The organism is Lysinibacillus sp. G1-3 (assembly GCF_056322905.1).
In genome coordinates, this window is sequence record NZ_JBWHYQ010000003.1 from 115,343 (window position 1) to 173,013 (window position 57,671).

The 57,671-nt window shown below is 37.6% G+C and carries 52 protein-coding genes (2 of these 52 running past the window's edge); 17 read left to right on the forward strand and 35 right to left on the reverse strand.

The genetic code is table 11. From position 1 onward, the window contains the following. On the reverse strand, nt 1-683 hold the 5' portion of the coding sequence (locus tag ACVYAD_RS03915; protein WP_476424736.1) for a DUF1835 domain-containing protein. 118 nt of this gene lie to the left of the window's left edge; 683 of the gene's 801 nt are visible here — the first part of the coding sequence; its start codon is at nt 681-683; its stop codon lies beyond the left edge, outside the window. A gap of 14 nt (nt 684-697) precedes the next feature. Beyond that, nucleotides 698-1,321, reverse strand: coding sequence for a LysE family translocator (locus ACVYAD_RS03920; RefSeq protein ID WP_386829693.1), 624 nt, complete (start codon nt 1,319-1,321; stop codon nt 698-700). Nucleotides 1,322-1,608: 287 nt separating this feature from the next. On the opposite strand from ACVYAD_RS03920, the gene ACVYAD_RS03925 reads away from it, so the two are divergent. From ACVYAD_RS03925 to ACVYAD_RS03955, 7 genes are all read left to right on the forward strand, one after another. After that, the gene (locus ACVYAD_RS03925; RefSeq protein WP_476424739.1) at nt 1,609-1,992 is read left to right on the forward strand and encodes a sodium:proton antiporter; all 384 of its coding nucleotides are present in this window, start codon (nt 1,609-1,611) and stop codon (nt 1,990-1,992) included. 501 nt (nt 1,993-2,493) lie between these two features. After that, entirely contained in the window at nt 2,494-3,579 is a 1,086-nt protein-coding gene (proB, locus tag ACVYAD_RS03930) for a glutamate 5-kinase (RefSeq protein ID WP_349658760.1), read from the forward strand. 21 nt (nt 3,580-3,600) lie between these two features. After that, nucleotides 3,601-4,851, forward strand: coding sequence for a glutamate-5-semialdehyde dehydrogenase (locus ACVYAD_RS03935; RefSeq protein ID WP_386829697.1), 1,251 nt, complete (start codon nt 3,601-3,603; stop codon nt 4,849-4,851). 224 nt (nt 4,852-5,075) lie between these two features. After that, nucleotides 5,076-5,990, forward strand: a complete 915-nt coding sequence (locus tag ACVYAD_RS03940) for a DMT family transporter (RefSeq protein WP_386829699.1) — start codon at nt 5,076-5,078, stop codon at nt 5,988-5,990. A 242-nt stretch (nt 5,991-6,232) separates the two neighbouring features. Continuing rightward, complete coding sequence (locus ACVYAD_RS03945) at nt 6,233-7,207, forward strand: carbohydrate kinase family protein (protein ID WP_476424742.1); 975 nt, start codon at nt 6,233-6,235, stop codon at nt 7,205-7,207. Between the two features lie 21 nt (nt 7,208-7,228). Beyond that, nucleotides 7,229-7,618, forward strand: a complete 390-nt coding sequence (locus ACVYAD_RS03950) for an RDD family protein (RefSeq protein ID WP_476424744.1) — start codon at nt 7,229-7,231, stop codon at nt 7,616-7,618. A gap of 61 nt (nt 7,619-7,679) precedes the next feature. Further along, nucleotides 7,680-8,444 (forward strand): aminoglycoside 6-adenylyltransferase, encoded by a 765-nt coding sequence (locus ACVYAD_RS03955; protein ID WP_476424746.1) that lies wholly within the window; start codon nt 7,680-7,682, stop codon nt 8,442-8,444. 63 nt (nt 8,445-8,507) lie between these two features. Here ACVYAD_RS03955 and ACVYAD_RS03960 read toward each other — a convergent pair whose 3' ends face one another. Further along, nucleotides 8,508-8,942: a GNAT family N-acetyltransferase gene (locus ACVYAD_RS03960; RefSeq protein ID WP_386829708.1), complete on the reverse strand. Its 435-nt coding sequence runs from the start codon at nt 8,940-8,942 to the stop codon at nt 8,508-8,510. Between the two features lie 160 nt (nt 8,943-9,102). Between ACVYAD_RS03960 and ACVYAD_RS03965 the strand changes: the two genes are divergently transcribed. Beyond that, complete coding sequence (locus ACVYAD_RS03965; RefSeq protein WP_476424748.1) at nt 9,103-9,555, forward strand: MarR family winged helix-turn-helix transcriptional regulator; 453 nt, start codon at nt 9,103-9,105, stop codon at nt 9,553-9,555. Nucleotides 9,556-9,721: 166 nt separating this feature from the next. Then, a complete protein-coding gene (locus tag ACVYAD_RS03970; protein WP_476424750.1) occupies nt 9,722-10,147 on the forward strand; it encodes a GTP pyrophosphokinase in 426 nt (141 codons plus the stop codon). A gap of 428 nt (nt 10,148-10,575) precedes the next feature. On the opposite strand, the gene ACVYAD_RS03975 is transcribed toward ACVYAD_RS03970, so the two are convergent. From ACVYAD_RS03975 to ACVYAD_RS04020, 10 genes are read right to left on the reverse strand one after another with little or no spacing between them, the layout of a single operon-like run. After that, nucleotides 10,576-11,403 (reverse strand): ABC transporter permease, encoded by an 828-nt coding sequence (locus ACVYAD_RS03975; protein ID WP_349658769.1) that lies wholly within the window; start codon nt 11,401-11,403, stop codon nt 10,576-10,578. 14 nt (nt 11,404-11,417) lie between these two features. Beyond that, entirely contained in the window at nt 11,418-12,359 is a 942-nt protein-coding gene (locus ACVYAD_RS03980) for an ABC transporter permease (RefSeq protein ID WP_476424752.1), read from the reverse strand. Between the two features lie 17 nt (nt 12,360-12,376). After that, a complete protein-coding gene (locus ACVYAD_RS03985; RefSeq protein WP_476424754.1) occupies nt 12,377-13,924 on the reverse strand; it encodes an ABC transporter substrate-binding protein in 1,548 nt (515 codons plus the stop codon). Between the two features lie 18 nt (nt 13,925-13,942). Next, nucleotides 13,943-14,914 (reverse strand): P1 family peptidase, encoded by a 972-nt coding sequence (locus ACVYAD_RS03990; RefSeq protein WP_349658861.1) that lies wholly within the window; start codon nt 14,912-14,914, stop codon nt 13,943-13,945. Nucleotides 14,915-14,951: 37 nt separating this feature from the next. Further along, on the reverse strand, nt 14,952-15,929 hold the full coding sequence (locus tag ACVYAD_RS03995; protein WP_476424756.1) for an ABC transporter ATP-binding protein: 978 nt from the start codon (nt 15,927-15,929) through the stop codon (nt 14,952-14,954). Continuing rightward, the gene (locus ACVYAD_RS04000) at nt 15,904-16,932 is read right to left on the reverse strand and encodes an ABC transporter ATP-binding protein (RefSeq protein WP_476424758.1); all 1,029 of its coding nucleotides are present in this window, start codon (nt 16,930-16,932) and stop codon (nt 15,904-15,906) included. Before ACVYAD_RS04000 ends, ACVYAD_RS03995 begins: the two co-directional genes overlap by 26 nt. Before the next feature lie 25 nt (nt 16,933-16,957). Continuing rightward, a complete protein-coding gene (locus tag ACVYAD_RS04005) occupies nt 16,958-18,412 on the reverse strand; it encodes an aldehyde dehydrogenase family protein (protein WP_476424760.1) in 1,455 nt (484 codons plus the stop codon). Nucleotides 18,413-18,423: 11 nt separating this feature from the next. Beyond that, complete coding sequence (locus tag ACVYAD_RS04010) at nt 18,424-19,170, reverse strand: SDR family NAD(P)-dependent oxidoreductase (protein WP_476424762.1); 747 nt, start codon at nt 19,168-19,170, stop codon at nt 18,424-18,426. Between the two features lies 1 nt (nt 19,171). Then, nucleotides 19,172-20,260, reverse strand: a complete 1,089-nt coding sequence (locus tag ACVYAD_RS04015; RefSeq protein ID WP_476424764.1) for a tartrate dehydrogenase — start codon at nt 20,258-20,260, stop codon at nt 19,172-19,174. Beyond that, nucleotides 20,257-21,489: a M20 family metallopeptidase gene (locus ACVYAD_RS04020; RefSeq protein ID WP_476424766.1), complete on the reverse strand. Its 1,233-nt coding sequence runs from the start codon at nt 21,487-21,489 to the stop codon at nt 20,257-20,259. The genes ACVYAD_RS04015 and ACVYAD_RS04020 overlap by 4 nt, the downstream gene beginning before the upstream one ends. A 203-nt stretch (nt 21,490-21,692) precedes the next feature. Between ACVYAD_RS04020 and ACVYAD_RS04025 the strand changes: the two genes are divergently transcribed. Continuing rightward, the gene (locus tag ACVYAD_RS04025; RefSeq protein ID WP_476424768.1) at nt 21,693-21,842 is read left to right on the forward strand and encodes a hypothetical protein; all 150 of its coding nucleotides are present in this window, start codon (nt 21,693-21,695) and stop codon (nt 21,840-21,842) included. A 934-nt stretch (nt 21,843-22,776) separates the two neighbouring features. On the opposite strand, the gene ACVYAD_RS04030 is transcribed toward ACVYAD_RS04025, so the two are convergent. From ACVYAD_RS04030 to ACVYAD_RS04090, 13 genes are all read right to left on the reverse strand, one after another. Then, nucleotides 22,777-23,685, reverse strand: coding sequence for a hypothetical protein (locus ACVYAD_RS04030; RefSeq protein ID WP_476424770.1), 909 nt, complete (start codon nt 23,683-23,685; stop codon nt 22,777-22,779). 406 nt (nt 23,686-24,091) lie between these two features. Then, nucleotides 24,092-25,216: a conserved virulence factor C family protein gene (locus ACVYAD_RS04035; RefSeq protein ID WP_476424772.1), complete on the reverse strand. Its 1,125-nt coding sequence runs from the start codon at nt 25,214-25,216 to the stop codon at nt 24,092-24,094. A 12-nt stretch (nt 25,217-25,228) separates the two neighbouring features. Beyond that, the gene (locus tag ACVYAD_RS04040) at nt 25,229-27,115 is read right to left on the reverse strand and encodes an ABC-F family ATP-binding cassette domain-containing protein (RefSeq protein ID WP_476424774.1); all 1,887 of its coding nucleotides are present in this window, start codon (nt 27,113-27,115) and stop codon (nt 25,229-25,231) included. 239 nt (nt 27,116-27,354) lie between these two features. Further along, entirely contained in the window at nt 27,355-28,776 is a 1,422-nt protein-coding gene (locus ACVYAD_RS04045; protein WP_432760122.1) for an anion permease, read from the reverse strand. 566 nt (nt 28,777-29,342) lie between these two features. Beyond that, the gene (locus tag ACVYAD_RS04050) at nt 29,343-30,890 is read right to left on the reverse strand and encodes an esterase/lipase family protein (RefSeq protein ID WP_476424933.1); all 1,548 of its coding nucleotides are present in this window, start codon (nt 30,888-30,890) and stop codon (nt 29,343-29,345) included. 849 nt (nt 30,891-31,739) lie between these two features. Then, complete coding sequence (locus ACVYAD_RS04055) at nt 31,740-32,354, reverse strand: HD domain-containing protein (RefSeq protein ID WP_476424775.1); 615 nt, start codon at nt 32,352-32,354, stop codon at nt 31,740-31,742. A gap of 905 nt (nt 32,355-33,259) precedes the next feature. Next, nucleotides 33,260-33,628 carry an Rpn family recombination-promoting nuclease/putative transposase gene (locus ACVYAD_RS04060; RefSeq protein WP_476424776.1) on the reverse strand — a complete coding sequence of 123 codons (369 nt, stop codon included), beginning with the start codon at nt 33,626-33,628 and terminating at the stop codon, nt 33,260-33,262. Nucleotides 33,629-33,856: 228 nt separating this feature from the next. Next, complete coding sequence (locus tag ACVYAD_RS04065) at nt 33,857-34,915, reverse strand: S-methyl thiohydantoin desulfurase domain-containing protein (protein ID WP_476424777.1); 1,059 nt, start codon at nt 34,913-34,915, stop codon at nt 33,857-33,859. 16 nt (nt 34,916-34,931) lie between these two features. Next, a complete protein-coding gene (locus ACVYAD_RS04070; RefSeq protein ID WP_476424778.1) occupies nt 34,932-36,506 on the reverse strand; it encodes an OPT/YSL family transporter in 1,575 nt (524 codons plus the stop codon). Nucleotides 36,507-36,529: 23 nt separating this feature from the next. Further along, nucleotides 36,530-37,282 carry an IclR family transcriptional regulator gene (locus ACVYAD_RS04075; protein ID WP_476424779.1) on the reverse strand — a complete coding sequence of 251 codons (753 nt, stop codon included), beginning with the start codon at nt 37,280-37,282 and terminating at the stop codon, nt 36,530-36,532. 14 nt (nt 37,283-37,296) lie between these two features. Then, nucleotides 37,297-38,976, reverse strand: coding sequence for a hydantoinase B/oxoprolinase family protein (locus tag ACVYAD_RS04080; RefSeq protein WP_476424781.1), 1,680 nt, complete (start codon nt 38,974-38,976; stop codon nt 37,297-37,299). 3 nt (nt 38,977-38,979) lie between these two features. Further along, nucleotides 38,980-41,016, reverse strand: a complete 2,037-nt coding sequence (locus ACVYAD_RS04085; protein WP_476424783.1) for a hydantoinase/oxoprolinase family protein — start codon at nt 41,014-41,016, stop codon at nt 38,980-38,982. Nucleotides 41,017-41,441: 425 nt separating this feature from the next. Further along, nucleotides 41,442-43,121, reverse strand: a complete 1,680-nt coding sequence (locus tag ACVYAD_RS04090) for a formate--tetrahydrofolate ligase (RefSeq protein WP_476424785.1) — start codon at nt 43,119-43,121, stop codon at nt 41,442-41,444. Nucleotides 43,122-43,324: 203 nt separating this feature from the next. Between ACVYAD_RS04090 and ACVYAD_RS04095 the strand changes: the two genes are divergently transcribed. Further along, nucleotides 43,325-43,525, forward strand: coding sequence for a cold-shock protein (locus ACVYAD_RS04095; RefSeq protein ID WP_079560081.1), 201 nt, complete (start codon nt 43,325-43,327; stop codon nt 43,523-43,525). A 76-nt stretch (nt 43,526-43,601) separates the two neighbouring features. Here ACVYAD_RS04095 and ACVYAD_RS04100 read toward each other — a convergent pair whose 3' ends face one another. After that, nucleotides 43,602-44,387 carry a VOC family protein gene (locus ACVYAD_RS04100; RefSeq protein WP_476424787.1) on the reverse strand — a complete coding sequence of 262 codons (786 nt, stop codon included), beginning with the start codon at nt 44,385-44,387 and terminating at the stop codon, nt 43,602-43,604. A gap of 180 nt (nt 44,388-44,567) precedes the next feature. On the opposite strand from ACVYAD_RS04100, the gene ACVYAD_RS04105 reads away from it, so the two are divergent. Further along, nucleotides 44,568-45,056 carry a flavin reductase family protein gene (locus ACVYAD_RS04105; RefSeq protein ID WP_349658793.1) on the forward strand — a complete coding sequence of 163 codons (489 nt, stop codon included), beginning with the start codon at nt 44,568-44,570 and terminating at the stop codon, nt 45,054-45,056. Nucleotides 45,057-45,306: 250 nt separating this feature from the next. Here the strand turns inward: ACVYAD_RS04105 and ACVYAD_RS04110 are convergent, their stop codons facing one another. From ACVYAD_RS04110 to ACVYAD_RS04120, 3 genes are all read right to left on the reverse strand, one after another. Further along, the gene (locus ACVYAD_RS04110; protein ID WP_349658794.1) at nt 45,307-45,462 is read right to left on the reverse strand and encodes a YezD family protein; all 156 of its coding nucleotides are present in this window, start codon (nt 45,460-45,462) and stop codon (nt 45,307-45,309) included. A gap of 361 nt (nt 45,463-45,823) precedes the next feature. Then, a complete protein-coding gene (locus ACVYAD_RS04115; protein WP_476424790.1) occupies nt 45,824-46,489 on the reverse strand; it encodes a phosphopantothenoylcysteine decarboxylase domain-containing protein in 666 nt (221 codons plus the stop codon). A gap of 521 nt (nt 46,490-47,010) precedes the next feature. Continuing rightward, on the reverse strand, nt 47,011-47,886 hold the full coding sequence (locus ACVYAD_RS04120; RefSeq protein WP_349658796.1) for a LysR family transcriptional regulator: 876 nt from the start codon (nt 47,884-47,886) through the stop codon (nt 47,011-47,013). A gap of 134 nt (nt 47,887-48,020) precedes the next feature. Here ACVYAD_RS04120 and ACVYAD_RS04125 point away from each other — a divergent pair, with 134 nt between their 5' ends. Next, nucleotides 48,021-48,920 (forward strand): DMT family transporter, encoded by a 900-nt coding sequence (locus ACVYAD_RS04125; RefSeq protein WP_476424791.1) that lies wholly within the window; start codon nt 48,021-48,023, stop codon nt 48,918-48,920. A gap of 129 nt (nt 48,921-49,049) precedes the next feature. On the opposite strand, the gene ACVYAD_RS04130 is transcribed toward ACVYAD_RS04125, so the two are convergent. The 3 genes from ACVYAD_RS04130 to ACVYAD_RS04140 all read right to left on the reverse strand — a co-directional run bounded on the left by ACVYAD_RS04130 (nt 49,050) and on the right by ACVYAD_RS04140 (nt 51,288). Next, nucleotides 49,050-49,397 (reverse strand): general stress protein, encoded by a 348-nt coding sequence (locus ACVYAD_RS04130; RefSeq protein WP_349658798.1) that lies wholly within the window; start codon nt 49,395-49,397, stop codon nt 49,050-49,052. A 225-nt stretch (nt 49,398-49,622) separates the two neighbouring features. Further along, complete coding sequence (locus ACVYAD_RS04135) at nt 49,623-50,063, reverse strand: Dps family protein (protein ID WP_349658799.1); 441 nt, start codon at nt 50,061-50,063, stop codon at nt 49,623-49,625. 274 nt (nt 50,064-50,337) lie between these two features. After that, complete coding sequence (locus ACVYAD_RS04140; protein WP_476424793.1) at nt 50,338-51,288, reverse strand: RpnC/YadD family protein; 951 nt, start codon at nt 51,286-51,288, stop codon at nt 50,338-50,340. 168 nt (nt 51,289-51,456) lie between these two features. On the opposite strand from ACVYAD_RS04140, the gene pepF reads away from it, so the two are divergent. Together pepF and ACVYAD_RS04150 are read left to right on the forward strand one after the other, a co-directional pair. Next, on the forward strand, nt 51,457-53,265 hold the full coding sequence (pepF, locus tag ACVYAD_RS04145; RefSeq protein WP_476424794.1) for an oligoendopeptidase F: 1,809 nt from the start codon (nt 51,457-51,459) through the stop codon (nt 53,263-53,265). A 223-nt stretch (nt 53,266-53,488) separates the two neighbouring features. Next, entirely contained in the window at nt 53,489-54,472 is a 984-nt protein-coding gene (locus ACVYAD_RS04150; RefSeq protein WP_349658803.1) for an SEC-C domain-containing protein, read from the forward strand. 256 nt (nt 54,473-54,728) lie between these two features. Here the strand turns inward: ACVYAD_RS04150 and ACVYAD_RS04155 are convergent, their stop codons facing one another. Next, nucleotides 54,729-54,920, reverse strand: a complete 192-nt coding sequence (locus ACVYAD_RS04155) for a zinc-finger domain-containing protein (RefSeq protein ID WP_476424797.1) — start codon at nt 54,918-54,920, stop codon at nt 54,729-54,731. Between the two features lie 329 nt (nt 54,921-55,249). On the opposite strand from ACVYAD_RS04155, the gene ACVYAD_RS04160 reads away from it, so the two are divergent. Next, nucleotides 55,250-55,642, forward strand: a complete 393-nt coding sequence (locus ACVYAD_RS04160) for a ribonuclease HI family protein (protein ID WP_197144124.1) — start codon at nt 55,250-55,252, stop codon at nt 55,640-55,642. A gap of 344 nt (nt 55,643-55,986) precedes the next feature. Beyond that, complete coding sequence (locus ACVYAD_RS04165) at nt 55,987-56,625, forward strand: NlpC/P60 family protein (protein ID WP_476424798.1); 639 nt, start codon at nt 55,987-55,989, stop codon at nt 56,623-56,625. A 256-nt stretch (nt 56,626-56,881) separates the two neighbouring features. On the opposite strand, the gene ACVYAD_RS04170 is transcribed toward ACVYAD_RS04165, so the two are convergent. Beyond that, on the reverse strand, nt 56,882-57,671 hold the 3' portion of the coding sequence (locus ACVYAD_RS04170) for an MFS transporter (RefSeq protein WP_349658805.1). The gene runs 395 nt beyond the window's last position; only the last 790 of its 1,185 coding nucleotides appear in the window; its start codon lies beyond the right edge, outside the window — the gene reads right to left on this strand; its stop codon occupies nt 56,882-56,884.

A 57,671-nucleotide genomic window follows, 5' to 3' on the forward strand; every position in this document is an offset into this window, starting at 1 on the left:
AAATACTCATCAATTGAACCAATTGCTTCACCGATGATACGCATCGGTTTAAGCCATTCCTCATTTAGTTCTGCATGAGCTCTTTCGGCACATTCTATAATGATAGGATCCAATGCATCTTCCGCTACATGGACAATTCCATCTTGCCAAACTCGCAATGTACTAGGGTTTTGTTTTAGCTCTTCCCATTCATTAGCAAGTTGCTGACACTCATCAATTGAAAAACGCTTTGCCTCAGAACGTAGCTTCATAAGCAAGTCTGGCGAAAGCTCACCTGTTTGACGAATCGTCATGTTTGGTTGTACACGTTTCAAGCCATCCGTGGCATCAATCCCATATACCATACTACATTTATTGATCAACTCTCTCATGACATAACGTAACCCAATCTCTTCATGAGTGCTTTGGCTGTACCATACCCAGACATCAACATCACACGGTAAACCTGCAATTTTTTTCTTCCATTCTTTATGAAGATCATCGTTCAATTCACGTTCTTCACTGTCCCTAAAAATATTGGCTCGTAACCAGCTTTTGCGTACTTCTGAGCTACTTAGCGGACCAATCGAGAAAATCTCATTGACACTAAGCACTGACTCCTCTCGTTGTAAATGATGTTGTCGTATTGCATGTTTAATTGAACCTTGCGTAGATAAGCTAAACGTTATATGTAAAATTGCCATGAAAATCCCCCAATTTACTGTTTACTTAGCGCTATTTGTATTCCAATAAAAGTGAAAAGTACACCTTGAATCATATTTAATCGTTTAGCAATTGCAGGCTTCCCAATAATTACTTTTCTTACTTTACCGGCAAAAATACTAAATAATGAAAATAGAATAAGCGCTTGTACTAAAAATACAATACCCAAAACTAGCATCTGTAAACCTACATGGCCATTAGAAGGATTTACAAACTGTGGCAATAGCGCTAAGAAAAATAAAGAAACTTTTGGATTTAAAATATTCATTAAAATACCTTTTCGATATAACGTCACATAGGCTTGTACATTTTGCTGTTCCATTGTGAATGGATCACCTTTCGCACGAAACGACTGCCATGCTAAATACAATAAATACGCCGCTCCTGCAAATTTAACAATAGAGAAAATAACTGTGGATTGATAAATAATAGCCGAGATACCGAGAACCGCCGCACCTATATGAACGAGCAAACCTGTACATAAGCCAAGTGATGTTGCTATACCAGCCTTTTTATCCTGCGCAATACTTTGTGCAAGAACAAATAAATTATCTGGCCCTGGCATTACAGTTAAAATAATTGACGCTCCTAAAAACGCCATTAAGGTTGAAAATGCCAATACTATCCCTTCTTTCTATTACTTTTTACAAAAATATTCATCATCAGTGAGATTAATTTCTATTCCGACTAACTCTACTTTTAGTAGAACAATTACTTTTCAAAAATAATAACCATAAAATGTATTTTTTACATTATACTATATACATATATACTTTTTCTAAATTTTCACAAAAAACCTTTACCCAATTCTGCTCGTTTCAGCAATACTTTTCTACCTTAATCCATTATAATAAATATTATCATAACTTAAAAGTCGGATTATTTGGGAGAAAGAGGTGTTAGTTGATGGCAGTAAGCGATATTGTAAAGCAATATGAAGACGAGCAAGGAAATGTCTATTATAAAATGAAAACACATGACATCAGGGTACAGGCCACGCAAACTTCAGGGTTAGCGCCAGTTATTACTTATTGGATGGGTGAAAAAGAGATTACAGACGATATTCGAAGTTTACGCTTTAGCCCTCGCCCTCCCTCAAGTTATATTCAAGATTACGATGAATTTCAAACTATGCTTTATGCGAAAGAACAACGTTCCATCAACGAACTATATGAACGAATGAGTATTAAACCGAAAAATATGTCTTCAGGAAAACAAATAGTATGGAGTTCTTTCGTGATTGTTTTAGCGATGCTCCCACTATTAATCGCAATCTGGTGGTTTAAGTAAACAAGGTTATGTTGCTCCTACACGTTACTCTCGATTGTTCAGTAATACCTACTTTTTTTCAAAACTTTCTATTAACATTCCTAATCGGCTTGACAGACATGCTAAAGTAGTGCATTCTTTATAGAAATCGGACTCCAAACAAAAGAATTGATGAAGGTCCATTCAAAAAAGATATTGAATTATACAATATAAGCGAGCGAAGATTAGTACCTAGAAACTGCTTGATCAGAGAGCGATGCCCACCGGCTGTAAGGCATTGTACAAGAAAGACTAAAGAACCTACTTCGTAAATCGTCCTAGCAAACTAGGCGCAGTCTCAAGCGTTATGAGTAAAGTGGAATGTCAATGATGTTCAATCTAGGTGGTACCACGGAAAGTAAACCTTTTCGTCCTAATTTTTTAGGATGAAAAGGTTTTTTTATTTTTTAATTTAGCGAAATCTTTGTGGCTGCTAAAGTTTAAATCAAAGTACAAGTGTAATGGCGAATTGGAGGTATTGCTATGGAAAGAAAAAGAATTGTCGTCAAAATTGGGAGTAGCTCCTTAACAAATGCAAAAGGTGAAATTGATAAAATACGTTTAATGGACCATGTCCAAGCGATTGCTGAATTAAAAAAATACGGGCATGAAGTATTGCTTGTTTCATCAGGCGCAGTAGCAGCGGGCTTTAAACAGCTAGGCTACCCTTCTCGTCCCGTCACATTAAAAGGTAAACAGGCTGCAGCAGCAGTTGGGCAAAGTTTACTGATTCAAACCTACAATGCTTTATTTAGCATTTATGATATTGTGCCTGCTCAAATTTTACTTACTCGCACTGATTTTTCCAAAAAAGAGCGTTATAAAAATGCCTGTGCCACATTTGAGGAATTATTAGAACGCTCCATTTTACCTATCATTAACGAAAACGATTCGGTATCTGTCAGCGAATTAACCTTTGGAGATAACGACATGTTATCAGCACTTGTAAGTGGTCTTATACATGCCGATCAGCTCATTATCTTAACTGATATCAATGGCTTGTATAATGCCAATCCATCTAAAAATCCTGATGCACAACGTATTGATCGTTTAACAGAGGTATCTGATGAGATGCTTGGCTTTGCAGATGGTTCAGGCTCTAAGGTCGGTACAGGTGGTATGGAATCCAAATTACTGGCAGCTCGAGCAGCCTTAAATGCAGGTGTCAAGGTGTTTATTGGAACTGGTCACGGTGCTAGTAAGCTTGTCGATATAGTAGAAGGACGTGGTGATGGTACGTATGTTGAGCATGACGCACTTGCTGTTTTAACGAATAATAAACAGTGGATTGCACTAACGGAAGTATCTGGTAAAATTTTTATAGATAGCGGTGCAGAACATGCATTATTGGCAAATGGGAAAAGTTTGTTGCCTGCTGGTGTATATCGTGTCGAAGGCGACTTCGCAAATGGCGACGTTGTCGAAGTCTATAGTGACAAGGGACTGCTTGGCCGTGGTGAGGTCTTATATTCTTCCCTAGAGTTAGCACATGCGATGGGAAAACGTACAGATGAGTTAGCGAACTATCCCATTGAGGTCATTCATCGAGATAAATGGCTAAAAATTTAAACAAATTAAGGAGGAATTCACATGACGAGTGAAGTTCAACAAAAAGGAAAGCTAGCTAAGGCCGCAAGCTATATTTTAAATATTAAAACAACTTGCGAGAAAAATGAGGCTCTCACAAAAATTGCTGAGCAATTACTAATCGACCAAGATACGATCATTGCTGAAAATGCAAAGGATTTAGCAAACGGCGAGAAACAAGGAATGCCCGCTTCTACCCTCGATCGCATTATGCTAAACAAAGAACGAGTAGAGGCAATGTCAAGTGCTATTCACTTGTTAGTTGAATTAAATGATCCAGTTGGTAGTCTTTTAGAACGAATAGAAAAAGAAAATGGATTACTAATTGAAAAGCGTTTAGTACCAATTGGCGTTATCGGGATGATTTACGAGGCACGCCCTAATGTAACAGTAGATGCGGCAACATTATCATTAAAAACAGGCAATGCAGTCATTTTACGTGGTAGCTCTTCTGCTAAATTTTCGAATGTAGCGCTAGTGGCAAGTATTCATCGTGCACTTAGCAAAACGTCTATCCCTGCGGACGCTGTGCAATTAATCGAGGATACAAATCGTGAAACTGTCAAAGAATTATTCCATTTAAAAGAATACTTAGATGTTTTAATTCCTCGTGGCGGAAAGGCACTAATTGACTTAGTAGTAAACGAAGCCACTGTACCAGTACTAGAAACAGGTGCTGGCAACTGTCATATTTATGTAGACCAAACGGCCGATTACTTAAAAACAGAAAAGATTTGCATCAATGCAAAAACACAGCGCCCTTCTGTTTGTAATGCCGCAGAAAGCTTACTTATTCATCCTGAATGGTTTCATGAGCACGGCAAACAGCTACTAAGTGCTATACATCAAGCTGGTGTGACAATTATCGGCGATGATACTGTTTGTCAAGCTCTTGATTTCGCGCAACTAGCAACTGTAGAAGACTATGCAACTGAATATTTAGATTTAAAGATTAGCGTTAAAATTGTGGAAAACGTTTATGAAGCAATTGAGCACATTAATAAATATGGCACGAACCACTCTGAAGCCATCATGACAGAGAATCAGTTAGCAGCAGATACTTTCTTACATAGCGTGGATGCTGCTGCTGTTTATCACAATGCATCCACTCGCTTCACAGATGGCTTTGAATTTGGCTACGGTGCAGAAATCGGCATTAGTACGCAAAAATTACATGCTCGAGGACCAATGGGTTTACCTGCGTTAACATCTACAAAGTATTTCATTCACGGTAACGGCCAAATCCGAGAATAATTGTAGAACAATGAAAAGTCGACAGTTGACGTACGTACACTGTCGGCTTTCTTCGCTTATTTTATGAAGCTTTAGGATTGAAAGATTTATAGAGGGACATGGCGGATTCTACTCCTAACCGAGTAGTTCTAACCTCTACATGAGTGAAGAACTTTAATAATGGGGCGAAATAAACGTTAATATTTTCACAAGCGTCAAAAATTTTAATAGAAAGAAGGTTTTATATGAACATTTCAGCGATTATCAAACTAACTGTTTCAATGGCCCTTTTTGGCTCTATTGGATTTTTCACCGTTCATACGGGTGTACCTGCAATCGAGCTAGTATTTATTAGATGTATTTGCGCTACCCTCTTCCTTGGCGGAATGTGGCTTATCACTGGTGGTCATAAGACGGAAAAATGGGATAAAAAAGAAATTTTACGTACACTTCTATGCGGTGTCTTTATTGTCTTAAACTGGGTATTTTTATTTAAAGCCTTTGAAGAAATGTCGATTTCCATTGCCATTTCTATTTATAATTTAGCACCAATATTCGTATTAATTTTTGGCGCATTATTTTTAAAAGAAAAAATGACTATTCAAGCGTTACTAGCAACACTAACTTGTTTTATCGGTAGTATGTTTATTATCGGTTTAAATAATTTTATGTCCCTCTCTGAATTTATGAAATCAGGTTTTATATGGGCATTACTGTCTGCATTATTTTACGCATTTACGATGCTAACAAGTAAAACGATCACAAAGCTTAGCTCCTACGCATTAACATATATCCAAACAACGGTCGGAATTATCATACTATTGCCATTTGTTAATTTTTCGTTATTTGGAGATTTAACGACTACAAACTGGCTATATATTTTAGGAACAGGTTTTATTCATACAGGATTTGTTTACTATTTATTTTTTGATAGTATTCGTAGCCTCTCTACCATACTAGTTTCAGTATTAGTATTTGTTGACCCTGTTGTGGCAATATTGCTTGATATGCTGTTGCTTGATTTTATGCCGAGCTTTATGCAAACAGCTGGTATTGTATTAATTTTCGGCGGTATTTTCTACACTATTTACGTACCAAAGAAAAAGCGAATGCCTCGTAGCAAAAGCGAAGCGTCTGCTACGGAATCCCCCCACCTTTAAAGGTGAATACGGTTTGGCTCGGATATCTAAACAATGCTGAAATAAGGAATTCAGTCTAAGTATGTGAGGGCAAGGTGAAAGAAGTGTCTTGCTGAGCGACGGAATCAAATGAAGGCGACGGAACCGACTGGCTTAACGACGGAGTCAATGCGCATAACGGCGGATAGCCATTCCTTATGGCAATTTTTCTGCGCGACAGCACCAATTATCTAGGACGAAATTGAAATAAAGGAGGTTTTTCCATGAGTAAACTTTATGCAATTGGTGAATTATTAATTGATTTTACACCTACTGAACAAAATGCCTCCCTTGTTGCAGTTGAGCAATTTACTAAAAATGCTGGTGGGGCCCCTGCCAATGTTGCAGCTGTTTGTGCAAGGCTTGAGCAACAAGCGGCCCTCATTACACAGGTAGGTCAGGATGCTTTTGGAGATTTTCTAGTAGAAACATTAAAGAAAGCCGATGTCGATACGAACTATATTGTTCAAACTGTTGAGGGTGAAACAAGTCTAGCCTTTGTTTCATTGACTGGTGATGGAGCCCGTGATTTCTTATTTTATCGCCGCCACGCAGCTGATTTACTTTACAACAAAGAGCAACTGCCACCTAATCTTTTAAGAGATAAAGATATTCTTCATTTTTGTTCAGTTAATTTAGTGGAAAGCCCAATGAAACATGCACATGTGGCCCTGATAGAACAAGCTCAACAGGCAGGGAGTCTTGTTTCTTTTGATCCAAATGTTCGCTTGCCACTGTGGAATGATGTGAAGGCATGTCGTCAAACCATTTTAGAATTTTTACCAAAGGCCCATATCGTTAAATTGTCTGAAGAGGAGCTTTTATTTTTAACAGCGATTGATGATGAAAAATCAGCCGTCCATTCATTATTTCAAGGGAAAGTACAAGTACTTATCATTACTCGTGGAGCAGAAGGTGCAAGTCTTTATACGAAAAACCTTCACGTTAAAGTACCAGTTGACAAGGTTCAAGCGATTGATACAACCGGAGCAGGTGATGCCTTCATCGGTGCATTGTTAGCCATTTTCCTTAGCAAGCAGATTACAGCGAACAATCTAGTCGACTTTTGTCAGCAGCAAGCTACCTCCCTCCTTACATTCGCGAATAGCTATGCGGGAGCTTCGACAGAAAAACATGGGGCCATACCCTCTTACCTTACTAAGCAAGAGTTGCCATTTAAAGATAATATATTCCTTTGAAACTTATGAGGAGGTACTCCGATGAAATCTATTACTAAAAAACGAACAAAAGCATTTCTAATTGATATGGCAATTTCAACGGCTGTCACAGCTGGAGTGGAATATGTCCTACGGAAAAAAATAAAAAATGAGGCTATTCATGCCATTGTCACACCAACAGCCGTTATGTGGTCACTTGAATTTGCACAATTACGTAATAATGGACAAACCGTTGGCTATAAAAAAATGGGGATAGCACTTGAGAATAAAAGTGGGACTAAGCTCACTTCTGCTCAAATTCTGAAACGAATGGCATACCGTGACTCAATCAGCCTTTTCTACTACTTGAAAAATCCAACAGCGTTCGAACAACAAAACGGACAACTTCTACCTCACGATCACTTCTCAGACACCGTTGTAAAAGAAGTCTAACAAAATAAGGCTACTCAAAACATTATTGGGTAGCCTGTTTTAATAGAAGGAGAGGATACACTTGAATTTGGATCATGTTGTTGAGATTTTACTCGAAAGTTTAAAAGATGATCAATTTGTTGAAGCTGTATTTTTAAGAGGATCCATAGCTAGAGAGGAGCATGATGAATTTTCAGATATCGATATGTACTGCGTTGTGAAGGAAGAAAATATTGAAGCATTTTTGCCCAATCGCAAGAAGCATATTGTAACTTATAAGGATACATTATTTGTTGATGACATTTATATTATTGCCCCACAGCTACTAGTCGTATATGAAGATTTGATTCATGTCGATTTATTTACCGTAGCTCCCTCTGAAATAAGTAATAACGATGCTATTAAAATATTATTTGATCCGAATGGAATCCTTACAGCTAAACTGGAAAGTACAACTATGGCTTTAACTCCACTTGAATTTCAAGATGCTGTAGATGATACTGTCTGGTATTTGTATCAATATTATTGGAGTGCTCAACGCGGAAATGAGATTTGGTGTATTCATTTATTGCGGAATAGTTTAGAACACTTCGCTAAAGTACTCCTACATAAATATTGCCCTGAGCGAGCTTTACTTGGACTTAAAGCGATATATAATTCGCTTCCCTCTGCCCCCTTAAATGAGATAGTCGATATTATGAATTGTATGAGCCTTGTCACACACGAAATGGCCATTAAGAAATTAGTGAACGCCTTCAATAATGAATCAGATTGGATATTTGAAAATGTGCCGACTAAAGAAGAAATTATGCCATTATGGGAAAAAATAAAAGAGTTATTGCACTAAAATAAAATAGCAAACTAACATAAAACTTAGTTTGCTATTTTTAATATATTGAGTATCCTACGCCTAATTAAATTGTTTTTTCATTAAAATATGCGGGATGCCACAATCCATAAATTCTTCACCTTCACGTTTATAGCCTAATTTTTCATAAAAGCCTTCTGCATAAGATTGCGCGTTTAATTTTGATTTTGTTAAACCTTTTTCTACTGCTATTTCCTCTAAACGTTGGATAATTACTTTACCTAAACCAAATTTGCGGAATTCTATTAATATACATATACGCTCTAGTTTGCCATAGCCATCAACAACTCGCAGTCTACCAGTACCAACAGGTTGATCGTTATAATACACAAGAATATGATCACATGCTGCATCTAGCGTGTCGAATTCATCATATTCTTCTTCCTCTGGCACCTTTTGCTCCTCAATAAAAACTTTTTGACGAATGGAAAACGCTGTTTGTAAGTCTTTTTCATCTGTAATTTTTTTTGTGTTCATTTTTATATTCCTCCTCATTTTTTCTGTTTAAGGAGTGTACTCTCCTCTGCTTGGAAAAGAAAAACACCTGTAGATATGAAGTGAAATTTCCCTTCATGGATGATAATATATAGTATAGAGTATTTTTTATTGCAAATACAATATTTTTCGGAGGCAATCAATGAAGGAAATTTTACGAGATATTGGTGCGATTGCTCGGGCACTTGATTCCATTAGTAATATTGAGTTTAAAGAACTTGATTTAACAAAGGGACAGTATTTGTTTGTCACTCGCATCTGTGAAAACCCTGGTATTATTCAAGAAAAGGTTGCTGAACTATTGAAGGTAGATCGCACAACTGCCTCTCGAGCTATTCAAAAGTTGGAGACTAAAGGTTTTGTAGAAAAGCGTAGTGAAGTTGGTAACAAGAAAAACAAACAGCTTTTCCCAACAGAAAAAAGTTTAAAGATTTATCCATTTTTAAAGCGAGAAGGAGACTATTCGAATGCTAGAGCATTAGATGGTTTTTCTCCTGAAGAAATGGACAGTGTTCAAGACTTTTTAATTCGTATTCGTCAAAACATTGAAACTGATTGGGAATACGTAAAAAAAGGGCATAAACGAAATTATTAAAGGTGATTCCTCGTGCTTTTTGAGCATTTGGAACCGTCTTCCTTTGCGAAGAATACCTATTTTAATATAACGTTAACAGCCCTTGAATTACACCCTTTTGGCACTCTAAGCATTAGTTAGCGAGCGAATAGTATGATAAAATGAAAGTTATAGCGAGGTCTGCTATATGTTGCCTGATTATGTTGAGATAGCCCATGAGATAGCTAGAAAGGCTCATGCTGGACAAGTTGATAAAGCAGGCGTTGATTACATTAAACACCCTGAAACAGTCGCCAGCTTTGTGAAATCTGCGGAAGAAAAAGCTACTGCTTATTTGCATGATGTTCTTGAAGATACAAAGATAACAGCAAATGACTTTAAGAACGCTGGAATACCTGATAATGTGATTAAAGCTGTGCAAGTCTTAACCAAAGATAGAAATACACCTTATTTTGATTATCTGAGGCAAGTTAAAGCCTCCCCTATTGCTAGATTAGTAAAACTAGCGGACTTAAAACATAATTCAGACCGCTCCCGGCTTCTAAGCATAACCGATAAGGATTTAGAGCGACTTGAAAAATATAAAAAAGCTACTGAGTTTTTAGAGCAGTAACAAATTAGCAAAAGGTAGAAAGAGAATTGTTAAGTATAATTTATATTGCCGTCATAGCTATTTCAGGTGTTACCTTGATTGTTCAGCTTATCCGCCTTGCCTTTGCTACAAAAGCAAAGAAAACAGCTCACAAAGCACTTGATTAGATTGTCAAATTTGACAGTCTTTTTCTTTTGGGTACATACTTACGACTAAGCGGAGTAAGAGGGTTCGGATGATATAAGAAAAAAGCACCTTGCATAATGCAAAATGCTTTCTTACTTTCGCGGAAGATAATACGGAAAATATCAAACACTACAATTATTAATTGTCCGTCAAACACTCTATTAACGTTTGAACGACTAAAAATTATTTTATTTTTTCACAACCCCTCGACGTCAATAGCGATGAAGGCCAATGATTTATTGAAAAAAACAGCACCTGATATTTTACGCTTTTGAACGCGGATCCATAAAATCGCGTAACGCATTGCTAAGCATATACAAACCTAATACAAGTACTGTAATAGCTCCACCTGGCGCATAAGTGTACCAAGGGGCTCCCACTAAATAGGCTTGTGAATCTTTTAACATGCGGCCCCAACTAGGGTTTGGTGGCTGCACACCAAGTCCTAAATAACTAAGTGCCGCCTCCGCAAGCATTGCAGTCGCAAAGGTCACAGTGGCAGCGACGATAATTTGCGATGAAATATTAGGTAATATATGACGAAACATAATGCTATAAGGTTTTACACCGATTAACTTTGCTGCTAAAACATATTCAGTATCACGATGTTGGACGAAACCACTACGTGTAATTCTGGCAATGGCCGGTATGGCAATAATGCCTAATGCAATAGCCGTATTAACAATCCCCGGCCCAAATACAGCCACGAGCATTAAAGCTAGTATAATTCCCGGAAAGGCCATTAATGCATCCATCATGCGCATAAAAATTTCATCGATCCAGCCACCTACATACCCCGCTATACCACCAATTAAAATACCAAAAATTATTCCAATAAATACTGTCATTAGTCCGACTGCAAAGGCCGTTTGTGTTCCTTTCATAATACGGCTAAAAATATCACGACCAAATTCATCCGTTCCAAATAGATAATCACTACTTGGGCTACGTAATTTTTGAGGTATATTCATCGAATTCACATCATGAGGTGTATAAAAAAAACTGATTATCATGATGATTAGAAAACCGACAATGACTAGTAGACCAATGATTAAATTAATATTTTTCATGTATCTTTGTATATGTTTCATCGTATCCACCTCGCTCATCGTAATCGGATTCTAGGATCTAACACTGAATATAAAATATCGACCATAAAATTAATCATGACCACCGCAACAGTAATATACATAACGATTCCTTGTACTAATGGAAAATCACGATTACTAATAGCTGTGATGAGAAGTTGACCAACGCCTGGCAGTGAAAATACTTGCTCCACAATAATCGTTCCAGCAACAACTTCAGCCATAATTAATCCAAATACCGTTAATATTGGAATCATCGAATTTTTTAAGACATGCTTATACATAACATTTTGCTCAGACATCCCTTTACTACGAATCGTACGCACATAATCGAGCTGAACTTGCTCTAAAATTGACGTACGGACATAGCGAAAATTGACCGCAATTTGCGGAATCGCAATTGTTAACGCAGGGAGAATAAGTGTACTTAACGCTCCTGCTACACTTTGCGTCCACGGAATATAACCACTTATTTTAAAGAAGCTGAACTGTAGTCCAATATATAAAATGAGAATCATTCCAAGCCAGAAAGAAGGAATAGCCATTCCAACTTGTGTCACTGTTGACAACGACATATCACTGAACTTATTTTGTCTTCTCGCCGCAAACATCCCCAATGGTAATGAAACGAGTAACACAATTACGAGGGCGAGCCCAGCTAATGACATCGTTACAGGTAGTCTGTCAAACAGTAAGTCTTTTACCGGCATTGAAAAACGAATAGAATTTCCTAGTTCCCCTGTTAATAATCCCTTCATCCAATCTGTATATTGTTCATAAAGGGGGCGATTCAAGCCAAGCTCTAATTGCAAATTTTCAATTTGTGTGGGATCCGCTTCAGTACCTAACATTGTCCGAACCGGATCTCCAGGTAAAATTTGAAAAACACCGAATGTAATGATCGACACTAGAAGGATAGTTGTTATTAACAGGATGAAACGACGTATAATATACATCATCAAGCACTCATCCCTTTCTAGTTGGAAATTTTAACCTCAGACATATCATGGAACCAGAATGGATAGTTCTTTAATCCAGTAACTTGCTTCTTAGAGCCCCAAACAATTTGATAATCTGCGATATAAACCGCTGCTGCCTGCTCAGCTAAAATTTCCTGTGCACGATGATAGTAGTCAATTTGCTTCGCCTGATCTCTTTCCTTTAAAACGTCTGCCATAATTTTATCGTATTCCTCATTTTTAAATTTGAAAAAGTTTTCACTATCATTTGTTGAAATGTAATCATTAATAATTTCATAAGCAGAAGCACGACCCGTTAAATCGATTGTTGTCATTTGATAGTCCCGACCAAAGTAAACTCGGTCTAGCCAAATTCCCCATTCGACAACTTCAATTTCTACATCAATACCAATCTCCTTTAAATTATCGGCAACGATTTGCGCGATATTTGAATAAATATCATTATGTGAAGATACAGTAATTTTCGTTTTAAAGCCTTTAGGATAGCCCGCTTCTGTTAATAATGCTTTGGCTTTTTCCACATCACGCTTATACATATCTTCTAAGCCTTTCTTTTGATAGTCCCCCATTGCCGGACTCATGTTTGAACCAAGTGGTACAGCATAGCCCGCAAACACTGAGTCAATAATATCGGACTTACTAATCGCGTAGTTAATTGCTTGACGGACCTTTACATTATCAAAAGGTGCTTTCGTTTCATTAAATGTAACGATTAATGATGAATTATTATTTTGATGAGATAAGTTATAGTTATCTCCTACCTCACTTACGCGCTGCCAAGGTACACTCGTTAAATCGACTTCATTGGCCATTAAACTCATAATCGCTGCTTGATCATCCGATTGAAAGGTAAACGTCACTTTATTCAAATAAGGTAAACCTTCTTTCCAGTAGTTTTCATTTTTCTTCAGTTCTAAATTTGTGCCCGGCGAGTATTTTACATATGCAAATGGTCCAGTACCTATCGGGTTTTCATTATGCTTTCCATCATTGCTTTTTGGTAAGATAGCTGATTGTCGAGCCGTTAATGAATTTAAGAAGTTAGAGTTCGGCTCTTTTAGCTTGATCACAAATGTATTGGCATCTGGTGCTTCTGTTGACGCAACATTATCAAAGCTGTTTGACATCTTTTCGCCACCGTTTTTCCCCATTAAACGATCAAATGAATACTGAATATCCTCAACAGTTAAATCCTCTCCATTATGAAATTTCACACCCGGACGAATATTGAATGTATATGTTAAACCATCTTCAGATATTGCATAGCTTTCAGCTAACCCTTCTATTAACGTTCCATCTGTTTGCGGTGCCATTAGTCCTTCAAAAATATTAAGAATCATTTGGTAAGAAATAGACGCTGTCGCTTTATGTGGATCTAAAAAATCTGGGTCGTCATTTATACGTACTACGATTTCTTGAGGTAAATCCGCTACTGTCTTTCCACTAGTACTTGCATCCTTTTTGTCATCACTTGAACAGGCACTCATTAATAAAATGACTATCATTGTCAATAACAGCAACGACCGATTTTTCTTTAGTCTCATGTTATTTCCCCCTATTCTCTATGTGCTCATTATTTGAATGCTTTTATAGCTTTCTACTTCAGCTAATTTATCTGCAGCTTTAATGCCAGTAATGATCGCTTCTTCCATAGCTCTTGTAGCTAGATGACCCAAATAGTCCACCGGAAATCTTTTATTCCCTGTACCAAGCACGAAAATCGTATCTCCATCCAGCATTGTGTGTACTGGATAAATTGTCCGTGCAAGAGCATTTTGTGTAAGCTGGGCTATTTTTTTCGCCTCTGCTTTTGTCAGCTTTGCATTTACTGCAACGACACCGATTGTCGTATTCGTACCAGACAATGCTTCCGATTGCACATGCTCCTCTAAATACGTACAGCAATCCATCCATTCCCCTGTTTTCGGATTCCTTGCTCCTGCTAGCGTTTCTCTTGTAATAGGATCTTTCACATCTCCAACAGCATTGACAGCAACAATGGCACCCACTACAACATCCTCTTGGCCAGCTATAGAGGCGCTACCTAGTCCCCCTTTCATACAAAATTGAGGACCCGCCAATTTTCCTACAGTCGCACCATAACCAGCCCCTGTATTACCATTTGCAAATGGACCAACAACCGCACTTTTAGCGGCTTCATAGCCCATTGGAGCAGTAGGTCTTGTCTTTGGATCACCGATAAATAAATCGAACAGCACCGCACTAGGAACAATTGGAATTGTGGCAACACCTGCCTGTACGCCAACACCTCGCTCCTCTAGAAATTGCATAACTCCTGCCGCAGCATCCAATCCAAATGCGCTCCCCCCTGACAGGCAAATCCCATGCACATGCTCAATTTCGTTAATAGGATCAAGTGCATCTGTCTCTCGAGTGCCCGGCGCTGAGCCTCTTACATCGACACCGCACACCGCACCATTTTCCACTAAAATCGCTGTACAGCCTGTAATTCCTTCACTATTTTCTGCATGCCCTACTTTAACTCCAGGCACATCTGTAATGTTTCCAAGCACCATACACACCCCTCTTCACAAAGACTGATTTTTCAGTCTATTTATCATATAAAAAGCACGCAACCCGTTGATGGTTATTTTCTTCCTGAAGCTCTGGCCGTTCCTGATGACATCTTTCCATCACATAGGGACAACGTGTATGAAACACACAGCCTACAGGAGGATTCATCGGGCTCAGCAATTCACCCTGTAACGGTATTTTTTGTTTCGGCTCATCAAAGTTGATCACTGGAATGGCGGATAGCAATGCCTGCGTATATGGGTGCAGAGGATTTGCATATAATTCTTTCTTCGCACCAATTTCCACTACCCTCCCCAAATACAACACAGCTACTCGATCGCTAATATGTTTTACAACACTTAAATCATGTGAAATAAATAAATAGGTCAAATGAAATTCATCCTGTAAATCCATCATTAAATTCAATACCTGTGACTGCACCGAAACATCTAATGCAGATACAGGCTCGTCCGCAATAATGAACTCTGGATGAATAGCAAGAGCCCGCGCAATACCGATTCGTTGTCTTTGGCCCCCGGAAAATTCATGTGGGAACTTTTGCATAGCATCCTCTGGTAAACCTACCTTGTGTAAAAGCTCCTTTACACGTTCTTTGCGCTGCTCTTTCGTTAATGTTAATTGCAGCTTCATCGGCTCTTCTATGATGGCACCTATTCGCATACGAGGATTGAGTGATGCAAACGGATCCTGAAAAATCATTTGCATTTGATTGCGATAAGTTTGTAGTTTACTTCCCTTTAACTGCTGAATAGGCTGTCCTTTATATAAAATTTCTCCGTCGGTCGGTTCAACGAGTTTTAAAATAGTTCGGCCAAACGTCGATTTTCCTGAGCCGGATTCGCCTACGATCCCAAGCGTCTCACCTCGGAAAATTTCTAGAGAAATATCATCGACTGCTTTAATGACCTTTTTCTCATCCCTCATCGACTTACGTTTTACAGGAAAGTACGCTTTTAAATGTTTTATTTCAAGCAAGGCTTCTTTCTTCGTCATGATCATGTGCCCCTTTCTTTGAAAATAAATGACAGCGTACTTTATGCTCGTCTTGAATATGGATTGCCTCAGGTTGCACGTTACGGCATTGTGCCATTACAAATGGACAGCGTGATGCAAAACGGCAGCCTTCTGGTAACGCATTAGCTGGTGGAACAGTTCCTGGGATTGACGGCAATCGTTTAACATCTGACTCTAGATTAGGCATTGTTTTCAAAAGAGCCGTTGTATATGGATGCTTTGGATTCATAAAAAGCTCTCGCACTGGCGCTTCTTCTACAATTTGGCCTGCATACATAACTAGAACGCGATCTGCCGTTTCTGCTACAACGCTCATATCATGTGTAATAAATAATATAGCCGATTGATGTTCTTCCTTCATCTTCATCATAAGCTTTAAAATTTGAGCCTGTACTGTTACATCAAGTGCCGTTGTTGGCTCATCAGCAATTAGCAGTTGAGGGTTATTGGACATTGCAATCGCAATCATGACACGTTGGCGCATACCACCTGATAATTGGTGTGGATATTCAGCAATCACCTTTTCTGCATTGGCAATACCCACTTCTTTTAAGAGATGCAAAGATTTCTCCCGCGCCTCCTTTTTTGATATCCTTTGATGTCTGCGAATGCCTTCCATCATTTGATTACCGACTGTAAAGACAGGATCTAATGATGTCATCGGCTCTTGAAAAATCATACTAATTTCATTACCTCTTATATTGCTCATCTCTTTATTTTTAAAGTCTAAGAGATTTTTACCATTCAGTTTAATGGTACCAGCAGTAATTTCTCCTGGTGGAATAGGCAGTAATCGCATAATTGATAACGATGTAATACTTTTACCGCTTCCAGACTCACCTACAAGCGCAACCGTTTCTCCCTTACGAATCGTAAAGCTCACATCATCGACCACTTTTGCCTGCTTACCATTTTTTAAATGGAATTTTATTTTTAAATGTTTTACCTCTAGGAGCACCTGATTTTCTTTTGGCTGATCCATATGCATCCCTCCATCTCACATTTCATTACATTTGATTAGGTGGTGCATAGCGTATTGCGATATTTTTCATTTGCGTATAATTTCTCAACGCGACAAAACCTTTTTCTCGTCCAATGCCACTCTTTTTATAGCCGCCAAACGGCATTTGAATTCCGCCTGCTGCTCCATAGTTATTAACAAACACTTGTCCAGCTTTTACACGACTTGAAACATAATGTGCAGTATCCAAATCCTTCGACCAAACGCCTGCAACTAATCCGTAATCTGTACTATTCGCTAAGGTAATTGCTTCATCAACCGTCGTAAACGCAAATACAGTTAACACCGGTCCGAAAATTTCCTCCTGCGCGAGTGGATCGTTAGCTTTTACTCCAGCAAGTATTGTTGGCTCAACATAATAACCCTGTTCAAAGCCTTTAATCGTCAGAGTTTCACCACCAGTAACTACGTAGCCATCCTCTTTCGCCTTTTGCAGCAGTGTTGAAATCTTCGTATATTGTCGTTCATTTAGAAGCGGGCCCATATCAACGTCCGCTTCACCAGGGCCAACTTTTAATGCTTGGAATTTTTGTACTAATTTTGCCATGAATTTTTCTTTAACACGCTCTTCAATTAGGAGTCTGGCCCCAGCCGAGCATGTTTGTCCGGCATTTTGAATAATGGCGCGTACAACTCCTTCAAGCGCTTGCTCCATGTTGGCATCCGCAAAAACAATATTTGGGGATTTTCCACCAAGCTCTAATGTTACTGGTACAACATTTTCAGCGGCTGACTTCATCACCTCAATGCCCGTCGGAACAGAGCCTGTAAACGTGATATGATTGATATCAGGATGGGAAGTTAAATACGGCCCAACATCACGACCTAAACCTGTAATATGCTGAAAAATACCTTTTGGCACTTTATCCGCAAACCATTCCGTTATAGCGTGTGTAGTTAATGGCGTATCCTCCGCACTTTTAACAATTACAGCATTGCCAGTAGCAATTGCAGCTGCTACACTTCTTGCCGTAATTTGAATAGGATAATTCCAAGGCACGATATGTACGGTAATTCCTACAGGCTCTAACACTACCGCATTTAAAATGCCGTCTTCAATGGGGATCGTATCCCCCATAACTTTATCGGCAGCTCCTCCATAAAACTCAAAATAGCGGGCTGCCGCTTCAATATCCGCTCTTGCTTGAGTTAATGGCTTTCCAACATCACGACATTCTAACAAACTCCATTCCTCTGCATGCAGACGTATATAGCGTGCAAGTTCAATGAGTAGCTGCCCACGTTCATAAGCCTTTATTTGCCGCCACTCTTCACTCTCAAACGCTACTCGCGCAGCGCGTACAGCCTCGTCAACATGGATTTTATTCGCATTCGTAATTTGGGCAATGACTTCACCAGTAGAGGGGTTCATGACATCCAATAATGTTTCCATATCACCATGTATCCACTCACCATTTATCAACATCGGTATTTTCTTCACGCGTATCCCTCCTATAGTCCACGACCACCGTCTACATGCAATGTCGTTCCTGTAACCATATTCGCTGCATCAGAGAGTAAATAACTTACTGCTCCGGCAATGTCTGATGGATTCACTAATCGCCCAAGTGGGACCGATTGAACAAAGACACTCTGCTTAGTTTGCTCGACGTCCGCTCCTTGTGCCGTAAATTGAGAAAGCATCTGCGTATCGGCTGGCCCTGGGTGAATCGTATTCACACGTATTTGGAACGGAGCTAGCTCAATAGCCAAACCACGTGTAAAGCTCTCCGCCGCCCCTTTAGATGCAATATAAGACTGTAAACCTGGGCGTGGTCGTACTGCAGAAATGGAAGCGATTGTGACAATTGAGCCCTTTAGCCTCTTCTTCATATAAGGAACGACTGCCTTTGTTGTAATAAATAAGCTTTTAACATTGACATCCATTAACCGGTTCCACTCGTCTATCGTTACTTGCTCAATCGGTTTTGCTGCCTGCGCTATACCAAGCGCGTTGACAAGTCCATCAATCCGTCCATACTCATCAAAAATCCGCTTGAATACTTCGTTCACACGCTCCTCTTGCAAGACATTGACCTCAAAGCATTGCAAGGCATCGTGCGCTAAATCGTTTAAAGAAGCTACTGATAAATCAAGCCCTACAGCAATATTGCCCTTTGCAAGTTGTTCCTGAATAATGGCTTTTCCCATACCACCACCAGCACCTGTTACAATGATGACCTTTTGCTCTACTGCCATGCTATACACCCCTTGCCGCTAAATTCATTTTGATAATCTCCTGACAAATCGCATCACCCATTTGTGCGGTTGACGCCTGTCCACCAATATCTGCGGTTTTCACAGCCCCTTCTCGAAGTACCGTCTCAATCGCACTTACTATTAGCACCTCTAAATCAGGTCTTCCGATATGCCCAAGTAACAAAGCAAGTGACCAAATTTGTGCAATTGGGTTTGCTATGCCCTTTCCTGCAATATTTGGTGCTGAGCCATGTACAGGCTCAAACATAGAGGGGAATTCCTTTTCTGGATTTAAATTAGCTGACGGTGACAGCCCAAGACCACCAACGATGGCTGATCCTAAATCTGATAAAATATCTCCGAATAAATTGGAGGCAACAACAACCTGAAAATCTTGCGGTCGTTCCACGAAATAAGCTACTAAAGCGTCGATATAGATAGATTCTAACTCTAGTGCTGGTGAACTTTGTGCAACAATTCTTCTAGCATGCTCGTCCCAAAACTTCATTGAATGAATAATAGCATTCGATTTTGTCGCGCTCGTAATCTTTGTTTTGCCATTTTTATAGGCATAATCACAGGCGGCTTGGACAATTTTTTCAATACCGATACGTGTCATAATCGTATTTTGAATCGTCATTTCCTGTGGTTGACGATGATAAATTCGCCCACCACTATCGGAATATTCCCCCTCTGCATTTTCACGGAAGATCACAAAATCAATATCCCTTCCATTAGCAAGTGGCGAGGCTATGCCAGGTAGTGATTTAATCGGACGAAAATTAACATATTGCTGAAAGCTTTTTCGTATCGGCATAATTAATTCCCATACTGTCACGTCATCAGGAACACGAGCATCTCCAATAGCCCCGAATAATATCGCTTCAAATTCTTTTAATTTGTCTAATGCGTTACTTGGCATCATTCGACCGTGATTGAGATAATAATCTGAGCTCCAAGGAAAAATAGTTGTATCTATTTGTAATGTAGAATCATGTTCCTGAAGAGAATTTAGTACCTTTAATGCTTCCTCCATAACTTCCTTCCCAATACCATCTCCTGGAATAACTGCGATTTTTGTGTGAGTCATTGTGCATCACCTGCTAAAAACTTTAAGGCTGCTAAACGGTAAATGGCTGTAGTTTCTGCTAATTCTTCGATATCGACATATTCGTCAATTTGGTGGGGCATATCACGATCACCCGCTCCAACGGTAACGATCGGTACCCCATGCACATGTAGGAATGTTCCATCTGTAGCTCCTGGGACACCGTTATATTTCGGCTCTTTTTCCGTTACCTCAGCGACTGCCTCATAAATGGCTTGTACAACAGGCTCCTCCTTCGCTGTTGCTGTTGCAGGGCGATTATCAAGCACTGTTAACTCCACTTTAAAATCTGGATCATCTGCTTGCAGGCGTTTTATAATTCCCTCAATTTTACCGAGAAGCTCATCATGATCCTGTGCAGGAACTGTACGAATATCAAGTGTCGTCATACAGTGATCAGGAATGACATTAATTTGCGCATCTCCTTTTACAGGCGCGCGTAAAATCGTTGGTGTAATAGATGGCCAATTAAGCATCGGATCACGTCCTAAACGTGCCTGCTCTTCTTTTTCCAATTTTTCAAGCTCTACGATAAAACGTGCCATGCGCCAGTTCGGATTAATGCCACTCCAGGAAATCGCACCGTGCGCCATTTTACCGAAAACATCCACTTTTAAGCGTATTGCTCCACGCTGCGCGATACAAACGTTGTTTTCCTCTGGCTCACATATAATTGCTCCATCTACATTATCTGCCCAGCCATTTTTTATAAAATGTTTAATACCAAGCATTAGCCCTTCTTCATCACATGGAATACATAAAATAATCTTGCCTGTAAATTCCTCCTGATCCAGTAACAACGACTGACAAGCTGTAATCATACACGCAAGATTTCCTTTTGTATCATTTGTGCCTCGGCCATACATTCGACCATCAATAATTTCTGCACCGAACGGATCGTACGTCCACGCCTCACGATTGCCTTCAGTTACGACATCTGTGTGTCCTTCAAAAAGAAGTGTTTTTCCTGGCTTACCCGAATCAATAATACCAACGACATTCGGTCGACCTGGCACAACTTCCTCAACATGTGTTTCAATCCCTATATTACGTAAATATTGAGCGACATAGTTCGCGACTTCTTGTTCATTGCCATTTGGGTCATCTTCTCGGTAAACGCTTTCTATACGTACTAGCTTTTGTGTAAGCTCAATAACTGCTTCGCGGTCACGTATATAGGATTCAGTTGTCTTTAAACTAGTTACTGTCATTTATAAGCCTCCTACATTTTATAGAATATTCTGAATTTACTTCATTTTATCATTATCCCACTCAACAAACATTAGACAATTTGTAAATAATATATTGAATGCTTTTAACTTTATGTTTAGTAGTGAAAAGCTAGAAAACACAAAAATAATATATATTATGTTATTTTTCGATAAAAAGAGACTTAAGGGGACATTACAATAACGTGGGGTTGATTTCCGTTCCAGCGGGGGGCGTCGGGGCAACAGATGTTTTTGCGCGAAAGCGTAGTGCTAACGTAGCGGCAGCAGCAGGATTTTGTTTGTGCGAAAGCGCAGCGACAGCAACAGCAGATGTTTTTTGCGCGAAAGCGTAGTGCTAACGTAGCGGCAGCAGCAGGGTTTTGTTTGTGCGAAAGCGCAGCGACAGCAACAGCAGATGTTTTTGCGCGAAAGCGTAGTGCTAACGTAGCGGCAGCAGCAGGGTTTTGTTTGTGCGAAAGCGCAGCGACAGCAACAGCAGGATGTTGGTCACGAAGGCGTTATCACAGGAGGTGATGCTTTTAGCCTTTGTTCCTCTATTGCTGATCCCCAAGGAGTCGCTCAACCTACACTCCAATCAACTTGTTTGCATAATATAGGCTTTATCAAAATGTCATCTCATATTTCGGTGATACTGCTGAAGAATTTTTATATAGCTTCAAATTCTAAAGACATTGATAAAGTAAGCTATGTTAGAGGTTACATAACCACAGATGGATACGAGCAGACGTATGACTGGACACAGAAATGTTAGAGCTACGACATTTGAAGATTTAAGGGGAAGATTAGAGGACTTAGCGAATGGTTGTTGTCGAAAAGATTGTTGCTATACAACAAAGGTTGTAAGTTTGACTTATATCGCGTTTAAAAGAAAATGTTCAATAAGGAGGGGCATTTTGAGATGATAAATTAATAAAGGGTCACTCTGCCGGAAGTGACCCAAAGTATAACTATAAGATACTTTTTGAACTTATCTAATTTCTTAACTTTCATTGAAGCTATAGATAAAATCATTGGTGAACCCGAAAAATTTAGCTTAACGAGCCTAATTGGTTTTACATTTGCATAAGATCCGCCCAATTCACCTTGGGCAAACGAATCATTACCACAAGTATTACCAACTAAAAGATCACCTTCCATCTCCACTATTTCTTACGAATAACAGGAATATGCGAAGAATCATGCTATAACAGGATGCGCCTTATTAATGAACCTTTGTACTAAACGTTAAAGTGTCAGTGTATTTAAGTTGCTCTCATCTACTAGAGATTAGTTAGTGGATATGGCCATTAAATCATCATTTTCTAGCCAGTGTTTACCGCCGAGAAAATCAACTAAATAAAGCGGTTTGTAGTTGTTATTTATAGTAGTGTAGATTACTTCGCCCGTTATCTTTAAGGCAGCTATCATCACTTGTGATCTGATAGGGTATTTAATATCGACGCATTCCTTTAGAACAAGGATGAATTGTTCCATAGAGCAAACACCAGTCTGGAAGATACGGTGATTATCATCGGTCTCAATGTGGTATATAACTCCCCCGTCTTTTAATACATCGATTACGATTGTATGTTGGAATTGACCAACTGAACGAGTAGCAGAAAATCTACACCCGGTAACAGCTCGGTGGAATGGTTCTTCTTTATCCGGATGATATAAGCTTCTCTCTACTTGCTTCCAACCACTTTCTGTAAGTGCATTCTCAATATAACTAAAGATGGGGACGTATCGACTCGGGTTTTCTAGTATGAATTGTTTTATTTCTTCAAGTTCTTGAGCCAATGAGTTGTCGAAATTAGTCTCATCGAAATCTCCCTCGGAATACATTTTAGTCAAATCTTTCATTTGATTTCTAAACTGTTGGGGGGTGATAAGCTCTGTAATGACCCCTTCATATTTAAGTAATTCAGATGTTTGGGTATTGCCTGATGGATCGAACAAATATGGTTTGCCTAAATAAGATGTTTCTAAATATACCTTTAATAGTTTCATTTGCAAAGCTCGGTTGTGTTGTATTATTGGGCACCAAATTGCAATAATGTCATATCCAAAGACTTCATTCATTGCTAAGGCAAATATATGGCTGCGGTTAAGATAATAATCGAATAGTGTTCTTCCTGTAGCGCCTACTCTAATTTCATTTAAAGGCAAGTCTACGAAATCGTATTTCAACTGCACTTATCTTCCCTCCTTTAAAACTATAATCTTTTTTTATTTGTCATTTGTTATTATTTATTATGCACTGTGCTCTTATAGCTTAAACTTCAAGGGTACCGATATAGAATATGCCCCTGCTCTCCTATGTTCCTGTTCTCCTGTTCCACTAAAAAATAACTTGTGAGATTTCAATGTATGAAACTTATGAAAAAAACATGACTGAAAGAAAATCAAAACGAAAATCCTTAATCTTAGGAAGTAATTGTTTTCAATAAGGCTAGTTAATCTGCTTTTCCTAATTCTTCGACTGCTTCATACATTCTAGGAAGCAACAAGCTAAAAAAACAACCTAGCGAAAAAATGGAATTGAAATATAAAAAAACCAGCGTCTATTTGAATTGCTCAAATAGATGCTGGTTTTTTCGTTTTATTGCTGGCGAGACTCTGTCATTTGCTTCCAAACAGAACCTTTTGCTTCCTCACCTTGTTCGATGCGGGCAATCGCCATTTTTACTTGTAGCTTCACTTCAAACTCTTTATCCTCTTCAGCAGTTTTTAATGCTGTTAATGATTTCTCCGTACCAACTTCATATAAGTACATAGCTGCACGCCAACGAACTAGTTTATTTTTATCTTGCAATGCTTGCTGCATCGCGTCTTCAAATTCCACTAAGCCGAGGTCACTCATACAATCTCCTGCTGTTCGACGTACCGCTGCACTTTTATCCTGTAATGCCTTTTCCAAAAAAGGTACAACCGCTACATCTTCAATCATCCCTAAATAAACGGTTGCAAGTCGACGGATAGACATTTGCTCATCTTGTAACGCTAAATCTAAAAGTGGTAAATCATCTAGCTCTGGATCTGCCATTTGGTCAAGCAATTGGAAACGTTTTTCCCATTCTGGTTGTTTAAACTGTTCAACAGAAATTTTCAGCTTAGCTTGCTTCTCAATAGTTTTCTCAGAATCATTAATCGTTGCAATAATCTCCGCTAAACGTTCCTCTGAATAAGTTACATCTATTTCTTGTTTTACGGCTTCCGCAATTTCCTCTAGCTCTCCATAACGTACACCATAGTCAATCCACTTACGTTGGAAAATATAATTATCATCAACTGCAGTCTCAATAATTTTATTGAAAGCTTCCACAAAGCGGTCACCACAGCTTACCCGATGCTCACGTTGATTATCAAACACCTTTACTTGAAGCGGTACTTGTTTATAAAACTGCACATGGACGTACACTTCACCATAAAATTCATTGGCAACTTGTTCATTGTTTACTTCCTGTACATCTTCACCTAACACTTGACGGATACTAGCTAAAATACCTTCCCATGCATACTTTGCGTTACGCTCAACAGCGAAGAAATCTGCTACATGATAAACACCTTTAACACCTTCAATTGCTAAAATCGCTGCCGCTTCACCTGTTGCTTCATCTTTATTATCTTTTGTAAAATTATAGCTTTTGCCAAAAGGTAACTCTGTATCAACGACAATCTTCATAGAATTAGGGCTTGGTGTTGGTTCAATTGTAATAATCTTCATGTATATCGCTCCTTATCCGTTTACGATTTCATCTAAATACGACCATCTTTCAATCAGATGCTCATATTGTGCATTCAGCTCATCTAGTTTCGCCGTTAATTCCTGTAGCTTTGTAAAATCAGCTCCAGCATTGGCAACACCTTCTTCTGTCTCCATAATTGCTGTCTCTGTCTTTTCTATTTCATCAGCAATAGTTTCCCACTCTTTTTGCTCTTTAAAAGATAATTTTTTCTTGTCTGATTTAGGTTTTTCGGTCTTAGGTTTTTCAACTTTCGGCACCTCTACCTTTACAACAGCTTCCTGTTCACGCTTTAGTAAATATTCACTGTAAATATCAAGCGTCTCATTAACATGCCCTAGACCATCTAAAACCCACAGCTTTTTTGCAATTCGATCTAAGAAAAATCGATCGTGGGATATCGTTATAACAACTCCAGGGAAATGCTCAATGAAGTCCTCTAGCACACCTAATGTTTCAATATCTAAATCATTTGTAGGCTCATCTAATAACAGTACGTTCGGTTGCTCCATTAATAATCGTAATAAATGCAGTCGTTTACGTTCTCCACCTGATAATTTACCGATAGGTGTTCCATGTGCATGAAGTGGGAATAAGAAACGCTCCAGCATTTGAGCAGCCGAATAGCGTACACCTTCTGCATCTGTAATATCATTTGAAGCTTCACGAATATATTCAATCATGCGCTCATTTTCATTCATCTTTGGTAGTGTTTGTTTGAAATGCGCTAACTTCACTGTCGAACCAACAAGAATTTCACCAGCATCAGGTTTTAGCTCCCCTGCTAGCATGTTCAATAATGTTGATTTTCCTACACCATTCGCTCCGATAATACCGATACGATCGCCCTGCTGTAGTAAAAATGAAAAGTGATCAAGGATTTTTTGTTGGCCAAATGCCTTTGAAATATTTTCAGCCTCTAAAACTTTCCGACCGAGTCGTGTTGTTGCAAGACCAAGTTCAAGAGAGACATCCTCAGATTTACGCTCCAAGTTATCCTCTAACTGCTCAAAGCGCTGGATACGTGCTTTTTGCTTCGTAGAACGCGCTTTCGCACCACGACGAATCCATTTTAATTCTGAGCGATAGCGGTTGCGATCCTTTTGTGCAGAGGCTGCTTTCATTTCCTCACGAATAGCACGAGCTTCTAAATAATCCCCATAATTCCCCGTATGGCGGTATAATGTTTGATCAGCCAATTCGTAAATATGCGTAGACAGCTCATCTAAGAAATAACGATCATGAGTAATAAATATAACTGCTCCCTTTAATCGTAACACCATTTCCTGTAGCCACTCTGTTGACTGCACATCTAAATGGTTGGTAGGCTCATCTAATAAATAAAGATCTGCCGGCTCGATTAAAACTTTTGCTAAAGCAACGCGCTTTTGCTGACCGCCTGAAAGTGTTAACACTTCTTTATCAAACATTTCAATCCCAAGCTTCGTAAGTGCTGTCTTAGCAAGAGCATTGACATCCCATGCCTGCTCTTCATCCATACGATGTTGCAAGCTAAATAACGATTTTTGTAAACTTTCTGAAGTCGGATTTAATGCAAGTGCAGCAACCGTTTCCTCATATTCTCGATTCAGTTTTAAAATAGGTGAATCCCCTGCAAACACTGCCTGTAACACAGTTTCGCCACTATTAAAAGTAGGCTCCTGTGGTAAATACGAAACACGATATTTATTCGGGCGGTCAACTTCCATAGAATCCGCTTCGATTTCATTTGCTAAAATAGAAAGCAATGTGGATTTACCAGTACCATTGATACCAATTAACCCAGCTCTCTCCCCCTCATAAATGGTAAATTCAATATTTTGAAAGAGCGTTTTATCGCCCACTGTTTTCGTTAAATTTTGTACAATTAAATGACTCATTACACTTTTCCATCTCTTTCATTTAGGTGTTGTTTAATGTCCATACTACTTTTTATATGTAGTTTATTATTGATATCCATTTTTATCATAACACCAAATGACAGGTAAACAAAGGACAACAAACTCTTCTTAACCATCAAATAAATCTCCTCCATTACATGCAAAATGAAGAAAGGTTAAAAATCTCAAAAAAATATCCGGATAGAAATATTTCTACCCGGATACAGAAGCTAATTATTTCACCAATAATTAAGAAGCTTCCACCATAATCCTCCTACTATAACAAAAATCAGAATTGTTACAACAGAAACTACAAAACCAACTGTCCACCATTTTTTTTGATCAATATAGCCTGCACCGAAAAAGACTGGTGCTGGACCAGAACCATAATGAGTAGTGGCGCCAAATAAATTACTAAATGCTGCTAATAATATAGCCGCTAACATTGCTGGTGCTCCTGCTTGCAGCATAACAGATAAAAACGCTGCATACATCGCACTAATATGAGCAGTGGAACTCGCAAAGAAATAATGAGAATAGAAATAGACTAATGCTAATATGACTACAGCCCATATCCAACTATACCCAGATACAAGTCCACCCACTTCATTACTAAACCACGGAATTAACCCTAGTTTGTTCATAAAAGATGCCATCATAAATAATGTTGCAAACCAGATTAGTGTATCCCACGCGCCTTCTTCCTTCTTAATATCTGCCCATGTTAATACATCTAACAATAAAAGCAATGAAAGACCTATAAGAGCTGCTGTAGTAGCACTAATGCCTAAGTAGTCTCCACCAATCCATAACGACAACACAGCAACAAATACTATGATCATTCGTTTTTCAGAACTTTTCAGCGGACCAAATTCATCCAGCTTCTTTTTAGCAATAGCTGCTGCCTCTGGTGTTTCCTTGATTTCAGGCGGATAAATTTTATAAATAACATAAGGAACAACGATTAAAGCTGTTAACCCAGGGACAATCATAGCCAATGCCCAACCAAACCAAGTAATTGTTACCCCTGCTGAATCGCTTGCCAGCTTTACAATTAAAGGGTTCGCTGCCATGGCTGTCATAAACATAGCAGACGTTATTAAATTTCCTTGAAAGCCTACCTTTAATAAAAATGCCCCCATCTTACGCTCTGTCCCGTCTTCCGGTTTAGATCCGAAAGTATGGGATAATGACTGGATGATAGGGAATATTACACCACCAGCACGAGCTGTATTACTAGGAATAGCAGGTGCTAATATTAGGTCACTCGCTAATAAAGAATAAGACAGACTCAAAGTTTTTTTCCCAAAAAGACGAACAAATACATAGGCAATTCGTTCACCTAGTCCCGTTTTAATAAATCCTCGAGAAATAAAGAAGGCAATAACAATTAGCCAAATCGTTGAATTTCCAAAACCACTTAGAGTCTCTTCAATAGTTAATGTATTAGTTATGGCAATCATAGCCATAGCAATAAAGGATATCGCTCCCATTGGTAACGGTTTCGTTATAAATCCTATAATTGTCGCAACAAAAATAGCAAATAGATGCCATGCTTTTTCATCTACTCCTGAAGGTACTGGACAAAACCAGATTGCTACGCCAACAGCAAGGGAAATGAAGAAAGGAATCCATTTGACTGCGCTTTTTGCTTCTTTCATGATGTTGATGCTCCTTTGACGGTTACCCCAATGTTTTTTAACAGGCGATTTCTCCCACGATCTAATACCCGAATAAACTATAGACAAAATCAAGATCCCCATTGTCGAAAAAGCATAAGTAATTATATATGCTTTGTGCATTGGATGAAAAGAGTTTTGACTCATTTTTCAAGAAAAAATAATCAACAATTACAATTATCTATCTTTTATGATGTTTTTTTGTTTTGAAAATTTTAAACAAACACATATTCATTGAAGTTAGCATGTGAAATTCCACTGAAAAAATACGAATGAGCGCGTTTTGAATGAGTTGGATATGCGTAAGTAATGATATTTTTGATTGGTATATTAAATCCTTTTGTATTCTATTTCATTTTATAAAAGTCTTGTTATTAACAGTAAAAATACCATGCTGATTGCCAACATGGTATTTTTCAAATCTTTTATTTAAATAGTGACTCATTACTCTATACTATCTTTTTTAATTGTATGATTATCAATTTGAACGAAATCCAACCATTGCTAAAGATATATTTCCAAAGTCTTTTTCTAATTATTGCATATGTCTATTTTATATACTTAGAACGAACAATGGTTCTATTATAAGGATTGCCTTGTAACGTTTCACCGGAAATATTTAAGGTTATATTATAAACACCAGATTTTTTATCACCTGGAAAATTCACCATAAAGTTTTGTTGATCAACCTTTTGAATTTGTAGAGATGAAGCAATATCTTTACCTGCTGGATCTAGTATTCGTAAATCGAATGTAAGTTTTTGTAATTGTTGATTAGCTTGTATCGTGATAATATTATTCGTTTCTAATGATACTGTTGGAATACTCACCTTTATCAAAGACGGCCCCCCGTGTTGAACTGCCAATAAATACGCATTATTCCCTGCTTGCGTCCTTAGATTTATCTTCCATTCCCCGATCTCAGAAATAACGCCAGTAAATGTATGAGGTGCTACGCCATTAAAGAAGGAGGCTTCATCCAATGATTGGATTGTCTGGTTGGTATATTTTATCCCTGAAGGAGATACCAACTCTATCTCATCACTAGTTAACCCTGTCCACAATTTAACATTATCTAGTGCAGTATCCACATAAAAAGAATGTGTCACATCATATGACGATTGTAACTTTCCTCCGTAAAAATAATGAGAAACATCCAACTCTTGAAACATATCAGATTGAGAAAAGTATTCTTTGTTTGCAATGATACGATCAGTAGAAGCAGACTGTAGATACTGTTCTAATCTAGAAAATACCGCAGATCCCATTCGAATACTGTCATGGTCAAGAGAGGTATCGGTAAATAAATGTGTACCGTAAGCTAATTTAGTACTTGCCTCTTTGACTAATCCATCATTTGGATCGGACAGATATAGACCACCCATCCAGAGTGCAGATAGAAATGGTCCTGAATTAGTACCGGCTATTGTATAATAGTTGTTCCTACTTACGTTGGGGTGATTATCTATTAGTGAGCGAAAGTGTTCCATCTCCCCAACTTGAAGTGAATATGTTCCATCATCATTTTCACCGAGTAATGTAGCTAGCCAACCTGCCCACCAGCTATAAGCAAGATCAGCTAACTCTGATCCATAATGAGGTGAACCTAAAGTAAGCACCCTACCAACGTACGAATGAGCATTATTAAGAACTAATGCTGCTTGGGTATCAGGCCCACCCTTGCTATGGGCAATTATATTTAATTTTTTTCCGTGAAAATGTTGACTGATTTCTTTTAACATTGAGGCTAATAACTTTCCATTATCATATTGACTATAAGAACCTTTACCTGCCGCATCGTATAATTGAACAAATACAGTTTGATATCCTGCTTCATAAGCTTTTGTATACATATCATTAAGACCGTGATACTCTGTATTACCATACCAACTTGTAGAGTTACCGTTTTTCCCTTGAACGAAAACAATAGGTGGTTTATTCGGATCAACATTAGGTGGAGTATCTCCTAAAAACCACTCTCCCGGTGTAAAGCTTTCACCTGGTGGCTTCACTCCATAAGGTTCAATCGGGTTTGAGGCAAATACATCTGGAGTAGAAAAAAGAATAATTGTGACCATTACTAATAACGAAACCATTTTTTTCAAATTATTTTCCTCCTAACCATTATAGATTAAGCTCGTAAATCTGTAGAAAAGCAATTTAGATTCCATAATTCCAAAAAAACTCTCGATTACTACATCATCGTAACGGTTTCCTTTGCAAGGCATATCTTGTGTAAAGTCTACAAAAACAGGTGTTGATTAACAGACATTAATGAATAAATCTGTCTTCAAAGATGTATTTTCAAACAGAGACAAACTAACCTTCCATCCACCTATCTCAATATTCTATAAAAGGAAATGTTTTCCTTCTAATTCAGACAAAAAAATAGCATTATCTTATACTGCGGCGAAGCCTAATGAGAAGCAGCATAATAGATTGCGTTAACAAGTAAAATAACATAGAGCGAAACGAATTGTCCCTTTGTTTTTAAGTGACATACCAATTGCATTAATTACAGCACAACTTTCGCTTGAATATATCCTCGATAATTCCAATATATCTATTTACCTTATTTCCTTATCGATAAAACCAAACATATCTTTTTTTAAGTGATTCATAAATTTCTACCTTCTAGAAAAAGTAAATAATTTCGTTGTAGTTTGTCAAAAAACATTTAATTTAGCAAGTCTTATATCAAATTACTGCCATCCAAACAATTTTCCTAAATTTCCTCACACATGCTTTAAAAATAATAAAAAAAAGTGGAGTAAATCACTCTAAGTTTAAAACGCGCGCTTGTGCCTTCATTTCACAATTTGATATAAATTGATGGACAAAACCAACAAAAATCCGTTGTCTATTGGTATAGACAACGGATTTTTTATGAGACATATAACTAATTAATAATTATAAACCCACATTATTTTTTGAAGCGTGAATAATTACTCACCAATTTCATTTTGTAATTGCTCTAAAAACCGCACCATAAATTGATGGCGTTCTTCAGCCATTTGTTTGCCCTTCTCTGTAATCATTAAATCCTTCAGCAATAAGAGTTTTTCATAAAAATGGGTAACTGAGGATGTATTTTTACTACGATACTCGTCCTCGGTCATATCCATACGCGCATTTTCTTCCTTGTCATAAAGCTTTCGACCTTTAGCCCCACCAAAAGCAAACGTCCGTGCAATACCGATTGCTCCAATTGCATCTAAACGATCTGCATCCCGTGCTATTTTTGCTTCGAGAGAAGTTGCTTCTAGTTCGTTGCCACCATTAAACGATACTTGTTCGATGCAATCCCGAATATGTTGCTTCTTTTCTTCACTTAAAGGTAGCTCGGCAATCAGCTTATTTTCTTGTTCTTTGCTATCGGTATACTTTTTATCACTTACATCATGTAAGAGCACAGCGATTTTCACAACTTCTGCATCCGCTTCTGACTCTGTTTCTAATATCGCTAACGCATTTTGATAAACACGTTCAATATGTTGAAAATCATGACTAGCATCAAATTGTTCGTAAATTCCCCGTACTTTGTCCATTAAATTGTTCATAATCTTAGTTCAGTCCCTTCATACATTATTATACTGTATTGCTTAGAATAGTTGGCAATTATTAAGCAACCTCGAGGCTTTTAAAAAAAACAATATCGCAAAGTGATTTCAATTGACAAATTTTTCAGAATATTGTAAGGTGAATGTACAGAACATTTAACCTTGTTCTGTAGCTCACTATTTCAGTGGTGTACAGCAACTATGTTTTGACAGATTTAACAACTTCAGCGGGCTTGCAATTGAATACTGTTTTGAAAGATGACGTGCGTATAGGCGTATAGTGAAAATCAATCATCTAAGAAAACAAATAAAAGTGAACATTTTTCCCTTAGAAATTCTTTATTTCAACCCGCATAGCGAATGTACATGACGAGATAAGTGAACAAATAGTTAGCTTGTTGTCACGACCTAGAAGGCTTTGACCATATGTCCCAAGCGTGTGATATTTGTATCAATAATTGAAGTTACCTTCTGTAATCATACCCTTGAGTATGTGTGAACGTAACTCCTCCCATTAATAACAAATAGCATATCGAATTCTTGCCAACATTTGTGAAAAGTCAAATTATCAGAGTCGTGCTAACAAAACTAGAGAATTCTTTTTTAGGCAACCATTTTTCCGAATTTCATTTAAGCCGTAAATGAAGTAATAAGTTATGAAGGAAGTAGGAACGATAGTTATGTTACGTATTACCAACCCGCTGAAGAAAAAGTAAAAGCTGCCCATCTTACTATTGTAGATGATGGCAGCTTTTATTGTTTCTTCGATTTCCATTTAAAAGACATTATCCTATCTCCCTATTCCCTACTTCTTGCTATTCCCTATCTTCCTTCTAAGATATGTTCAAAGGAAATTTTTTTTCTGAACACAGGAGATTCTAAGGATATGAAGAGCCTTGTTGACCTTATCGTTGTTTATCTTCATTAGTTTGGATTAGCCTTTCCTTGATTTCTTCAATACGCTCTACAGATAAGCCAGTTATTTTACAAATAAATTCAATATCCATACCATCCACTAAAAGGTTCTTGGAAATTTCCTCTTTTCCTTTTTCTATACCTTTTTCTATACCTTTTTGCTCTGCCATATGCTTAACATCCTCTAACTTTGCCTCTTCATCAAGGATATATTTTAAGCGTGATTGATAAGCAATAATATCTTCATGAGAAAGACTTAGATCTTCCCAGACATTGAATGCCTGTAATAAATGTTCGTCCTTCATCGCTAGTTCCTCCAATTCGCAATAAATGTTATCGTATTGATTTGACAATGGCATTCCATGTTAAAATCCATTCTCTATGAAAAAGGATTCTAAATATAAACCAGAATCCTTTATACCACAATGAACTACATAGCCTCTTTCATGTTTTTAACCTACTATTAAAGATTGATAGTTTTTAATTTTTCTTCAGCAGGTTAGTATTACTTAATTTAACTTTCGTTCCTACTACCTTCATAAATATTGTAGATGATGGCAGCTTTTATTATTTATTTTCAATTTTATTTACATGATCTTTTCTTTTTGTATAACTTTAATAACCTCATCAATCTCCTGTAACAGAGCCTCATTTTTCATCGTTGAACTTAATATTAGATTCGATTGATCGACTAAAATAACAGCAACATGCATCCCTTCTTTAATGCTAGCGCTCGGTACTGGCATCATTTTTTCCGTATCAAAAGTCATAATGAGGTTTGGAAATTGAGATTGGATATTACCTACTTTAGCTAAAGTCATATACTCGTTCCAGAAAGTTAAGTGAACATCCCCAACCTTTAATTTTCCAATGTCAAAGCCACCTTCCTTTGTTAGCGAATAATCCGTCACGATTCCAGAAACGATGTGCCTACCATTCAACTGACGAATAACATTTTCTAATTTCTCCTCGATTGTTTGTCCATTCAGAAAGCTATAGCCAAGCTCAATCGCAGCGGAAATAGCATGAGGTGCTCCATGTTCTTTTAAATAGCCAATGGTAACAGGGTTTCGAGTAACCCCTACCATTCCTCCAGCTAAAATAGAAGCATGGCGAACGGCTTTTGCAGTATTTTGCAAATCACCCTCGATAAAACCTTGAATTGCAAAATCATTTTTTCCACCCGCATAAAATTGAATAGATTTATAATCTTTTAGCTCATGTAGATTTAAAGAACCCATAATTCCAGTTGGATGAGCTCGCCCATTACACGGTGCATCCACAACTGGTACGTTCAATAAAACCGACTGCAGCCAGCCGTTAATAGTCGTAATAGCGCCATTTTCGTTCGTAATAATTCCTTTTAATCGATTATTAATATACGTATTCATATTGCTATAGCTCCAGCAAAGCTGTTCGTGTGAAATATATTGATCAGCTGCAGAAGGAGCTCCGACCATCGCCACACAAGTGACTAAATCTTCCTCCTCTAAATCCGTTATATCGATTAACTGAGGTGTACCTATAGCGAAAATTTCTTCAACAAGTTTCAAACCTTCCTCTAGGAGACCTCCACCACCGCCTCCTAGAATCGCGCCCCCATAGACTGCTGCTATGCCATCCTCATAAGTTAGAACTTTTACCATATCGAATTACTCCTTTCTATTTTCCTATTTTTAAAATAGAAGAGAAGAAGCTATATAAAGCATCTCCAGCAATGACACCCGCCGCAAATACAGTCATTTCAGATTCTCTTTTCCCTTCCGTCATATAAGTGAAAATAGTTCGAAGTAAAATACCTAGTAAAACAGCCCATCCAGCAATAGGATTGATTAGTAATAAACCTGTTGCAAACAGAATACCCATTTGTCGTTTCGAACCGCCGATCAGCTGAATCAATGCGCCCGGAATCGCCCAAATCAATAATTGTTTAGCCACATCACTCGTCACACCAGATTGAATTGTAGCAGCATACACATGATTTACAGGAGCCACTAAATCTTGTGCGAAATAAGATTGATAAGAGAGTAAAACAACAATGGCAGAAATAGAGAAGGCTAGAATCCCAGCGATCATTTGTTGTTTACGACCTTCTTTTTCTAAAGCGGGGTCACTACCATTCCCACGTAAAATAAAACCTGTTTTCAGATCATAGCCCATATCCGCAAAGGCAACACCTGTTGCGGCACTATATCCAGCTAATAAAGCAAGTGCTGGAGGCGGGAAGCCAATTAATACGCCCACAATAAGCGTTATAAACGCTACTGCAAATGCTGGGAACCAACCTGCATGCATGGCAGCAATACCAACTATTAATTCATGTACAAATGCAGCAATCGCTGCGAATACGATAAAGCCTATCAACATACCAAAAGACATTTGTGACATCAATCCACCTAAAAATGCGATTAATATCGCAATCAATAAATAGGCAATAAACCCTGCTCCAAAGCCCTGTCTGATTTCCTTAGGATCTTTTGAATATACAAACTTTTCTGACTCTTCAAGAGATTTCTTGTTTAATAAAGTAATGACGACTTGGAATAGCGCCACAATTCCAGCGCCAATCATAACACCATGTGGAATATAATATTCGTTTAAATCCACATTAAATAATTGCACCGAATAGCCTCTAAGTAAAAGACCCACTCCAAACATTGTAAGCGCCCATATATTACCGATAAACGCTACCCCAAAAGCTGACATCGGAATTTTAAGTACAGCTCCCACAATACCGACTAAAACACCACCGATTAGAACCTTTGCATTTTTACCGCCTTTATCTCCAGCTTTAATCGCTTCAGCTGTTGCAATCCCTGGAGGCCAAGTACCTGTTGCTGGGAATATTTTTGTATCAAAAAATTTATATAATAATAAAGCATCCACAAACATCGCTAAAATAACACCAATAAACAGTGGTAATACTAAATTTTCATAGCCTAAAACAAATGGAATACCAATAGGCAACATTAAACTACTTGCTGCACTAAAAGTAGCTGATGATATCGCTGTTTGAATAATATTTTGTCTATGCACTGATTTAAAAGCGACCAATTTTCCAATCGGAATTCTACCAAGAATCATTGCAAATATTGCACCAACAATCGATGTATTCGCAGAAATCCCTAAAGTAGTAATCAGTTGTATTCCAATTATTGCACCAACTACAGATGTTAAGACTATCATTAGTAGAGTTACGGGCTCTAAGGCCCGTGGATGTAATACTTTATTATTCATAGTGTCAGCTCCCCTATTGTTAGTTATAGTTTAGAGATGTGAGATTGAATTTGATGAGCAATTTTCACTAACTGTTCAAGCATGAATTTCTCCCTTTGATTGTCAAAGTCATATACTAATCCGGAAATCGTCAGGGATGCCATGATTTCTTTCTTATTATTGAATAATGGTACACTAATACCAAAAGCATGTTCGTTGTACTCCCCTACAGTGACACACCATTTATTTTGTCGTATAATTTGTAGCTCTTCTTGAAAATTATTAAGAAGCTTTTCATGTTCCGCTTCAGACTGCCCTTCATTAAAATACGCTAATAATTCAAGCTGTCTTTCTTTATCCAAATAGGCAAACATAACTTTACAGGAAGCACCGATGTAAAGTGGCGTTTTTGTACCTAATGACACTGCATACTTTATATTCTTATTACTTTCAGCAATTTTTGTTGTGACACCATACTCTTTATCCATATAAGTTAGAAATACTGATTCATTGATTTCACTTGCAAGACTCTGCATCAAGTCATAGATTGTAAAATGTGGGTCACTCGTATTGGCAAGCGCATCATGAAATATAAACATTTTATAACCTAATTTATATTTTTTTGTAGCTTCATCCTGTAATAAATAGCCTGCTTCAGTAAATGTATTAATTGTTCTTTGCACAACACTTGTGTGCAATTTTGTCATGCGAGAAATTTCACGTACACCTAATGCGTTTTCTGTAGTTGCGAAGCATTCAAGTATATCCAATGAATTTTTTAATGTCTTAACAGTCATATATATTTCTCCTTCTATGAGTTTTGATAACCGTAACGTTTTTCAGCTACCTCTAAAGAAATATATCCATTTAATAAATCTTTTTCAATTGCTTTCGTACTTCTCTCATTTGGATTGCCATAGCCACCTCCCGTTGCTGTAACAAGCTCTATACGGTCTCCTTTTTGTAATTCATAATTCGCTAGGACACCAACCGGACCAACCTTTGTACCATCTTTTTTATGAATGATCAAATAGTTATGCGACCCTGCACTACCATCATTTAAGCCAAATGGTGCAAATTTATGTCTACCTAAATTGACAGAAACCTTTTGAGCATCATTGTTAACTGTATAAACTCGGCGTACGCCTAAGCCACCTCTAAATTGCCCTGCACCAGCACCATCGCAATTTAAGCTATATTCATCAATCTGAATACCGTATTTTGTCTCCGCAATTTCAACAGGAAGATTATATGTTTCCCCATCTCCCATACAATATTGCCCACTTTGACCATCCTCATCATTTGACGCTCCCCAACCACCTACTGAAGGTTCAACAATTAGGAATGACTCATCATTTTCAGGATTTTTACCTGTTAATATAAATGTACAAACCGACTGTAAATGACCTGCTGATAATCTTTCTGGTAAATGAGGTGCAAGTGCTTTCCAAATTAAATCTGCTGCACCAATACGTGCCTCAAAGTTCATAGAAACTGGGTGTGGACGTTTGGCAGATACAATAGAATTGTAATCTGTCATAATCGTTAAGCGTTTAAAGACACCTTCATTAATGACATCAATATCGCCAAGTAAAGCAAGAAACATCACACGTACACTGGCCATTAAGCCAAATTGCGAGCAGTTTACCGGTACATTCACAGCAGGATGTGATCCTCTAAAATCACACATAAATTCTTCATCACTGATGGTTACCTTTACTTTGATTGGATAAGGTCCGCCTTTTAAAGGATCACCCTCAATAAAGTCTTCCGCATAAAATTCGCCCTTTGGTAATTGTTGTAGTTCAAGCTCAACAATTTTTTCACCCTTGTCCAATAATTTTTGAATGGACAATTTAACAGATTCGGCACCGAATTTCTGACAAAGCTCCGTGATTCGTTTTTCACCCGTTTTTAAGGCAGCCACCTGAGCAAACATATCTCCGATTGATAGTTCTGGTAAGCGAACATTCGTAGAAATGATTTCATAAATACCTTCATTGAGCTCGCCTTTCCGATAAAGCTTCACACCAGGTAACTGTAGACCTTCCTGATAGATTTCATTCGAATTACTTGTAAATGAACCTGGATCCATGCCACCAACCTCTGTCCAGTGCGCTTTATTAGCAGAATAAGCGATAACCTCATTTTTATAAAAAATCGGTAAGACTAAACCAACATCTGATAAATGTGATCCTCCGCCGACATATGGATCATTAATAATAATGACATCACCTTCATGTAAATCTTCCCCATGATTAAACTTTTCAATGACACGTTGTACCATCGGACTAAGCATCCCGATAAAACTTGTTACACCATTACCTTGGCTGATTAGATTGCCTTTTGCATCTGTTAAACCGCAAGCATAATCCAATACCTCATAGATCACTGGGCTCATGGACGAACGAGCTAACGCTACAAACATCTCATCGCCAATAGCTAGTAAAGAATCTTGAATAATTTCTATTGCAAAAACATCTTTTTTCATGTTTTATTTCCCCTCCATCTCTACAATCAGATTGCCGTATTTATCTATTTCAATAGATTGTTTTTCATTAATCACAACTGTAGACGTAGGACTTTCCACAATAGCAGGACCAGTAATCACATAGCCAGGTACTAATTTTTGTTGATCATAGACATTTACCTCTACCCAGCCTTTTTCCTTGACGTATAACCTTCGCGTAGCTTTTATACATGTCGAAGCGTCAATATTTAAGAATTCTAATTCCTTAAATTGCACCGCTTCATCTTTTCCGTAAATAGTAAGATGTAAATTCACTAACTCGATGGGCGTCTCTGGTAAATCAAAAGAAAACTCCTGTTTATGTTTAATATGGAAAGCTTCTGTTAAATGTGCAAGCTCCTCTTCATAAATAGCAATATTCGATGCATTCAATTTGACAGCGTGTTCTTGGCCTTTATAACGAAGATCATAATTAATTTCAAAATAATAATGATCTTTTGACATAGGTGCATCCGCATAGGCATTTTCAATAGCTTCATCGATATTTTTTTGGATATCAACTAGATGATGATGATCAAAGTCCATTAAATTTGTTTGGATATAATCTTGTCGGTATTCTGTCATCATCATTCCTAGTGCTGAAAAGACAGAAGAACCATATGGAATAATGACTTTTTTCATGCCAAGTTCCTCTGCTAAATTAATCGCATGTAGAGGACCACCGCCACCAAAGGCAACCATTGTAAAATCTTCAGGGTCATAGCCTTTACGAATAGAAATTAGTTTCAGGGCATTTAACATATTAGAGTTGGCAATATCTAAAATCCCTTGTGCTGCCTCCTCTGCTGTCACATTAAACGGATTAGCAATGGCTTCAGTAAGTGATTGCTCCACCTTGTTAATAGACACTGGATTATCAAAGTTTTCTAACGACAGTCTTCCTAAAAAAACATTTGCATCCGTAATCGTTGGTTGTGTATTGCCTAAGCCATAGGCAACTGGCCCTGGATTCGCACCAGCAGAATCTGGACCAACTTTTAAGGAGCCGAATTGATCCAAACGAGCGATGGAACCACCGCCATTACCAATTTCTACGATATCAACAACTGGAGTTTTAATCGGATAGCCTGCAAACTTTTCATTTCTTTCAATATAGTAATCTGTTGTAACATTTACTTTTCCATTTGTAATTAGCGAACATTTCGCTGTCGTTCCTCCAACATCAAAAGCGATAATATTGGATTCATTTAAAAGTTCACCTAATTTTGCTGCCCCAAACATACCAGCTACTGGGCCAGATTCCACAAGATTGATCGGCAATTCCATTGCTTTATCAAAGCTAGTTGTACCACCATTGGATTGCATAATTTTCAAATGATCTGTAATACCGATTGTTCCTAATTTTTCTTTTAAGCTTTTTAAATATGCGTGTGCAATTGGCTTAACGTATGAATTTAAAACTGTAGTATTCGTTCTTTCATATTCGCGATATTCCTTAATCGTCTCACTCGAAAGTGTAATATACACCTCAGGCCAAATTTTTAAAATTTCTTCTTTAAGCTTTAATTCATGTATTGGATTTTTATAGCCATGAATTAGTGAAATAGCTATGGCCTCTACACCTAATTCTTTAAATTGACGTACGATATTACCTACTTCCTCAGCATTAAGCGCTTTCATAATATTACCTTTAAAATCGATTCGCTCATCGATTTCTTGTCGTAAATAGCGCTCAACAAAAGGTTTTGGCTTTTTATATTTAAAATTGTATAGGTCTGGTCGATTTCCACGAGCAATTTCTAACACATCACGGAAACCTTTCGTTGTAATTAATCCAACTACGCCCCCTTTTCTTTCCGTTAATGTATTAATAATGACTGTTGAACCATGAATAAATGATTCAATAAGAGAATCTTCCGTTACATGTCGTCCTAATACATTTAATATGCCATCCTCAAAATGACCTGGAGTCGTATGGCCCTTGTCAAAATGAAGATTTCCCTCCTCATCCGTGTAAACTAGGTCGGTAAAAGTACCGCCAATATCCGTTGCGATTTTCAAGTCTTCACTCCCCTTCGTTCCTATTATCGGAACAGTGTTCCAATTAATAAATTACGTAAATTATATTTAAAATAAAAAGAAAATTCAATCTATTTTTAATAAAAATTTATTTAACCATTATATTTGTCGTAAAAATCCACTTTTTCTTTCTAAGATTAGGTGTACTTTTACAATAGTGACCTTATTAATTTGCGTAAATTTAACTTAATATGTAAAAACAAAAAAGGCCTCTGGTCATACACCAGAGGCCAAACTAAAGCGCCTACACAATACAACAGAACAGCTCATAACCTCTATAAGAGAGGATGACTTTGTTGAAAAATCTATTAGAAAATACAAGCCTTTTAGACACACCCGCTGAAAAAAGTTAAAAGCTGCCCCTATAAGAAAAAGAAGCAGCTTTAATGTTAATTTTTTTGTATCAATTAGAACAACCCTACAGCATGTCCTTCATTATCTACATCCATGCGTAAGGCAGCTGGTGCTTTTGGTAAACCTGGCATTGTCATAATATCGCCTGTAAGACAAACTAAGAAACCTGCACCCAGTTTTGGAATCACTTCGCGGATTGTGATAGTAAAGCCCTCAGGACGTCCTAAAAGACTTGGTTGGTCGGATAGAGAATACTGGGTTTTCGCCATACAAATCGGTAAAGAATCCCAGCCAAATTTTTCGATTTGGGCAATTTGTTTTTTAGCTTGTTCAGTAAACTGTACATCTTTCCCACCGTACACTTTTTGAACAATCGTACGAACTTTTTCTTCAACGGACTCTGTTACATCATATAAGGGAGAGAAGTTATTTTCTTCTTCTAATACGGCTACTACTTGCTCAGCTAAGGCTAATCCACCTTTACCGCCTTCTTCCCAAACATTTGTACGAGCAATACGAACATGATTTTCTTGACACCAGTTCAGCACAGCCTCTAACTCCGCTTCTGTGTCCGTAATGAATCGATTTAAAGCGATAATCGGTTCAACGCCAAATGTACGAACCGTATCAACATGTTTAGCTAAATTTTCAATCCCTTGTAAAAGCGCTTCAACATTTTCGCCTACAAGCGCTGTTTTTGGTACACCGCCATGCATTTTTAATGCACGGATTGTAGCTACAATAACAACTGCACTTGGTTTAAAGCCTGCTTTGCGTGCTTTAATGTTCATGAATTTTTCAGCACCTAAATCTGAACCGAAACCTGCTTCTGTCACAACAATATCAGCTAGCTGGCGAGCCGTTTGTGTCGCCATAATCGAGTTACAGCCGTGTGCAATATTGGCAAATGGCCCACCGTGGATAATGGCAGGTGTTCCTTCAAGTGTTTGCACTAAGTTTGGTTTAAAGGCATCTTTTAATAATAATGTTAAAGCCCCTTCCACTTGAAGATCTCGCACGAATACTGGTTCACGCTCAAATGTATAACCAATTACGATACTTGCTAAACGTTCACGTAAATCTTCAATGCTTGTAGCTAAACAAAAAACTGCCATAATTTCTGATGCAACGGTAATATCAAAGCCGTCCTCTCGTGGCATCCCTTGTACAGGACCACCCAGACCCACTACAACTTTACGAAGAGTGCGATCATTTAAATCCATTACACGCTTCCAAATAATACGGCGAGGGTCAATGTTTAAAGCATTTCCTTGGTGTATATGATTATCAATAAAGGCTGATAATGCATTATTCGCAGTCGTAATTGCGTGAAGGTCGCCAGTGAAATGCAAGTTTATATCCTCCATCGGTACAACCTGTGCGTACCCACCACCTGTTGCACCACCTTTCACGCCCATCACTGGGCCAAGTGATGGCTCACGTAAAGCAACAACAACATTTTTATTCAATTGATGAAGTGCATCAGCAAGTCCAACCGTTACGGTTGACTTCCCTTCACCTGCTGGAGTTGGACTAATGGCAGTAACTAATACTACCTTAGCGTCCTCACCCTGTGCTGTTATTTTTAGTGGGTCAATTTTTGCTTTGTAGCGACCATACTGCTCAAGTGCATCTTCTGGAATACCTGCATCTTTCGCGATTTCTGTAATAGGCTTCATCACCGCTTGATTAGCGATTTCTAGATCTGATAAAGGTTGATTAGTCGTTGTCATTTGGCATCCTACTTTCTATGTTGTTAATTTCCATTATAGACTTTATTGTGAAAAAAATCATAGGAAGTTATACAAGCATTTCGACAATCAATTGACAACTTTGCACAATTCATGTATGTTCTTAATGAAAATGCATTTTTTCACATTTTCTCACGACTTAGTTGATTTTATTCTACTTTCAAGCGCATGGGAGGCGAATGCTTATGCAACAGGGAATCGTAAAGTGGTTCAATAATGAAAAAGGTTATGGCTTTATTGAATGTGATGATGGAGAAGATGTATTTGTACATTTTACGGGAATCCAGGAGGAAGGCTTCCGTACACTTGAAGAAGGTCAAAAGGTATCATTTGATGTGGTGGAAGGCAATCGAGGTCCACAGGCGTCAAATGTTGTAAAATTTTAAGTACAAAGGAGCTGTTCATTTGATGAACGGCTCCTTTTTTCAAATGTTCTTCATAGATCTTTTACACTCTTAAACCTCAGCTATTGATCCAATAAAAAGCTCCTGGAAAAACTAGCGTTTCCTTCGTTCTATCAGTATCCTTAAGTGTAACCCCAAACGGCCCTTCATTTAATTGACCTAGCGCCATTGTAGCCGCAGTAACTTCGTCATAAAAATCTAGGCGAATATTTGGTAAGTGTAGGGAAATAAACTTTTCTTGTTGTTCAGGCTCTGGTAATTGTAATACTTCCCTCCATAGTTTCACTGTGGCTTGCACATCTTTTACATAAAATTGTACAGATTCCATCGATATGGGTTGATCGCTCTTAATGGCTCCATTTGCTTTTAATTGCGCAACACGTTCCTCGTCTGTATCAGCCCACTCAATCAAAAATGGAAAATCAATTTCCAGCCCTGGCTTCCCAAAATGCAAGAGCTTCCATTCAACTACGGAGCCGTCTGGTCTTGTACGACTACAAGCATCAGGTCCATATACTTCGAAGCCAAGTGCACGTAATCTTTGTCCCTCTTCCTTAATATTTTTTGTACGTAACGCAATTCTTGAAAAACCATAGCGCTCGTTTGTATGTTTAAACGTATAATGTAGTGAATAAGGTAATTTCACTGCATTTTCAAATAATTGACGATCATAGATGGCTATTTGTTCAATATAGTTTAACCCAAAGTAGCTTAACGTATTGAATGTCCCCCACATTGTATGTTGACCACCGTTAACTGTATGGATATTACGTTTTTTTAAGAAAATCATTGTATTCTCAGGTGATTGAACTTGATGAACTAAATGGTCAAAATATAAAGACATGACTCCCCCCCCTTTTTTTCTCTATTATATACTTTACCAGTTAGTTTTGTTGGTTTAAAATAAAATTAAGAATATTACAATTATTGAAATTATAAATACTCAACAAGAAGATGATTGGCACGCTGATGGTTCATCAGAAAAGATTTTTCATTTCCAAAAATCAATGAAGAGGTGATTAGAATGACAGACAAAGTAGCTGCTTTTAAACAAGCATTAGGTAATTATCCAACAGGCGTAACGGTAGTCACTGCTTGTAACGACGCAAACGAACCTTTTGGCTTAACTGTCAATTCCTTTGCATCCGTTTCTATAGATCCACTCCTTATTTTGTGGTCGCTCGATAAAAAATCACAGCTACATTCATATTTTACAGTAGCTCAAAAGTTTGCTGTTAATGTTTTAGCGTATAATCAAGAGCATCTATGTACACTATTTTCAAGTAAAATTCCAGATCGCTTCGCCCAGGCTAACTGGTCAACATCTGCATTAGGTGTTCCAGTTTTGCATGATACTGCAGCCATTTTACAATGTAAAACATTTCAGCAAATCGATGCTGGAGATCATACGATATTTATCGGGCAGGTCCTAGAAATTGACAATGCACAGAAGGAACCTTTACTGTATCATCGCAGACATATCGGTGAAATCCCAAAAAGTTTTTATGAATAGGCTATTGCAAGAAATATATACGCAAAAAAACAGGATGATTCATCGTTGAAATCATCCTGTTTTTTGACGTTGATTTTGTCTTTTTTATTATGGGTGTTTTAGCACAATTCAAATGATAAGCCCCTTCAGATATGGTAAAAAGTAAAAAGGATAGACCACTGAGCATTACCTAAACAAAATGTTGGCTACAAATACGTTAAGGAAATTCCCCCACAACTTAGAAATATCTGTTCACCTATCATCAAATCGTTTACTTTTTTTGTGGGAATCTCTGCTTTTCAAGCCTGTTAATTTGCACAATGACACCATCTTGAATCGTAATGTTTACTTCTCCAAACTCCAAATTTTGAATTGCCTTTGCAATTGCTTCTAGTTTTTTGTTATCTACCTTTGCCTCTTTAGTCATCCGATACACCCCTTCTTTTACATATTTTTTGTACAAAAGAGCCAATACGTCAATCTTAGACCTTTATCCTTAGAAAGCTTTGCTTGGTTCTACCTATACTATTTGTTATTGAAGAAGCTTCATTTTGGGCCAAGTCCTCTACCGCTTCCGATAAAAGAATTACGTTTCTTGGAAATAATTCTATAATTCAGAAAACCTATTGTCAATATAAATATTATAAAACTTAGTTGTTTACTAAGAAATAAAGAAAATGAAGTTTATCTATAGTTATGCTAGTAAATATCACCTCAGTCTTCATAATATAAAAAAACAAAATAAAAACTGTGTAGAGTCTATTTTACCTCTACACAGCTTAATCATTTTATAAAAGATCTATTAATGCTTCTGCGGTCTTTTGCTTGCCCATAACCTTTATCGGTTTCCCGTTAGCTGGTACAATCCAGTGTGGTTCGTCTCCACCGTATAAGGACTGTGAGCTATTAGCTACCATAAACTGAGCGCTGGCAGATTCCATTCGTAGACGTGCACGGGATAGTAAAAATTCCTCATCATCTGTTGCCTCAAGTTTAAAGCCCACTAATGTAACTTCCGGATTCCACCCTTTTATTTGACCTAATACTTTAGGTGCCTTTTTAAAGTGGATGATAGGTGGCTCATCAGATGGCATTTTGCCTGTCTCCTCTATTAGATTCCCAGACTGGTCATACACTTTGTCAATGAGCCAATCAGAACCGGCAGCTGCCATAATGATGATATCCACATGCTCTTCCTGAACAGCATGTCGAACTTTCTCGCCTAAATCTTCAATGCCTTCAAATCGAATGGTACGCATTTTATCTTTATTCGTTGGAAGCTGTGCGAAATAACCATGCATATACAATACGTTTGCCCCAGCCGCTAGTGCCGCTTCCGCTAAATAACAGCCCATCGATCCTTTCGATAAATTCGTATGCCCACGCACACGATCCCATTTTTCAAGTGTTCCCCCACTTGTAATGAGTACGGTCTTCCCTTGTAATGTCCCCATACACTCACCTTTTTTCTAATCAATTTCGCCTTGGCGTAATTGCGTCCGGATTTTGAATTGCGCCTAGGCCTGCACGAGGGCCGACACGATGTCGGTCATTTCGGTAACGCCACAGGATGTGGCGTTTTTAACGATGCAGGTCAGTTAGCCGTTTTCGCAGGAAGCAAAGGTTTTAGGCTAACATCCTTGTATTCATTCCTTTAAAAATCCGTGACATCCGCCGGAGGCTTTAGGTCAACATGATGTTGGTCACTCAGTCGTTGCCACAGGACGTGGCGCACTTAGACTAAGTTCCTCTATTTCAGTAGGTGTTTGGACACCCACTGAAAAAGTAATCAAAATTGCATTCATCTCACCACCTTTAAAGGTGGGAATCTACTGTAGCTGCCGCTTTGCTTTCGCTACAAAAACATTTGCTGATTGAAGATAAATATACAATTACTATTTTAGCGTAATGCTAGGTTATGCTTCAATGCTGTTTTTATAGAGAAAGTTGCTATCCTTTAAGACTTACATATAAATCAATTCCTATTTTGCTCTTTTAACCAGGAACTTAGTATTTCCGCAAACTTTTTGGTCACTGGTGATGCATGGTGTTTCATTGCAATTCCAATTGTCCGATAGCCACCTTGTTTTAACGGAATAGCTTTTATCGTAGGCGGCAAATTATTCGTCACTAATTTCGGTAAAATACTAATCCCAAGTTGGTGAGAAATCATCGACGTGATTCCTACCTCTTCAGATAGTTCAAAACGAATATTTGGCTTCACGTGATATTGCTCTAACAGTACTTTTACATCATTTGTTCCTTTATGTGAAGTCATGATAAATGGCATATCTTCTAGTTCCACAATATCAATTTCTGCTTTATTATAAAGCGGACTTTTATCAGAAACGATACACAGTAATGGATCTTGCTGTAGTTCGATAAACTGAAATTGCTTCGACTTTTGACCATTTAAAAATCCTGCATCCACCTCTCCACTCAATAGCCATTGTTCGATTTCATAATAATCTCCCTCACGTAATTCAACTTGTATACCAGGAAATTGATTGTCCATGATCCGAACAATTTCTGGCATCCAGTTTGACGAAATACTTGAAATTACACCAATTCGCACTTTCCCTCGAGTAACACCGAGTATATGTGCTGCTTCTTGCTGTAACAGTTCCTCTGCATCGAGGACATGCCTCATTGACCTTAACATTGCATCTCCTTCACTTGTTAACGAGACACCCGCTCGACTTCTGTGAATGAGTGCAAAGCCGAAATCCTTTTCTAAACTTGAAACAGCATGACTTACAGCAGATTGAGTTAATCCTAATGCCTCTGCAGCTTTTGTAAAGCTAGCTACCTCAGCTACTTTATTCAAAATCTCATATTTGACTAAACTCATTGTCTTGTCCTCTTTTTACATGAATTTTTTTAATACTGATTATTATAAACATTCGTTTTACTAATCACAATACAAGAGATATAGTAAATTTTAGGTTAAAAACTGTTTTAGTACACAGAATGTAGGTGAGCATAATGAGTATCCAAGGAAAAGCAAATTTATTAATGGTTATAGTGACAATGTTTTGGGGATTATCTTATACCTTTATGGTAATGGGGCTTGAAACATTGGCTGTTTATAATGTGGTGGCATTGCGTTGTATCATCGCATTTTTCGCAGCAGGTATCATCTTTTACAAACGCATGATTAAGGCCGATGCTAAAACTTTAAAATATGCGGCTATTCAAGGTTTTTTATTATTCATTGTGTTCGTTCTAAGCTTATTCGGACTAGAAACAACTTCGGTATCAAATGCTGGCTTTATTTTAAGTCTAACAGTTGTCTTAGTGCCTATTATCAGCAGTTTTATTGAAAAGAAATTACCTTCAAGAGCAGTCAGTTTTGCAATTGTTTGTACAATGATTGGGATTACAGTTTTAACTGCTCACGGCTCATTTACCTTTCAAAAAGGGGATATTTTAATAGCCATTGCTGCACTATGTTATTCGATTTATTTACTGTTAAACAGCTCATTTACGCGTAACGTTGAATCCATTTCATATGGCATTTACCAGCTCGGTTTTGCTGGATTTTACGCACTCGTATTAACATTCATTTTTGAAACACCTACACTTCCAAATACAACGTCTTCTTGGATTGCTATTATTGGACTCGGTGTCATTTGTAGTGCATTTTGTTTCGTAGGTCAAACTGTTGCACAACAGTTTACTTCTGCTACACATACAGGACTAATATTTTCCTTGGAACCAATCTTTGCAGCGATGTTTGCTGTGATGTTTTTAGGAGAAGGATTAACAATAAAAGTATTAATAGGTGGTAGCTTTATTCTAATTGGTAACCTTGTTGCTCAATTAGAGCAGCTTCATGTATTACGCTTTATAAAAAAACATGACCACAAAAAAGCGATTCATTAAATCAATTTTGAAACCTTCTACACAAATAAACAGAGTGATGCATGTGCACTCACTCTGTTTATCGTATTATACTAAAGAAATATTCCCTATTATGTGAATGAAGATGACTTTCAATCACCTTTCACTAGATTATGTCGTCATAGGTTCAATTGTAGGCTCAGCAAATACTACGATGACACCTTGTTCTACGAGATGAGAATAGTAAGCTGTTTGTCCCTCTGTAAGATCAAAACGCTTTAATCCTTCCGTCACAGCCGATTCACCAGTAAACCAAGACTTGAATTGATCCACCCAATTCCCTACTTCATGGGTTTTAACATTTATACCCCATTCTACATCCTCAAATTGGCTTGGATCCTTTGCAATAACATGAATGTCCTCTATTTGATATGCTTCTAATCGCATACTTTCTAAAATATGAAGCATTTCTTCCCTTGTATGGGCCACTTCAATTTGTGGGTTTTGTTCATTTATCATGTTCAATTCCTCCTAACTTTTATGGCTTACTAAGTATCTACCCTTCCTATTCAAAAAAAAACATATTTTGCCCATTCTTTTCCGAACTGTAATATATGTTATTTCTTTGAGAAATATGTCCATCTTTTGAAACAACAAATATGAAACAACAAATATGAAACAACAAAAAACAGACAATGGAAATGCATGAACGAGTTTCCATTGCCTATCATTTATTTGTGGTTATTAGTGCCCAAGGAAGGCCTTTAACATCCATGTATGCTTTTCAAGGGACTGGTACATAGCATTCAGTAAATCCTCTGTTCGATCGTCCCCTTCTTCTGCTGCAAGCCCCATTGTTGAATGTAAAGCTTTCATAATTTTTTGGAAATCTGCAATGGTTGTAGCCACCATTTCCTCCGTCGTCTCATTCCCAGTCGCTTCCTCGATAAAGGACAGCACAAGATGTTCTTTTAACGTAGCAACTGGTTGCCCATCCTTCGAAAGGATACGCTCTGCAATTTCATCTAGATTTAATGTTGTTTCATTATATAATTCTTCAAATTTTGCATGTAGTGTAAAGAAGGAATTTCCTTTAACATACCAATGATAATTGTGCAATTTCGTATAAAGTACAGACCATGTAGCGACAAGTTTATTTAATTGTTTGTTTAAGTTTTGTGTCATTGTTTCTCCTCCAATGTGCCAGTTATTCTAGCCATTAGTATGCGTAGCAAAGTGTATTTGCTATACACACATTTTTTACCATTTATACAAACAATTTTTAAAGTCATTTATCATACAAAACCAAAACATCTTCCCGTGAGAAGATTTGCCTTACAACAGGAGGCAAATGCAGTTCCACAACGACTTCACACAATAAGATTTCATCATTAGAACGTTAGAAAACTTACAACAAACCTAAAAAGAGATTGGCAATTTGTCTCTCTACACAATTAGACTATTTAAGTTCCTTTCGAATTTCCTTAATTTTTGTCACTGGAAGCTTCGAAACCTCTGCAATCCATTCGTCTTCAGCACCCTTTTCAAATAACCCAAAAATTATTTGTTTCATGCCACGTTCAATTCCTAGCTCAATGCCCTCCTGCCTCTCTAATTCCAATACACCAGCAAGTGTTGGTGGTAAATCTTCTTTATATTGATGCAACATTTCTTCCTCCCCTCTAATTTCCTCTTTTACATCTCTTATAAGTTGCTCAGTCATAGCTCTTGGTAGTTTCAACAAATAATCAATAAAGTAAAGTAACGCATTTACTTCTGTTTTTTCAACATTTTCTAATGACCACACTTCTCTTAGTAAAGTTCTTTTGTACGTATTACGAAGACTCATTTCATTTTTTGTACGATTCAAATAAAGAGATGCTAGTAATGCTTTACTGAGTAACTTCGTTGATTTTTTCAATTCTTCTTCATCGAAATCAGATACAACAAATTTATTAAAAGTGTACATTAATTCTGTACCATAATACTTTTCATGATACCGGTTCGTACTTTTTGTACCCTTATCTGTAAAAATAGCAATAGCCACAATCTTCTTACCATATCGATCCCTAATACGATAGAAATATTCAAACATGCGCTTCACAAAATGCACTTCATCTCCAGCTTGTATTTCCGTATGGACAAGGATCCATTGCTCTTTCCCACTTTTCAGATGAACCTTCGCAATTTGGTCAGCTATTTTGCGCCCTTGACGATACTCAATAATTTCTTTGAAAAGCTCCTGTTGCAAAAATTCTACTTGCTTTGAAAAATCCACCTCTAAGTGTAAATCTGGCAAAAAGAACAACAAAAAATCTTCAAACAAATCCGCAATTAACTTCTTCCATAAATTATCTTGATTCACTTGGCTAAGTTTATATAGGTCTGGTTTTTCCCATACTAACTGCATGATAACTTCATTCCTCCCCTTCTTTACACCCATTACACTCAATACGAACATAAGTTTCCACTTTATTATTCTATTTTTAAAAATATTAAAACTATTCTCTATTATTATTTCACTTTCCGAAATAGTTTCGTTATAATGGAGACACTTACACATAAGGGGTGTTTATAGATGGAAGTATTACGAAAAGATGTACCAGTAGAAGAAACCTGGAATTTAAAAGATTTATTTGAAAAGGATGCGGATTTTGAGCCTGTTTTAGTTCAGCTTGTAGAGGATGCACTAAGCTTTGAACGCAAGTATCAAGGTACAATTACGGATGCGCAAAAAGTAATTGAAGTTTTAACAGCTTTTGAAGCATTACAAAAAAGCATTGTCCCTATTGGCACTTATGCAAATTTAAATATTCAAACAGATCTTACAGATGATGTAGCGCAAATGCGTTCTGCCAAATACAGTACTGCGGTGGGTAAAATAAGTAGTGCATTTTCTTTCGTACGCAGTGAATTACTAGCACTAGACGAGGCAATTTTACAAGAGGCCACTGAGTTGAGTCCTATTTACAAAGTTTACTTAGAGGAATTGTTAAAGCAAAAGCCTTATCAGCTGCACCCTGAAGTGGAAAAAGCATTAGCTGCATTTAGCTCAACTTTTAAGGCACCTTATGAAACATATAATACGACAAAGCTTGTTGATATGCATTTTGGACAGTTTGAGGCAAATGGTGAAAAGCATCCATTAAGTTTTGTATTATACGAAAACAACTGGGAGTTCGAGGCTGATACAAACGTACGTCGTACTGCATTTGAAGCATTTTCTAATAAGTTACGAGATTATCAGCACACAACTGCAAAAATTTATAACACACATATTCAACAAGAAAAAACAATGGCGGATTTACGCGGCTTTGACTCTATCATCGATTATTTATTATTTGATCAGGATGTTGATCGATCACTTTATAATCGTCAAATAGACCTTATTACAAAAGAGCTTGCGCCTCATATGCGCCGTTACGCAAAACTTATTCAACAAGCAAACGACATCGAGAACATGACTTTCGCAGACTTAAAAATAGCGTTAGATCCAGAGTATGATCCAAAATTAACAATGTCAGAAGCAAAAGAATATGTTGAAAAAGCATTATCGGTTATGGGCGAGGATTACAAGAACATGATTGAAAAGGCATTTAACGAGCGCTGGATTGATTATGCAACAAACAAAGGAAAATCTACTGGAGCATTCTGCTCAAGTCCATATGGTAATCATCCTTATATTTTAATGTCTTGGAATGAACGTATGAATGAAGTATTTACGCTAATTCATGAGCTAGGACATGCAGGTCACTTTGTAAATGCGCATGCCCATCAATCTTATTTTAATAGCCGTCCTTCTCTATACTTTATCGAGGCACCATCAACAATGAATGAAATGCTTCTAGCCAATTATTTATTGGCCCATAACGAAGATCCTCGTTTCAAACGTTGGGTTATTTCAAACATTGTGTCCAAAACATACTATCATAATTTCGTCACACACTTACTAGAGGCAGCATATCAACGAAAAGTATATGAATTAATTGACGCAGGTGAAGCTGTTAATGCTTCGGTTTTAAATCAATTAAAACGTTCTGTCCTAGAAGATTTCTGGGGCGATACTGTCGACATTTCTGAAGGTGCAGAACTTACTTGGATGCGTCAGCCACACTATTATATGGGCTTATATCCATACACATACAGTGCTGGCTTAACAATTTCTACACAAGTATCCAAGCGTATCTTAAAAGAAGGTAAGCCAGCGGTAGATGAGTGGTTAGCAGTCCTTCAAGCTGGCGGTACGAAGTCACCTGTAGAGCTAGCTCAAATGGCGGGTGTCGATGTTACAACAGACCAGCCGCTTCAAGATACGATTGCTTACATTGGTCACCTCGTTGATGAGCTTGAACGATTAACGACAGAAATGGAAGCTATCAAAAGCTAAACTAACCTTAGAACCATCTATGCTATTTCTAAAGCGTAGATGGTTTTCTTTTTTTAGTTCTAAGTTGGAAAATATGTTCATATAATAGAATCAGGGCGTCCATTTTTTGATATTTCTAAATAGACAATCATTTTTCTTCATACAAATGTACCGTTATTATTAAGTAGATGCAATTTATTTAGCAAAATTCGACTAACAATTTTCAAAGGAAGTGTTTCTAATTATGGTAAAACGTAATGATCCATGCCCTTGCGGTAGCGGCAAAAAATACAAAAAATGTTGTGAAGGCAAACAGCAGGTTACAGTAGAAACTGTAGCAATCGAAGAATTAGAACGTGTACTACAAACATTTTACTTAGAATATCCAGAACGCAAAGATGTTCGTGCTTACATCGAGCATGTAGGTACATGGCAGCCTAAATTAGAAAGCGTACTACAAAGAGAGCTAATTGAAGCGATCGCGTTAGACGACTTCTTCTTCCATCAAGAGCCATCTATTTGGAAAGGTTACTTAAAGAAAACAAAGAAAAAAGCGGTAAGACCTTCAACAGTAAAAGTGTTAGAAGGCTGGTCACAACCTCGTCTATTTATTGGTTCTGTGTCTGTTGTAGAAGAAAAATATTTCAAGGCTACACATGTGTTATCAAATGAAGAAATTTATATTCGTCGTGAAAATGATAAACCAATCCCTGAAGGTATGCATGTCTTTGCATTCATCTTACCGGATGGTACAAAAAAATCAGAGCATTATTTAGCTGTTTCAACGCTGATCTTCTTCCCGGAAGATCACGCGAAGGTGTTTGAGCAATTTAATAAAAATTTCGAGGCTTCTGAGAAGAAGATTGGCGCATTCTTAAAAGAAGAGCATTTATCCTTCTGGGAGTTACTTGTGTCAAACGGTTATAAAGGCGAAGAATTCACGAATTTCGAGAGCAATGTAATCACACAAGTGAAAGATTTCCTTGAGCAAAATGATCGTGAAACAGCTCCTATGTTAGAGCTTTTAGAAGACTACTTAATTGAAGGACAACCATCTGCGCGCAAAGAGGCTGCGATCGCTGCTGGCGCGATTCGATATGGTCAAGAAAAAGAGCTGTTCGAGCCGCTATCAATGACAGTAAAAGAAATTGCAGCGACGTTCGATATTTCAGCTTCCTCTCTCACAAAATACTACCAAGACTTAAGTACCTATGCTGAAACTAAATAATACTTAAAATGATATTGCGCTACACGCTCTAAACAGATTTTAGAGTGTGTGGCGCATTTTTGTTACCATAGAAAAAGCTACATTTGTTATCGGTAGTGAACCAATAACAAAGTAGCTTTTTTTCGGTAACCAACCATCACCATTTTTTTCGAACAAATTGAGTAAAAAAATTTTTTCATTAAGCTTTACTTTATTTAAACATAGTCCATTTAGTCCTATGATTACTTCAAAGGCATTTCTGCAATATGTGAAAACATTATTTACTATATACCTTCATGAGCTCTTCTCCAAGAAATTGTAGTCGCTCTCCTATTGTGCAGGCTTCAATACAGAAGCGATGAGCTCCAGATTTACCACGCTCTTTTCGTAATTGCTTGATCACTAAGCAATCAGCACAATAAATATCATGTAATTCATCAATATCTTTCATAACCGTCACTTTATCCAATTTGAACTCTCGCTCCTTTCACGTCCAAATTTCGCTTCTTACTATTATGAAGTGAACATTTTGAACAAGCAACTATTTTGTTTATCCATATTTAACTTCTTTCAGCAATTATTTTCAATGCGAAAGCGTAGCGACAGCAATAATTAATTTCTGTACCGTAAGCGCTGCGACAGTTACAGATGTTTTTTGTAACGTAAGTGAAGCGACAGTTACAGAAATCCCCCACCATTTTCATAACGCCGGAATTATTGATTATCAACTAAAATATTGTGAAAAAGCACTATTGATGTACAATTAATGTAAAATCTAAATCAAAAAGAGGGGATTTTATGTTAGAAGTTTATATTGATGCAGCTAGTGCAGGAAACCCTGGCCCCAGTGGTATTGGAATATTTATTAAAGGAGAGGGCCACCATATACAAATAAGTGAGTATATAGGACAGACCAATAACCACATTGCCGAATTTACTGCATTAGTACGTGGACTTGAGGAAGCACTCAAGCTTAGTTCAAACCTAGTATCAGTGCGCTCTGATTCAAAAATTGTTGTAGCCTCTATGGAAAAAGAATATGTGAAAAATGAGGAATTTAAACCTTATCTGGAGCAGGCACTTACACTTGTAAGTAACTTCGATTTATTTTTTATTAAATGGGTTCCAGATACGCAAAATAAAGCTGCCGATGCACTTGCACGTAAAGCAATTCAAAAAGAAAAAAATTAAACTTCGGGGACTGTCCCTTGTCTTAAACCAAGAGCCGGTCTCTCCCTTTATCTACATTCACTTTATTTAGATACTTAATATCCCCCAATTTTTCATTTTTATCATCTTCAAATACAATCTTCTATAAAACCAACTTCCTATAAATGTAAATCTCCTTCCATATGATATACGTTTACCTTGTATCATCCCTGACTTTAGATAATGAGCCATAAAGTGGGTGATTTCCTAATTATTATTAGTAAAATTTGTATCTTTAATGTTATTTTATTGACATACTATTGTAATATTACAATGTTAGTATCATTTATGTATTAAATTTTTATTTTTTCAGGAGGATACATATTATGAAAAAGAATAAAAAGTATAGATGGAGGATGAAATTAGCTACATTGGTTTTAAGTTCATCTGTACTTTTTTCAACAATTGACACAGCATCGGCGGCAACTTATACAGTAAAATCTGGTGATTCTTTATGGAAGATTGCTAATCAGTACGGTGTTTCTTATCAAACTTTAATGAAATGGAATAACTTATCTTCTTCAACCATTCGCGTTGGACAAAAGTTAAATCTCAATACTACATCAACATCAACAGTTAAACCAAAACCAATATCTACACCTAAACCATCAGCTAGCATTGTACAAATTGCTAAAAAACAATTAGGCGTAAGATACACATTTGGTGGAAGTAAACCGAGTACAGGCTTTGATTGCTCAGGCTATGTTACATACGTTTTTAATAACGCTGGCATTTCGACTGCTCGTAAGTCAGCAGCAGGTTTTTATAGTACAGCTAAAAAAGTAAGCTCACCCCAAGTAGGTGATTTAGTATTTTTCTCTAATACGTATAAAGCTGGTATCTCACATGTAGGCATTTATATTGGAAATAACCAAATGATTAGCGCCAGTGACGGTGGTGTTTCTGTCGCTAACATCAAGAGCACTTACTGGAAAAAACATTTTGCTGGATATGGTCGTTTATAGTGCAAAGAAAAACAGTTGGGATATCCCAACTGTTTTATTTTGCACTTATACATGCGCTACTTTTTTCAATTTTTTAATTATGCCTCGGCATAATTGCGACCAGAGGCTTTAGGCCAACAGATGTTTTTTGCGCTAAAGCGTAGTGCTAACGCAGCGTCAGCAGAGGGTTTTGTTTGCGCGAAAGCGCAGCGTCAGCAAGATGTTGATCACTCAGTCGTTGCCACAGGACGTGGCGTTCTTAGACTGAGTTCCTCTTTTAAGCGGATGTTTGCCCGCGGAAAGAAGTTAAACGCGCTAAATAAATGATAAAGACAACGACTAGTATGCCTGCTCCAATTAGATAAACAGAGCCATAGCCAGCTTGCACGGCCACCATTCCTAAAATATAAGAGCCGAGTGCAATGCCCAAGTCAAACATCGTAAAGTACGTTGCGGTTGCATAACCACTACGTGTATGTGATGCAGACTGTACCGCTAATGCTTGTAAGCTTGTATTCACCGCTCCGTAGCCAATTCCAACAAAGATGGCTGCACATAAAAACAATACCGGCCCTGCGACAAATGCAAGCATAACAAGTCCGATTGCAAAAAATAGTATACCCGGCAGTATAACAAATTGCGGCCCTTTTGTATCATAAAGCTTACCTGTATATGGCCTTGTTATAAGCATTGCCGCTGCAAAAACCGCATAAAACAGACTCGCAACATCCATTAAATCTTTTTGCTGTGCGTACACTGATAAAAACGATAAAACACTCGCATATGAAAAAGCTACTAAACTAGCAATAGCCGCTACCGGAAGTGCATGACGTTCAAATAAATCATTAAATTTAAATGTCAATTTACCTTGGTGTTTAGGCTTAGGTAAATCATCCGTTTTCATCGTTACAGCTAGGATGCCCCCTACTAATATGCAAATACTCATAACAATAAATAGTACATTAAAGCTGCTATATTGAATAAGTAGTAAACCGATAAATGGCCCTATAACTACAGCTAGGTTAGTAGACATTGTAAAATATCCTAGACCTGCACCTTTCCGATTG

What these genes read in the sequence shown, in the direction of transcription:
- ACVYAD_RS03925 (WP_476424739.1), top strand. Translation starts at nt 1,609, where the DNA reads ATGGCAGTAAGCGATATTGTAAAGCAATATGAAGACGAGCAAGGAAAT.
- proB (WP_349658760.1), top strand. Translation starts at nt 2,494, where the DNA reads ATGGAAAGAAAAAGAATTGTCGTCAAAATTGGGAGTAGCTCCTTAACA.
- ACVYAD_RS03935 (WP_386829697.1), top strand. Translation starts at nt 3,601, where the DNA reads ATGACGAGTGAAGTTCAACAAAAAGGAAAGCTAGCTAAGGCCGCAAGC.
- ACVYAD_RS03940 (WP_386829699.1), top strand. Translation starts at nt 5,076, where the DNA reads ATGAACATTTCAGCGATTATCAAACTAACTGTTTCAATGGCCCTTTTT.
- ACVYAD_RS03945 (WP_476424742.1), top strand. Translation starts at nt 6,233, where the DNA reads ATGAGTAAACTTTATGCAATTGGTGAATTATTAATTGATTTTACACCT.
- ACVYAD_RS03950 (WP_476424744.1), top strand. Translation starts at nt 7,229, where the DNA reads ATGAAATCTATTACTAAAAAACGAACAAAAGCATTTCTAATTGATATG.
- ACVYAD_RS03960 (WP_386829708.1), bottom strand. Translation starts at nt 8,942, where the DNA reads ATGAACACAAAAAAAATTACAGATGAAAAAGACTTACAAACAGCGTTT.
- ACVYAD_RS03965 (WP_476424748.1), top strand. Translation starts at nt 9,103, where the DNA reads ATGAAGGAAATTTTACGAGATATTGGTGCGATTGCTCGGGCACTTGAT.
- ACVYAD_RS03970 (WP_476424750.1), top strand. Translation starts at nt 9,722, where the DNA reads ATGTTGCCTGATTATGTTGAGATAGCCCATGAGATAGCTAGAAAGGCT.
- ACVYAD_RS03975 (WP_349658769.1), bottom strand. Translation starts at nt 11,403, where the DNA reads ATGAAACATATACAAAGATACATGAAAAATATTAATTTAATCATTGGT.
- ACVYAD_RS03980 (WP_476424752.1), bottom strand. Translation starts at nt 12,359, where the DNA reads ATGATGTATATTATACGTCGTTTCATCCTGTTAATAACAACTATCCTT.
- ACVYAD_RS03985 (WP_476424754.1), bottom strand. Translation starts at nt 13,924, where the DNA reads ATGAGACTAAAGAAAAATCGGTCGTTGCTGTTATTGACAATGATAGTC.
- ACVYAD_RS03995 (WP_476424756.1), bottom strand. Translation starts at nt 15,929, where the DNA reads ATGACGAAGAAAGAAGCCTTGCTTGAAATAAAACATTTAAAAGCGTAC.
- ACVYAD_RS04000 (WP_476424758.1), bottom strand. Translation starts at nt 16,932, where the DNA reads ATGGATCAGCCAAAAGAAAATCAGGTGCTCCTAGAGGTAAAACATTTA.
- ACVYAD_RS04010 (WP_476424762.1), bottom strand. Translation starts at nt 19,170, where the DNA reads ATGGCAGTAGAGCAAAAGGTCATCATTGTAACAGGTGCTGGTGGTGGT.
- ACVYAD_RS04015 (WP_476424764.1), bottom strand. Translation starts at nt 20,260, where the DNA reads ATGACTCACACAAAAATCGCAGTTATTCCAGGAGATGGTATTGGGAAG.
- ACVYAD_RS04020 (WP_476424766.1), bottom strand. Translation starts at nt 21,489, where the DNA reads ATGACAGTAACTAGTTTAAAGACAACTGAATCCTATATACGTGACCGC.
- ACVYAD_RS04035 (WP_476424772.1), bottom strand. Translation starts at nt 25,216, where the DNA reads ATGAAGATTATTACAATTGAACCAACACCAAGCCCTAATTCTATGAAG.
- ACVYAD_RS04040 (WP_476424774.1), bottom strand. Translation starts at nt 27,115, where the DNA reads ATGAGTCATTTAATTGTACAAAATTTAACGAAAACAGTGGGCGATAAA.
- ACVYAD_RS04045 (WP_432760122.1), bottom strand. Translation starts at nt 28,776, where the DNA reads ATGAAAGAAGCAAAAAGCGCAGTCAAATGGATTCCTTTCTTCATTTCC.
- ACVYAD_RS04050 (WP_476424933.1), bottom strand. Translation starts at nt 30,890, where the DNA reads ATGGTTTCGTTATTAGTAATGGTCACAATTATTCTTTTTTCTACTCCA.
- ACVYAD_RS04055 (WP_476424775.1), bottom strand. Translation starts at nt 32,354, where the DNA reads ATGAACAATTTAATGGACAAAGTACGGGGAATTTACGAACAATTTGAT.
- ACVYAD_RS04060 (WP_476424776.1), bottom strand. Translation starts at nt 33,628, where the DNA reads ATGCCATTGTCAAATCAATACGATAACATTTATTGCGAATTGGAGGAA.
- ACVYAD_RS04065 (WP_476424777.1), bottom strand. Translation starts at nt 34,915, where the DNA reads ATGGTAAAAGTTCTAACTTATGAGGATGGCATAGCAGCAGTCTATGGG.
- ACVYAD_RS04070 (WP_476424778.1), bottom strand. Translation starts at nt 36,506, where the DNA reads ATGAATAATAAAGTATTACATCCACGGGCCTTAGAGCCCGTAACTCTA.
- ACVYAD_RS04075 (WP_476424779.1), bottom strand. Translation starts at nt 37,282, where the DNA reads ATGACTGTTAAGACATTAAAAAATTCATTGGATATACTTGAATGCTTC.
- ACVYAD_RS04080 (WP_476424781.1), bottom strand. Translation starts at nt 38,976, where the DNA reads ATGAAAAAAGATGTTTTTGCAATAGAAATTATTCAAGATTCTTTACTA.
- ACVYAD_RS04090 (WP_476424785.1), bottom strand. Translation starts at nt 43,121, where the DNA reads ATGACAACGACTAATCAACCTTTATCAGATCTAGAAATCGCTAATCAA.
- ACVYAD_RS04095 (WP_079560081.1), top strand. Translation starts at nt 43,325, where the DNA reads ATGCAACAGGGAATCGTAAAGTGGTTCAATAATGAAAAAGGTTATGGC.
- ACVYAD_RS04100 (WP_476424787.1), bottom strand. Translation starts at nt 44,387, where the DNA reads ATGTCTTTATATTTTGACCATTTAGTTCATCAAGTTCAATCACCTGAG.
- ACVYAD_RS04105 (WP_349658793.1), top strand. Translation starts at nt 44,568, where the DNA reads ATGACAGACAAAGTAGCTGCTTTTAAACAAGCATTAGGTAATTATCCA.
- ACVYAD_RS04110 (WP_349658794.1), bottom strand. Translation starts at nt 45,462, where the DNA reads ATGACTAAAGAGGCAAAGGTAGATAACAAAAAACTAGAAGCAATTGCA.
- ACVYAD_RS04115 (WP_476424790.1), bottom strand. Translation starts at nt 46,489, where the DNA reads ATGGGGACATTACAAGGGAAGACCGTACTCATTACAAGTGGGGGAACA.
- ACVYAD_RS04120 (WP_349658796.1), bottom strand. Translation starts at nt 47,886, where the DNA reads ATGAGTTTAGTCAAATATGAGATTTTGAATAAAGTAGCTGAGGTAGCT.
- ACVYAD_RS04125 (WP_476424791.1), top strand. Translation starts at nt 48,021, where the DNA reads ATGAGTATCCAAGGAAAAGCAAATTTATTAATGGTTATAGTGACAATG.
- ACVYAD_RS04130 (WP_349658798.1), bottom strand. Translation starts at nt 49,397, where the DNA reads ATGATAAATGAACAAAACCCACAAATTGAAGTGGCCCATACAAGGGAA.
- ACVYAD_RS04135 (WP_349658799.1), bottom strand. Translation starts at nt 50,063, where the DNA reads ATGACACAAAACTTAAACAAACAATTAAATAAACTTGTCGCTACATGG.
- ACVYAD_RS04140 (WP_476424793.1), bottom strand. Translation starts at nt 51,288, where the DNA reads ATGCAGTTAGTATGGGAAAAACCAGACCTATATAAACTTAGCCAAGTG.
- pepF (WP_476424794.1), top strand. Translation starts at nt 51,457, where the DNA reads ATGGAAGTATTACGAAAAGATGTACCAGTAGAAGAAACCTGGAATTTA.
- ACVYAD_RS04150 (WP_349658803.1), top strand. Translation starts at nt 53,489, where the DNA reads ATGGTAAAACGTAATGATCCATGCCCTTGCGGTAGCGGCAAAAAATAC.
- ACVYAD_RS04160 (WP_197144124.1), top strand. Translation starts at nt 55,250, where the DNA reads ATGTTAGAAGTTTATATTGATGCAGCTAGTGCAGGAAACCCTGGCCCC.
- ACVYAD_RS04165 (WP_476424798.1), top strand. Translation starts at nt 55,987, where the DNA reads ATGAAAAAGAATAAAAAGTATAGATGGAGGATGAAATTAGCTACATTG.